At 51.2% G+C, this 57,671-nt stretch carries 36 protein-coding genes, 1 other RNA gene, 27 pseudogenes and 1 other annotated feature (1 of these 65 only partly in view); of the genes and pseudogenes, 33 read left to right on the forward strand and 31 right to left on the reverse strand.

From position 1 onward, the window contains the following. Positions 1 to 259 precede the first annotated feature (259 nt). Positions 260 to 1,714, forward strand: coding sequence for a membrane-bound lytic murein transglycosylase MltF (gene mltF / locus AACL06_RS04835; RefSeq protein WP_339038141.1), 1,455 nt, complete (start codon positions 260 to 262; stop codon positions 1,712 to 1,714). Here mltF and tadA read toward each other — a convergent pair whose 3' ends face one another. Further along, entirely contained in the window at positions 1,715 to 2,224 is a 510-nt protein-coding gene (gene tadA, locus AACL06_RS04840; RefSeq protein WP_339038143.1) for a tRNA adenosine(34) deaminase TadA, read from the reverse strand. Between the two features lie 416 nt (positions 2,225 to 2,640). Between tadA and AACL06_RS04845 the strand changes: the two are divergent. Beyond that, a pseudogene (locus tag AACL06_RS04845) lies at positions 2,641 to 2,907 on the forward strand (DUF2157 domain-containing protein); the annotation flags it as partial. A gap of 68 nt (positions 2,908 to 2,975) precedes the next feature. On the opposite strand, the pseudogene AACL06_RS04850 reads toward AACL06_RS04845, so the two are convergent. The 4 pseudogenes from AACL06_RS04850 to AACL06_RS04865 form a co-directional block, all read right to left on the reverse strand. Next, positions 2,976 to 3,167 (reverse strand): annotated as a pseudogene (locus tag AACL06_RS04850) (PTS transporter subunit EIIC); the annotation flags it as partial. Positions 3,168 to 3,210: 43 nt separating this feature from the next. Further along, positions 3,211 to 3,921: pseudogene (locus AACL06_RS04855) on the reverse strand (N-acetylmuramic acid 6-phosphate etherase); the annotation flags it as partial. Between the two features lie 58 nt (positions 3,922 to 3,979). Next, a pseudogene (locus tag AACL06_RS04860) lies at positions 3,980 to 4,903 on the reverse strand (IS5 family transposase). Between the two features lie 78 nt (positions 4,904 to 4,981). Continuing rightward, positions 4,982 to 5,068: pseudogene (locus tag AACL06_RS04865) on the reverse strand (YcgL domain-containing protein); the annotation flags it as partial. A 134-nt stretch (positions 5,069 to 5,202) separates the two neighbouring features. Between AACL06_RS04865 and minC the strand changes: the two are divergent. From minC to AACL06_RS04890, 5 genes and pseudogenes are all read left to right on the forward strand, one after another. Beyond that, entirely contained in the window at positions 5,203 to 5,883 is a 681-nt protein-coding gene (minC, locus tag AACL06_RS04870) for a septum site-determining protein MinC (protein ID WP_339038145.1), read from the forward strand. Positions 5,884 to 5,908: 25 nt separating this feature from the next. Further along, positions 5,909 to 6,721: a septum site-determining protein MinD gene (gene minD / locus AACL06_RS04875; RefSeq protein WP_339038147.1), complete on the forward strand. Its 813-nt coding sequence runs from the start codon at positions 5,909 to 5,911 to the stop codon at positions 6,719 to 6,721. Between the two features lie 3 nt (positions 6,722 to 6,724). Next, the gene (gene minE / locus AACL06_RS04880; protein ID WP_339038149.1) at positions 6,725 to 6,994 is read left to right on the forward strand and encodes a cell division topological specificity factor MinE; all 270 of its coding nucleotides are present in this window, start codon (positions 6,725 to 6,727) and stop codon (positions 6,992 to 6,994) included. Positions 6,995 to 7,173: 179 nt separating this feature from the next. Then, positions 7,174 to 7,281: pseudogene (locus tag AACL06_RS04885) on the forward strand (IS5/IS1182 family transposase); the annotation flags it as partial. 316 nt (positions 7,282 to 7,597) lie between these two features. After that, positions 7,598 to 8,044: a YcgN family cysteine cluster protein gene (locus AACL06_RS04890; protein WP_339038151.1), complete on the forward strand. Its 447-nt coding sequence runs from the start codon at positions 7,598 to 7,600 to the stop codon at positions 8,042 to 8,044. A 195-nt stretch (positions 8,045 to 8,239) separates the two neighbouring features. Here the strand turns inward: AACL06_RS04890 and dsbB are convergent, their stop codons facing one another. The 4 genes and pseudogenes from dsbB to AACL06_RS04910 all read right to left on the reverse strand — a co-directional run. Then, positions 8,240 to 8,770 carry a disulfide bond formation protein DsbB gene (dsbB, locus tag AACL06_RS04895; RefSeq protein WP_339038152.1) on the reverse strand — a complete coding sequence of 177 codons (531 nt, stop codon included), beginning with the start codon at positions 8,768 to 8,770 and terminating at the stop codon, positions 8,240 to 8,242. 113 nt (positions 8,771 to 8,883) lie between these two features. Then, positions 8,884 to 9,976 (reverse strand): annotated as a pseudogene (locus AACL06_RS04900) (SLC13 family permease); the annotation flags it as partial. A 48-nt stretch (positions 9,977 to 10,024) separates the two neighbouring features. Next, positions 10,025 to 10,948, reverse strand: a pseudogene (locus AACL06_RS04905) (IS5 family transposase). A gap of 190 nt (positions 10,949 to 11,138) precedes the next feature. Continuing rightward, positions 11,139 to 11,367 (reverse strand): annotated as a pseudogene (locus tag AACL06_RS04910) (transcriptional regulator HexR); the annotation flags it as partial. Positions 11,368 to 11,896: 529 nt separating this feature from the next. On the opposite strand from AACL06_RS04910, the gene zwf reads away from it, so the two are divergent. Then, positions 11,897 to 13,372 (forward strand): glucose-6-phosphate dehydrogenase, encoded by a 1,476-nt coding sequence (gene zwf / locus AACL06_RS04915; RefSeq protein ID WP_339038154.1) that lies wholly within the window; start codon positions 11,897 to 11,899, stop codon positions 13,370 to 13,372. Between the two features lie 62 nt (positions 13,373 to 13,434). On the opposite strand, the gene AACL06_RS04920 is transcribed toward zwf, so the two are convergent. Continuing rightward, the gene (locus AACL06_RS04920) at positions 13,435 to 13,779 is read right to left on the reverse strand and encodes a Rid family hydrolase (protein ID WP_339038156.1); all 345 of its coding nucleotides are present in this window, start codon (positions 13,777 to 13,779) and stop codon (positions 13,435 to 13,437) included. A 133-nt stretch (positions 13,780 to 13,912) separates the two neighbouring features. Here AACL06_RS04920 and AACL06_RS04925 point away from each other — a divergent pair. From AACL06_RS04925 to rnd, 5 genes and pseudogenes are all read left to right on the forward strand, one after another. After that, positions 13,913 to 15,620: pseudogene (locus tag AACL06_RS04925) on the forward strand (ATP-dependent DNA helicase). A gap of 96 nt (positions 15,621 to 15,716) precedes the next feature. Further along, positions 15,717 to 16,418 (forward strand): tRNA (adenosine(37)-N6)-threonylcarbamoyltransferase complex dimerization subunit type 1 TsaB, encoded by a 702-nt coding sequence (gene tsaB / locus AACL06_RS04930; protein ID WP_339038158.1) that lies wholly within the window; start codon positions 15,717 to 15,719, stop codon positions 16,416 to 16,418. Between the two features lie 88 nt (positions 16,419 to 16,506). Continuing rightward, positions 16,507 to 16,821: pseudogene (locus AACL06_RS04935) on the forward strand (Slp family lipoprotein); the annotation flags it as partial. 199 nt (positions 16,822 to 17,020) lie between these two features. Beyond that, complete coding sequence (locus AACL06_RS04940; protein WP_339038160.1) at positions 17,021 to 17,158, forward strand: hypothetical protein; 138 nt, start codon at positions 17,021 to 17,023, stop codon at positions 17,156 to 17,158. A gap of 339 nt (positions 17,159 to 17,497) precedes the next feature. Further along, positions 17,498 to 18,608 (forward strand): annotated as a pseudogene (gene rnd / locus AACL06_RS04945) (ribonuclease D). A gap of 123 nt (positions 18,609 to 18,731) precedes the next feature. Here rnd and AACL06_RS04950 read toward each other — a convergent pair. From AACL06_RS04950 to pth, 5 genes and pseudogenes are all read right to left on the reverse strand, one after another. Then, positions 18,732 to 19,466 carry a 1-acylglycerol-3-phosphate O-acyltransferase gene (locus AACL06_RS04950; RefSeq protein WP_339038162.1) on the reverse strand — a complete coding sequence of 245 codons (735 nt, stop codon included), beginning with the start codon at positions 19,464 to 19,466 and terminating at the stop codon, positions 18,732 to 18,734. 66 nt (positions 19,467 to 19,532) lie between these two features. Then, a pseudogene (locus tag AACL06_RS04955) lies at positions 19,533 to 20,128 on the reverse strand (Fic/DOC family protein). A 215-nt stretch (positions 20,129 to 20,343) separates the two neighbouring features. Continuing rightward, a pseudogene (locus AACL06_RS04960) lies at positions 20,344 to 21,340 on the reverse strand (tyrosine-type recombinase/integrase); the annotation flags it as partial. Positions 21,341 to 21,547: 207 nt separating this feature from the next. Then, positions 21,548 to 22,639 carry a redox-regulated ATPase YchF gene (gene ychF / locus AACL06_RS04965; RefSeq protein WP_339038164.1) on the reverse strand — a complete coding sequence of 364 codons (1,092 nt, stop codon included), beginning with the start codon at positions 22,637 to 22,639 and terminating at the stop codon, positions 21,548 to 21,550. Between the two features lie 544 nt (positions 22,640 to 23,183). Beyond that, on the reverse strand, positions 23,184 to 23,789 hold the full coding sequence (gene pth, locus AACL06_RS04970) for an aminoacyl-tRNA hydrolase (protein ID WP_339038166.1): 606 nt from the start codon (positions 23,787 to 23,789) through the stop codon (positions 23,184 to 23,186). A gap of 363 nt (positions 23,790 to 24,152) precedes the next feature. On the opposite strand from pth, the pseudogene AACL06_RS04975 reads away from it, so the two are divergent. Both AACL06_RS04975 and AACL06_RS04980 read left to right on the forward strand, forming a co-directional pair. Next, a pseudogene (locus tag AACL06_RS04975) lies at positions 24,153 to 24,662 on the forward strand (IS5 family transposase); the annotation flags it as partial. A gap of 234 nt (positions 24,663 to 24,896) precedes the next feature. Beyond that, entirely contained in the window at positions 24,897 to 25,565 is a 669-nt protein-coding gene (locus tag AACL06_RS04980) for an epoxyqueuosine reductase QueH (RefSeq protein WP_339038168.1), read from the forward strand. Between the two features lie 273 nt (positions 25,566 to 25,838). On the opposite strand, the gene AACL06_RS10550 is transcribed toward AACL06_RS04980, so the two are convergent. Then, a complete protein-coding gene (locus AACL06_RS10550) occupies positions 25,839 to 26,072 on the reverse strand; it encodes a hypothetical protein (protein WP_425336933.1) in 234 nt (77 codons plus the stop codon). 160 nt (positions 26,073 to 26,232) lie between these two features. On the opposite strand from AACL06_RS10550, the gene AACL06_RS10555 reads away from it, so the two are divergent. Next, entirely contained in the window at positions 26,233 to 26,442 is a 210-nt protein-coding gene (locus AACL06_RS10555; protein WP_425336934.1) for a TonB family protein, read from the forward strand. Between the two features lie 318 nt (positions 26,443 to 26,760). On the opposite strand, the gene AACL06_RS04990 is transcribed toward AACL06_RS10555, so the two are convergent. Continuing rightward, on the reverse strand, positions 26,761 to 27,300 hold the full coding sequence (locus AACL06_RS04990) for a septation protein A (protein WP_339038170.1): 540 nt from the start codon (positions 27,298 to 27,300) through the stop codon (positions 26,761 to 26,763). 157 nt (positions 27,301 to 27,457) lie between these two features. Further along, on the reverse strand, positions 27,458 to 28,210 hold the full coding sequence (locus AACL06_RS04995; protein WP_339038171.1) for a YciC family protein: 753 nt from the start codon (positions 28,208 to 28,210) through the stop codon (positions 27,458 to 27,460). Positions 28,211 to 28,571: 361 nt separating this feature from the next. Here AACL06_RS04995 and AACL06_RS05000 point away from each other — a divergent pair. Then, positions 28,572 to 29,023 (forward strand): annotated as a pseudogene (locus AACL06_RS05000) (transposase). Positions 29,024 to 29,146: 123 nt separating this feature from the next. On the opposite strand, the gene trpA reads toward AACL06_RS05000, so the two are convergent. From trpA to AACL06_RS05030, 6 genes are read right to left on the reverse strand one after another with little or no spacing between them, the layout of a single operon-like run. After that, positions 29,147 to 29,962, reverse strand: coding sequence for a tryptophan synthase subunit alpha (trpA, locus tag AACL06_RS05005; protein WP_339038173.1), 816 nt, complete (start codon positions 29,960 to 29,962; stop codon positions 29,147 to 29,149). After that, complete coding sequence (gene trpB / locus AACL06_RS05010; protein ID WP_339038175.1) at positions 29,962 to 31,152, reverse strand: tryptophan synthase subunit beta; 1,191 nt, start codon at positions 31,150 to 31,152, stop codon at positions 29,962 to 29,964. The genes trpA and trpB overlap by 1 nt, the downstream gene beginning before the upstream one ends. A 37-nt stretch (positions 31,153 to 31,189) precedes the next feature. Next, entirely contained in the window at positions 31,190 to 32,551 is a 1,362-nt protein-coding gene (trpCF, locus tag AACL06_RS05015; RefSeq protein WP_339038177.1) for a bifunctional indole-3-glycerol-phosphate synthase TrpC/phosphoribosylanthranilate isomerase TrpF, read from the reverse strand. A gap of 3 nt (positions 32,552 to 32,554) precedes the next feature. After that, entirely contained in the window at positions 32,555 to 33,553 is a 999-nt protein-coding gene (trpD, locus tag AACL06_RS05020; RefSeq protein WP_339038179.1) for an anthranilate phosphoribosyltransferase, read from the reverse strand. A 14-nt stretch (positions 33,554 to 33,567) separates the two neighbouring features. After that, entirely contained in the window at positions 33,568 to 34,149 is a 582-nt protein-coding gene (locus tag AACL06_RS05025; RefSeq protein ID WP_339038181.1) for a glutamine amidotransferase-related protein, read from the reverse strand. Further along, entirely contained in the window at positions 34,149 to 35,711 is a 1,563-nt protein-coding gene (locus tag AACL06_RS05030; protein ID WP_339038183.1) for an anthranilate synthase component 1, read from the reverse strand. Before AACL06_RS05030 ends, AACL06_RS05025 begins: the two co-directional genes overlap by 1 nt. 26 nt (positions 35,712 to 35,737) lie before the next feature. Next, positions 35,738 to 35,840 (reverse strand) — a sequence feature (Trp leader region). 217 nt (positions 35,841 to 36,057) lie between these two features. Here AACL06_RS05030 and rnm point away from each other — a divergent pair. The 6 genes and pseudogenes from rnm to carB all read left to right on the forward strand — a co-directional run bounded on the left by rnm (position 36,058) and on the right by carB (position 44,654). Then, positions 36,058 to 36,933 (forward strand): RNase RNM, encoded by an 876-nt coding sequence (gene rnm, locus AACL06_RS05035; protein WP_339038186.1) that lies wholly within the window; start codon positions 36,058 to 36,060, stop codon positions 36,931 to 36,933. Positions 36,934 to 36,973: 40 nt separating this feature from the next. Then, a pseudogene (locus AACL06_RS05040) lies at positions 36,974 to 37,444 on the forward strand (L-threonylcarbamoyladenylate synthase); the annotation flags it as partial. A gap of 791 nt (positions 37,445 to 38,235) precedes the next feature. Further along, positions 38,236 to 39,057, forward strand: a complete 822-nt coding sequence (gene dapB, locus AACL06_RS05045; protein ID WP_339038188.1) for a 4-hydroxy-tetrahydrodipicolinate reductase — start codon at positions 38,236 to 38,238, stop codon at positions 39,055 to 39,057. 254 nt (positions 39,058 to 39,311) lie between these two features. Continuing rightward, positions 39,312 to 40,204: pseudogene (locus AACL06_RS05050) on the forward strand (IS5 family transposase). 369 nt (positions 40,205 to 40,573) lie between these two features. Beyond that, positions 40,574 to 41,623 (forward strand): annotated as a pseudogene (carA, locus tag AACL06_RS05055) (glutamine-hydrolyzing carbamoyl-phosphate synthase small subunit). 41 nt (positions 41,624 to 41,664) lie between these two features. Then, positions 41,665 to 44,654: pseudogene (gene carB / locus AACL06_RS05060) on the forward strand (carbamoyl-phosphate synthase large subunit). Here the strand turns inward: carB and AACL06_RS05065 are convergent. Further along, positions 44,619 to 44,786, reverse strand: a complete 168-nt coding sequence (locus AACL06_RS05065; protein WP_339038190.1) for a hypothetical protein — start codon at positions 44,784 to 44,786, stop codon at positions 44,619 to 44,621. The pseudogene carB and the gene AACL06_RS05065 overlap by 36 nt on opposite strands. Positions 44,787 to 44,958: 172 nt before the next feature. Between AACL06_RS05065 and AACL06_RS05070 the strand changes: the two are divergent. From AACL06_RS05070 to AACL06_RS05085, 4 genes and pseudogenes are all read left to right on the forward strand, one after another. Continuing rightward, positions 44,959 to 45,152, forward strand: a pseudogene (locus AACL06_RS05070) (threonine/serine exporter family protein); the annotation flags it as partial. 153 nt (positions 45,153 to 45,305) lie between these two features. After that, on the forward strand, positions 45,306 to 45,788 hold the full coding sequence (gene folA / locus AACL06_RS05075; RefSeq protein WP_339038192.1) for a type 3 dihydrofolate reductase: 483 nt from the start codon (positions 45,306 to 45,308) through the stop codon (positions 45,786 to 45,788). Positions 45,789 to 46,530: 742 nt separating this feature from the next. Further along, positions 46,531 to 46,692 (forward strand): hypothetical protein, encoded by a 162-nt coding sequence (locus AACL06_RS05080; RefSeq protein ID WP_339036508.1) that lies wholly within the window; start codon positions 46,531 to 46,533, stop codon positions 46,690 to 46,692. Next, positions 46,625 to 47,584, forward strand: a pseudogene (locus AACL06_RS05085) (IS5 family transposase). The gene AACL06_RS05080 and the pseudogene AACL06_RS05085 overlap by 68 nt, the downstream one beginning before the upstream one ends. 416 nt (positions 47,585 to 48,000) lie before the next feature. On the opposite strand, the gene ffs reads toward AACL06_RS05085, so the two are convergent. Then, positions 48,001 to 48,097, reverse strand: an RNA gene (gene ffs, locus AACL06_RS05090) — signal recognition particle sRNA small type. Positions 48,098 to 48,283: 186 nt separating this feature from the next. On the opposite strand from ffs, the pseudogene AACL06_RS05095 reads away from it, so the two are divergent. After that, positions 48,284 to 48,490: pseudogene (locus tag AACL06_RS05095) on the forward strand (MGMT family protein); the annotation flags it as partial. Here AACL06_RS05095 and AACL06_RS05100 read toward each other — a convergent pair. The 4 genes and pseudogenes from AACL06_RS05100 to AACL06_RS05115 all read right to left on the reverse strand — a co-directional run. Beyond that, positions 48,486 to 48,728: pseudogene (locus AACL06_RS05100) on the reverse strand (P-II family nitrogen regulator); the annotation flags it as partial. The pseudogenes AACL06_RS05095 and AACL06_RS05100 sit on opposite strands and share 5 nt — an antisense overlap. 236 nt (positions 48,729 to 48,964) lie before the next feature. Continuing rightward, a complete protein-coding gene (locus AACL06_RS05105) occupies positions 48,965 to 50,737 on the reverse strand; it encodes a SmdB family multidrug efflux ABC transporter permease/ATP-binding protein (RefSeq protein ID WP_339038194.1) in 1,773 nt (590 codons plus the stop codon). Continuing rightward, positions 50,730 to 52,505 carry a SmdA family multidrug ABC transporter permease/ATP-binding protein gene (locus AACL06_RS05110; RefSeq protein ID WP_339038196.1) on the reverse strand — a complete coding sequence of 592 codons (1,776 nt, stop codon included), beginning with the start codon at positions 52,503 to 52,505 and terminating at the stop codon, positions 50,730 to 50,732. The genes AACL06_RS05105 and AACL06_RS05110 overlap by 8 nt, the downstream gene beginning before the upstream one ends. A 92-nt stretch (positions 52,506 to 52,597) precedes the next feature. Continuing rightward, positions 52,598 to 53,059, reverse strand: a pseudogene (locus AACL06_RS05115) (Lrp/AsnC family transcriptional regulator). 657 nt (positions 53,060 to 53,716) lie between these two features. Here AACL06_RS05115 and AACL06_RS05120 point away from each other — a divergent pair. Genes AACL06_RS05120 through AACL06_RS05130 form a run of 3 tightly spaced genes read left to right on the forward strand, consistent with a single transcriptional unit; the run spans position 53,717 to position 56,190 of the window. Continuing rightward, entirely contained in the window at positions 53,717 to 54,430 is a 714-nt protein-coding gene (locus AACL06_RS05120; RefSeq protein WP_339038198.1) for an ABC transporter ATP-binding protein, read from the forward strand. After that, complete coding sequence (locus tag AACL06_RS05125) at positions 54,427 to 55,284, forward strand: metal ABC transporter permease (RefSeq protein ID WP_339038298.1); 858 nt, start codon at positions 54,427 to 54,429, stop codon at positions 55,282 to 55,284. The genes AACL06_RS05120 and AACL06_RS05125 overlap by 4 nt, the downstream gene beginning before the upstream one ends. 27 nt (positions 55,285 to 55,311) lie before the next feature. Continuing rightward, the gene (locus tag AACL06_RS05130) at positions 55,312 to 56,190 is read left to right on the forward strand and encodes a metal ABC transporter substrate-binding protein (protein ID WP_339038200.1); all 879 of its coding nucleotides are present in this window, start codon (positions 55,312 to 55,314) and stop codon (positions 56,188 to 56,190) included. A 728-nt stretch (positions 56,191 to 56,918) separates the two neighbouring features. Here the strand turns inward: AACL06_RS05130 and AACL06_RS05135 are convergent. Then, a pseudogene (locus AACL06_RS05135) lies at positions 56,919 to 57,219 on the reverse strand (IS110 family transposase); the annotation flags it as partial. A 64-nt stretch (positions 57,220 to 57,283) separates the two neighbouring features. Between AACL06_RS05135 and AACL06_RS05140 the strand changes: the two are divergent. Both AACL06_RS05140 and AACL06_RS10560 read left to right on the forward strand, forming a co-directional pair. Continuing rightward, positions 57,284 to 57,496, forward strand: a complete 213-nt coding sequence (locus AACL06_RS05140; RefSeq protein ID WP_339038202.1) for a hypothetical protein — start codon at positions 57,284 to 57,286, stop codon at positions 57,494 to 57,496. A 61-nt stretch (positions 57,497 to 57,557) separates the two neighbouring features. Next, positions 57,558 to 57,671 (forward strand): annotated as a pseudogene (locus AACL06_RS10560) (SgrR family transcriptional regulator); its annotated part runs 272 nt beyond the window's last position; the annotation flags it as partial.

The following is a 57,671-nucleotide window of genomic DNA, read 5'->3' on the forward strand; positions in this document are numbered from 1 at the left end:
AAGACACTGACTTCAGCACTTCATTGGGCGCAAATATAGGGAAAAACGCGCGTCATTATAGAGAATCCGCGCCTGCGAAGAAACCGTTTGCGTAGCGATGATTGATAAAAGCTATTTGCTCCATCGGATAGTCATAGCATGTCAATAAAGTTGCACATTAGCGTTTTGTTGCGCAAAATGCCTCGGCACTGGTGATTTAACCATAAGAAAAGGTGGGATTGTCATCATCAGTGTCCTTGTACCACTACTGGATAACTATTTGAAACACATTAAAATAAACTATATTCTTATCGGTGCTGTTACCTTACTTTTAGCGCTCTCCCTGTGGCCCAACATCACTTGGCACAGTGGCCAAAGGGGGCAACTCGCCGCGATAAAATCCCGCGCTGAGTTGCGAATCAGCACGTTAAACTCACCGCTCACCTATTTCACCACCAAACAGGGCGCGGGGGGGCTTGACTATGAGCTGGCGAAAGCATTCGCTAACTACCTTGGGGTCAAGCTTGTGGTGATCTCGCAGCAAAATATCAACGATATGTTTAATGACCTCGATGAAGATAACGCCGATCTGCTGGCAGCCAGCCTGAACTATAATCCAGAGCGCCTTGCCAGTGCGCGCATTGGCCCAACCTACTATTCCGTTTCCCAGCAGTTAGTGTACCGTTTGGGTAGCCCACGGCCAAAAAGCTTATCGGATATCAAAGGCAAACTTGCGGTGGCCTCCGGTTCCGTGCACATCAGCACGCTGAAACAGCTTAAGCGGGATAAATTCCCAGATCTCAAATGGCAAACTGCGAGCGACCTCACGTCAAAGGAACTGCTGGAACAGGTAGCCGATGGCAAGCTGGACTATACCCTCGGCGATTCAGTGACCATTGCCCTATTGCAGCGCGTCCATCCGCAACTGGTGGTGGCGTTTGATGTCACTGATGAACAGCCGATCGCCTGGTATCTAAAGCGCGGTAACGAAGATAGCCTATATGCGGCGATGTTGGACTTCTTCAACCAGATTGTGGACGATAGCACCCTGGCCAGGCTGGAAGAAAAATATCTCGGCCACGTCGGCAGTTTTGACTACGTTGACACCAAAACCTTTTTATCCGCTATTGATGTGATCCTACCCAAATTTCGTTCACTATTTGAAAAATATGCCAAGGAGATCGACTGGAAGCTACTGGCGGCCATTGCCTATCAGGAGTCGCACTGGGACCCGCAGGCCACCTCGCCCACCGGGGTACGCGGCCTGATGATGCTAACCCGCACCACCGCCGATAGCCTTGGGGTCAACGATCGCCTCGATCCGCAGGAGAGCATTCAGGGCGGTGCGCTCTACCTGCAGCGGCTGATGGCCAAGGTGCCGGACAGCGTGCCGGTAGACGAACGTATCTGGTTCTCATTGGCGGCCTACAACATGGGCTGGGGCCACATGCTGGACGCCTGCAAACTGACCAAAATGCAACAGGGCAATCCAGACAGTTGGCTCGATGTCAAACAGCGCCTGCCAATGCTCAGTCAGAAGCGTTACCATTCGCAACTGACCTACGGTTACGCGCGTGGGCGAGAGGCTTATAACTATGTAGAAAACATCCGCCGCTATCAGGTTAGCCTGATTGGTTATCTGCAAGAAAAAGAAAAGAAGGCAGCGCAAGAAGCCGCCAACCAGGAAGCAATGGGAAGAGCCTATCCGGCCATTGCGCCGGAAATTGGTGATTGACTACTGATCCGGTTTGTTGCCCACGCGTTGCACTTGCTTTAGCGCCTTTTTCTGCTCACGGCGCAAGCGGAAAAAGTGGCTCAGCATCGCGGCACACTCGTCCGCCAGCACGCCTGAGACGATCTCCACCTGATGATTCATGCCCGGATGGCGCAAAATATCCATCAACGAACCAGCCGCGCCGGTTTTCTCATCGGCTGCACCATACACCAGCCGGCGAATACGACTGTGCACCATCGCGCCGGCGCACATCATACAGGGCTCCAGCGTGACGTACAGCGTGGCGTTCAGTAAACGGTAGTTCTGCAACACCTCCCCACCTTGACGCAGCGCCATAATTTCCGCATGGGCGGTGGGATCGTGACGGCCGATTGGCCGGTTCCAATCTTCGCCAATCACCTTATTATCCAACACCAGCAACGCTCCTACCGGCACTTCGCCTTCTTCCTGCGCGCGCAGAGCCAGCCGCAATGCCTGACACATCCAGTATTGATCGCTATATTTAGTCATTATAGAGTTCCTCGTGCGCTTTTGCGGCGGGCATTATACACACTAGACTATGTCCCGTAATGGGTCGTGACTGAGTTGCAGACCCAAAAGCCCGTATTAAGGCGGAAGATGCCGGGCATAGAGGAGTATGGGCTTTTGGGACGCGCACCGAAGGGCTGGGCCACTTTAACGCGTCTCTCGCTGATGCACCGCTTATTTGGACCGTCCAACCTTACAGCCCAGGCCTTGCTGCGCGTTCAAATGACCGCCAGCAGCGCTCACGGACAATTGCTGGACGCAGCCTAAACCTCTTTGTCTTAGCCACTCGTCCATGACGGGCCGAATATCACTGTTGTGCAGGGAAAGAAAACATGAAACTCAGTAAGAAAGAACACCGCCATCGTGCGTAATATACTGGACGGCTGGGTGAAAGTACGTTGTTCCACTGGAGCCTGTTATTCGGCCTGGTTGCCACAGCGGCTATCTGGCTGAGGCTGAAACGCGACGACGCTATGTTGCGCTGGTTCGGCCTGACCTTCCTCGGCATCAATCTCTATACCCGGCTGTTCGAATTCTTCTGGGACAGCACGCCTAAGGCGATTTTCTTCGTGCTGCTCGGCCTGAGCCTGTGGGCGTTTGGGCATTATGCCAAGAAGATCTGGCAGTTAGGACGCGGAGTGCAGGATGTGACCGAAGACGGTTAGCCACAATGAAAGGTCCGATAGTCCGCCCTTTAAGCTACGGCCCCCTGTCTCTGCTTGTCGCTCAGACGCTACTTCTCAGGATCGTTGAATCCCATTATCCCGGTGAAAATGAAGCCGACGATAACCGTAATCACCATCCCCTCCAGATACAGCATCACCTTCCCTGAGACGATAGTTAACGTTAAAGGTAAACCTGATATACCGAAAGTGATCACCGTCGCTACTTTCTAATAGCTGATCAATGCGCCGCCCACCGCGCCAAAATCTGTGTTGCCAGTGTCGTTGTCTTTTCCATCTCCTGATTTAACAGGTTAACGCTGCGCGCAAATAGCCGCTGTGCGGTTGCAACCGCATGGCGCTGAGGCCTGCCAGGATCATCAGGATAGCCGGTTTGACCTCAAAATCGGTCTGAGCCAGCGCGGCTTCCGCCTGGCTAGGCTGTGCGCCGGTGGCTTCTACCACTATGCGGCCAGCGCGATCCACCAGTTTGACGTTGGTAGCCTTAACATCCACCATCAGGTTCTGATAAACCTTGCAGAGCTTAACCATCGCGCCAGTCGATAGCATGTTCAGCACCAGCTTCTGCGCGCTGCCAGACTTAAGACGCGTCGATCAAGTCAGGGCTTCCGGGCCGACCACCGGGGAAATCGCCACATGCGCTTCATGGGCGAGCGGCGAATCGTGGTTGCAGGAGATCGCCGCCGTCGGGCAGCCTAACTGACGCGCATAACGTAGTGCACTGATCAGATGCCGCCAGTCCAAGCACCATGTCGGAGGCAGTCAGGTTCAGTGCCTGTAGATCCGATACGCTAAGGAAACATCATCCTCCGCACCCTCCACCGCTTTCAGCAGTGCGCCGTAGCCACCGGCAATCAGACCCACCATCCTGCCTTACGTCACGCCGAAGGTCGGCGGACATTCGGACGTATCCAGCACCTCCAGCACCTCAAGAAGCCCGCTGGTGCCAGCCCTAAGATAGATCAAACGCACACCCGCCTTCAGCGCCACAACGGCGTTGTTGAATAAATCGGATTTGGAATAAAAATAAAAGAGTCCCCTGAATGGGTAGCTTTCAGGCAAGGCGTACACTTTCTGGCATACCGGCGAGCGGCATCTTGTTTAATGCACAGATCATGGCCAGCGCCTCTGCAACTTGCCCATCATAATCTCGCAGCGACAGGTGACCACCAAATAGCTGTTTTACTCTGTACCTCGCTGTTGCCGCTATCGAACGTCGGTGGTAGCCTGTGATACTTTTTCACCGTGTGTTGTCTCCGGTAAGGCGCTGGTTCGCCACCGCTTAATTTCGCTCTGCATAGTCTGCCGACCAATAACGGGCTCCGCTGCTGGGCGGTATTAACACCTTGAGCTTCTTGCCCCTTAACTCATCATCACACACTCGCGTATCCTAAGCCCGATCCGCCGAGGCGACTTTGATTTTACGGTACCTCTGACGGATGAGACCTGGGAAGGCTTCGGTATCGGTGACATTGCTCAAAGAAAGGTCAGCACAGATGACCTCATGTGTTTCTGTATCTACGGCCAAATGCAGTTTTCGCCAGATCCACCGTTTTTCCTGACCGTGTTTTTTTGCCATCCACTAGCCTTCACCCAACACGTTGAGCCCGCTAGAGTCGATAACGAGGTACGCAATTTCACCCGGCGTTGCGGTTTTAAACGGGACATGGCCGGACTTTGCCCGCTTACTGATGCAGGTGTCGTCCGTGCAGTTCAACGGCACTTTGATCAGTGTGACAATGGAGTCGACGAAGCCCTGGAGGGCGCGAAGTGTCAGGCCGAAAATCCGTTTCAGCATCAATACGCTGGTGATTGCCATATTGGAATAATGTGGTGGGCGACCACGCAGAGAAGGTTTTGCCTCGCAGTACCAGGCGTAAAGTGCCGTTTCATACACCGAGAAAGTGAGTGAACCCCGAGTGATAAGGGCGTTGTTGTAAGCCTTACAGTTGGTGATATTGAACTTTTGCTGGGCCACGGAATGTCGCTATTTTGACATAAGGAGAGTGATCTGATCCTCGTCCCGGCCAAATGTTCGATTTATTCAACAACGCCGCGGTACACGATAGAAATCGTCTTTTTTCTCGGCATCATAAAGATACGTTTTATCGCGTTTCGTACTGCTATAGATCACGCAAAGAATTTTATTAACTCTATTTAATTAAGACATCGTCTTGCCTGGGCATAACTCTGACTATAACATGTTTAATACATCGGCATATCGCACCCCAAGTGGTATTCTGGGGTTTTAACGTTGCTTAGACTGAGTCAAGATAAATGTCACAATCGCCAATTGAGCTAAAAGGCAGCAGTTTTACCCTATCGGTTGTTCGTTTGTACACTTCAGAACCCGAGGTAATACATCAAGCGTTACTGGAAAAAGTGGAGCAAGCGCCCAGCTTTTTGAATAACGCACCTGTTGTTATTAACGTTGCAACGCTGGATAGCGATGCGAACTGGACAGAACTTCAGCAGGCTGTCGAGGCAGCAGGTTTGCGCGTGGTTGGCGTCAGCGGTTGCCGAGTTGAGCGACAAAAGCAGGCGATAATGCAGGCCGGGCTGCCAATACTTAACGAAGGCAAAAGCCAGAAGATGGACGCGCGAGACACAGTGGAGGAAAATCCCCCCACCAAGGCACGTATCATCGATACGCCGGTACGCTCCGGCCAACAGATTTATGCCCGAAATAGCGATCTGATCGTTGCCAGCAGCGTCAGCGCTGGTGCTGAGCTGATTGCCGATGGCAATATTCACATCTACGGCATGATGCGTGGTCGTGCTCTGGCTGGTGCATCTGGCGATACCCAGTGCCAGATTTTTTGCATGCACCTGGGGGCTGAGCTAGTCTCTATCGCAGGGCAGTACTGGTTGAGCGACCAGATCCCGTTAGATTACCTTGGGCAGGCAGTACAGTTTAGCCTGTTCGATAACGCTTTAACCATACAACGTCTAAAATAAGCCCTTTTGACAAGGAATCCATTTCATGGCACGCATTATTGTTGTTACATCGGGTAAGGGAGGGGTTGGTAAGACCACCTCAAGCGCGGCCATTGCTACCGGCCTCGCCCAGAAAGGCAAGAAAACCGTGGTGATCGATTTTGATATCGGCTTGCGTAACCTTGACCTGATCATGGGTTGCGAACGTCGGGTAGTGTATGATTTCGTTAACGTCATTCAAGGTGATGCCACGCTGAACCAAGCGTTAATCAAGGATAAACGCACTGAAAATCTTTATATCCTACCGGCGTCACAAACACGCGACAAAGACGCACTGACCCGTGAAGGCGTTGAAAAAATCCTCAACGATTTAGGTAAAATGGATTTTGACTTTGTGGTCTGTGATTCGCCAGCTGGCATAGAAACTGGCGCACTGATGGCGCTTTATTTCGCTGATGAAGCGATCATTACCACCAACCCGGAAGTGTCCTCCGTCCGCGATTCTGATCGTATCCTGGGCATTCTGTCTTCCAAATCCCGTCGCGCTGAAAAAGGCGAATCGCCGATCAAGGAACACCTGTTGCTCACCCGCTACAACCCTGGGCGCGTTAGCAGTGGCGACATGCTGAGCATGGAAGACGTGCTGGAGATCTTGTGTATTCCACTGCTGGGCGTAATCCCCGAAGACCAGTCCGTGCTGCGCGCGTCTAACCAAGGCGAACCGGTTATCCTGGATGCCGAATCAGATGCTGGTAAAGCCTATGACGACACCGTTAGACGCTTGTTAGGAGAAGACCGTCCGTACCGCTTCATTGAAGAAGAGAAAAAGGGTTTCCTTAAACGCCTTTTTGGGGGATAAACCATGGCCTTATTAGACTTCTTTCTATCCCGCAAAAAACAGACGGCCAATATTGCTAAGGAGCGGCTACAGATTATCGTCGCAGAGCGCCGTCGCGGAGACAGCGAACCTCCATACCTGCCTGATTTGAAGCGCGATATTCTGGCAGTGATTTACAAATATATTCAGATCGATCCTGAAATGCTGCATGTGCAGTTTGAGCAGAAAGACCATGATATTTCGGTGCTTGAACTCAACGTAACATTGCCGGAGCCGGAAGACACAGGTAAATGAGGACGATTCATAAGCCCACTCTATAGTGTTTAGGGGGGGGTTTTACAGAGTGCAGATAAGTCAAGAATGTGAGCATTTAGCGGTTTTCCATCCATTTATACAGGCGTTGTTGAATAAATCAAACTTTTGGCAGGCACGAGGATCAGATCAATCTCCTTCTGTCAAAATAGCGACGTTCCGTGGCCAAGCAAAAGTTCAACATCACCAACTGGAAGGCTTACAACAACGCCCTTACCACTCGGGGTTCACTCACTTTCTGGGTGGATAAAACGGCACTCCACGCCTGGTACTGCGAGGCAAAGCCATTTATACCTTAAATGACAGGTTCTTATATTATCGACATAACTAAAGCAGCGGGTGTTTTTTCATTGAAATCCCTGAGTCATCTTATTGACATCGTGTATGAGGGACGACTCAAGTGGATAAAAGATCCTTCGTGGTGCGGTACACCCATCCACTCACGGAATTTATTTCCTGATAAGGTTCTCTTCAGAAAATATACTTAATCCAACGGTTTTTGTTTCTTCAAGGCGTTGCCTTAAAGGTGCCCATTTAGGGGACTATTTTATTCCAAATTCGATTTATTCAACAAAGCCCATAAACATGTCACTACTCCCTTTTTGGCAACAGAAAACCTTGGAGGAAATGTCAGAACAACAGTGGGAATCGCTATGCGATGGCTGTGGGCAATGCTGCCTGAATAAGCTGCTTGACGAAGATACCGACGAGATTTATTTCACCAACGTGGCTTGCAATCAGCTCAATATCAAATCCTGCCAGTGCAGTAACTACGCGCACCGCTTCGAGTCGGAAGAAGATTGTATCAAACTGACGCGTGAAAATCTCACCACCTTTGACTGGTTGCCGTCAACCTGCGCTTACCGCCTGATCGGCGAAGGTAAACCGCTATTCCCGTGGCACCCGCTCATCAGTGGCTCTAAGGCGGCAATGCACGGCGAGCGCATTACGGTACGCTATATTGCAGTACCCGAGAGCGAGGTGGTTGATTGGCAAGATCATATTTTGAATAAGCAAGGCTGGGCAAGGTGAATATACCCTAAATAATTCGAGTTGCAGCAAGGCGGCGACATAATCGATCTCCAGAAGCCTATGTCAGTAAGTAACTGGGTGAGAGAGGAAAGCTAATGCTGAAGTATGACAGATATAGATAATTTAAACGTGAAGCTGGTGGGGCCAGCACAGTGGAGAGAGGGGCGGTATTTCATGCTGTCCATCGGGGGGATTTTAACGGCCAAACAGATCGCGGCGGCATGTGCGAACAAACTGCGCAAGCAGCATCATCACCGCAACCACCAGACAAACGGCGAAGATACAGACAAGCCATTGTGGCATCGTCAATGTCAGGAATGACCACTGGTGAGCGGCACAGTCGCCGGAAGCGTAGAACACCGCTGGCAGCAATTTATCCAATAGCAACCAGGATGGAAAGGTAACGAAGAAATCACAGGTACTCGACGGTGACGGATGCAGTTGGATCATGGTGTGCTTCCACGCCATCTGTACCCCTTGCCAAGCGCTGTAGATCCACAGCAGGATCGCCAAATAGCGCAGTGGCGATTTCGGGGCGAAAGCGCCGACTAGCGCTGCGCCAAGAATACCAAATAGCGCGCAACGCTCGTAGATGCACATCACACAGGGTTGCAGCAGCATAACGTGCTGGAAATAGAGCACGGCTAATTCCAGCAGCAGTGCGGCGATAGCCATCAGCAGCCAAGCCACACGGCCTTGTGAGCAGTGTTTAAAGAATTGCAACATAATATTTATTGTTCCACACAGTAAGCACCAAAGGATGCAGTGTAAACCAATTTAACTCCTTTCTGACAGTCACTTAGCGCTGCACCAGCGCAAAATATTCACGGGAAGGAGTGTTAATGCTGATCGATCAGCGGCTGGGCCAACCAATGCCATTTTGCTAGTAGGTCAGTCATTGGCGCCAAGGTAAACTGTACGCACAGTAGGCCAGCTAGAGTGAATACGACAGTATAGGGCAAAGCCATCCACACCATATGGCCATAAGATAAATGCACCAACGGTGCCAACGCTGAAGTCAGCAGAAACAGAAAAGCTGCTTGGCCATTCGGCGCTGCGACTGAAGGCAGGTTAGTGCCGGTATTGATGGCGACTGCCAACATTTCGAACTGCTCCAGTTGCAAGGCACAGCTCTCAAAGGCAGCACGCGCTTCATTGATTTAGACAGTGCCAACAAAAACGTTGTGACGATAGCAGGCCGTTAAACAGATAAAACAGCGACAACTGAGAGGCTGGGAAAGCCTGTAAGACATATTGGATCACCGGGTTTAACAGATGCTGGTCAATAATCACCGCTACCACAGTGAAGAATACAGTCAGTAGGGCGGTGAAAGGCAAAGCTTCTTAGAAGGCTTTGCCGATAGCGTGTTCATCGGTCACTCAGGACAGCGAGGTGGTTAGAATGATCACCAACAGACCAATCAAGCCCACCTCAGCTAGGTGAAACGCCAATGCCAACACTAGCCAAACGCCGATCAGCGCCTGGAGCACCAGTTTGAGCTGCTCTTGCTTGCTGCGGCCAGCGCTGGCATTTCGATCGAACGCTTTTAGAACCTCGCGCAGCGGTTCGGGCAAAGGGGTACCGTAACTAAAGAGGTTGAAACGCTTGACCAACAGGCATACCAGTAGACCGCACGCCAGCACAGGCAGCGTTACCGGTGCCATACGCAGGAAGAAATCGATAAATCCCCAACCGGCACTTTTGGCGATGATCAGGTTTTGTGGTTCGCCGACCATAGTCATCACGCCGCCTAGTGCAGTGCAGACACCCGCATGCATCAACAGGCGGCGCAAAAAGGCCAGGAATTGTTCCAGCTTCTGTTTACGTTCGTTAGAGCTAAAGCTGTTGACATCGCCGATATTACTATCGCTGTCTGCCTGGTTGGACGTCACGTTGTGATAGATAGAATAAAAGCCAGTGGCAACGCTGATCGGCTTTGTTGAATAAATCAGATTAAGAGTCCCGTGAATGGGCAGCTTTCAGGCAAGGCGTACACTGTCTGGCATACCGGCTAGCGTCATCTTGTTTAGTGAACAGATCATGGCCAGCGCCTCTGCAACTTGCCCATCATAATCTCGCAGCGACAGGTGACCACCAAATAGCTGTTTTACTCTGTACCTCGCTGTTGCCGCTATCGAACGTCGGTGGTAGCCTGTGATACTTTTCCACCGTGTGTTGTCTCGGGTAAGGCGCTGGTTCGCCACTGCTTGATTTCGCTCTGCATAGTCTGCCGACCAATAACGGGCTCCGCTGCTGGGCGGTATTAACACCTTGAGCTTCTTGCCCCTTAACTCATCATCACACACTCGCGTATCCTAAGCCCGATCCGCCGAGGCGACTTTGATTTTACGGTACCTCTGACGGATGAGACCTGGGAAGGCTTCGGTATCGGTGACATTGCTCAAAGAAAGGTCAGCACAGATGACCTCATGTGTTTCTGTATCTACGGCCAAATGCAGTTTTCGCCAGATCCGCCGTTTTTCCTGACCGTGTTTTTTTACCTTCCACTCGCCTTCACCCAACACGTTGAGCCCGCTAGAGTCGATAACGAGGTGCGCAATTTCACCCGGCGTTGGGGTTTTAAACGGGACATGGCCGGACTTTGCCCGCTTACTGATGCAGGTGTCGTCCAGGCAGTTCAACGGCACTTTGATCAGTGTGACAATGGAGTCGACGAAGCCCTGGAGGGCGTGAAGTGTCAGGCCGAAAATCCATTTCAGCATCAATACGCTGGTAATTGCCATATCGGAATAATGTGGTGGGCGACCACGCAGAGAAGGTTTTGCCTCGCAGTACCAGGCGTGAAGTGCCGTTTCATCCCCCCAGCAAGTGAGTGAATCCCGAGTGATCAGGGCGTTTTTGTAAGCCTTCCAGTTGGTGATGTTGAACTTTTGCTGGGCCACGGAATGTCGCTATGTTGACAGAAGGAGAGTGATCTGATCCTCGTGCCGGCCAAATGTTCTATTTATTCAACAACGCCGGTAAGCGGGTCAACACATCGCGCAACCAGATCTACAGGTCGTGACCATTGAGTTTGGCGGTTTCCAGCAGGATCAGTATAGCTGGGTTCCATTTTCCAAGCGAACCCTTGCCTTAATCAAAAGGTGATTCTTGGAGCGTTTCCGCTTCCTTGAACCGTTGCAAGTTATCTCTGAATTTAGCCCCTCTGCGCAGGGTAAAATCAGTAGCCAATACGTCAATGAGCGTTAATTGCGCGATGCGTGACACTATAGGCAGAGTCAATGTCGGTCTCCTCCGGCAAATCAAGTAGTAAAGCTGGGGTAGACGCATAAGACAAAGGGGAATCACGCGCGGAAATGGCAGATTGGCTCAGTAGCGCTAGATGGTGATGGATACTTTCCAGCATATTTATATATACCGGTCATAGGTCATAATATGAGTGTTGTCTGGCTTTCATCAGGGGATTGTTGGAGAAAAAGACAGAAAGTCACCATTTTCTGCGCCTTCGGCGGCATTCCGCCTGCCGTGGCGAACGCTAACACGAGAAGCTTAAGGCTTCTTAATCCAAGTTTACTGGTCGTAGTTAAAGAGAGTACATTATGCTGTGTCCGGTAATGGCAGGTAAGCTCTTCTGGCGGTCATTTGAACGCGCATCAAGGCTACGCGTGAGCTTTGCTAGGTGGCCAAATAAGTAGGGGAATGTTCAAATGTCCCAGCCTTACGGGACGCGTCCCCAAAGCCGGTACTCAACGTTGTCGATCCTGAACATAGGTTCCGCCTCCTCCGCCTTGATTACCGGCTTTTGGATCTGCCACGCTGCCATGGTCAATGGCCGGACACAGTATAGTAATGTAAGAAAATTACAAATATCCTGCAACAAGGAGAGCAACATGGCGGTAACTTCTACATCCCAAGCCTGTGACTTGGTTACTTTTGGCGCGAAAGGCGATTTGGCACGTCGTAAGCTGCTGCCTTCCCTATACCAGTTGGAGAAAGCCGGGTACATCCACCCGGATACACGGATTATCGGCGTTGGCCGTGCCGATTGGGATAGAAAAGCCTACACTGAGGTGGTGAAAGAAGCCCTTGACACCTTTATGCAGGAAAAACTGGATGATAAAATCTGGGCCGCGCTGAGCGCACGCTTGGACTTCTGCAACCTTGATGTGAACGACAGTAAGAATTTTACCAAGCTAGGTCACATGCTGGATCAAAAGCATCGTACCACCATCAACTATTTTGCTATGCCGCCAAGTACTTTCGGTGCGATTTGCCAAGGGCTAGGTAAAACCAAACTGAATCAGGAGTCGGCGCGTGTGGTGATGGAAAAGCCGCTGGGCACCGACCTGGCGTCCTGTCGCGTGATCAACGATCAAGTTGCGGAGTACTTCAATGAATCACAGGTCTATCGTATCGACCACTATCTTGGCAAAGAAACAGTATTGAACCTGCTGGCGTTGCGGTTTGCCAACTCGTTGTTCGCTTCTAACTGGGACAACCGCACTATCAATTCCGTGCAAATCACCGTGGCGGAAGAAGTGGGTATTAAAGGGCGATGGGGCTACTTTGACCAGGCTGGCCAGATGCGCGACATGATCCAGAACCACTTGCTGCAAATCTTGACCATGATCGCTATGTCGCCTCCGGTAGATTTGTCGGCTGACCGCATCCGCGATGAGAAGGTGAAGGTACTGCGTTCGCTGCGCCCTATTGATCAGACCAATGTGCATGAAACCACTGTGCGCGGGCAGTACACCGCTGGCTTCGTTCATGGCAAAAAGGTACCGGGCTATCTGGAAGAGGAGGGGGCGAACAAAAACAGCCACACTGAAACCTTCGTCTCAATCCGCGTGGATATCGATAACTGGCGGTGGGCTGGGGTGCCGTTCTACCTACGTACCGGTAAACGCCTGCCGACCAAATGTTCAGAAGTGGTGGTGTACTTCAAAAACCCACCGCTCAACTTGTTCAGCGATTCTTATCAGCAACTGCCGCAGAACAAGTTAACCATTCGCCTTCAACCGGATGAAGGCATTGAGATCCAGGTGCTGAATAAATTACCTGGGCTGGATCATAAGCACCGTCTGCAAACCAGCAAGTTGGATTTGAGCTTCTCTGAGACATTCAATCAGGAACACGTAGCGGATGCCTATGAGCGCTTGCTGCTAGAAAGCATGCGTGGCATTCAAGCGCTGTTTGTACGCCGTGACGAAGTGGAAGAAGCTTGGAAGTGGGTTGACTCTATCATGAATGCCTGGAAGGAGGACAACGAGGCACCTAAGCCATATCAGGCTGGCACTTGGGGTCCCATAGCCTCGGTGGCGATGATTACCCGCGATGGCCGTTCCTGGAACGAGTTCCAATAACACACGGCTTTTGGGGCGTGGCACTATCCTGCCGCTGTTGTGCATGCGGTGTTTTCACCGCTTTACAGTGCCGCGATAATCTTGATTTCAACCTTGTACTTCGGGTTCATCAATTGTGCCTGCACGGTGCAGCGCACCGGCGCATTGCCAGCGACCACCCAGGCATCCCAGGCGGCGTTAATGGCGGCAAAATCGGCAGCATCGGCCAGGAAAATGGTGGTGTCCAGAATGCGGATCTTGTCCGAACCGACCGGTGCCAACAGTAGGTCTATGGTGGTCAGCGTGCTAGCGGTTTGCGCAGTAGCGTCTTCATCCAGATTTTCCGGTACGCTGGTGTAGTAGGGGGTATCATGGTGTACTACGGCTTCGGACCAGAGAGTATCGGGATCAATTCGTTCGATGTTCATTGGGTTATCTCCATGCCTATTTCCGCTGAGAGTACGACAGCCAGCGGTGGAAATAGGTAGTGATAAAGTCGATGGTAGCGGCGTGGCAGGGCTTGGCTTAATCAACGTTGAATGACACCGACAGAGAAATAGTGTGACAGACGATTTTGCAACAGATGGCGCTCTGGCGCAGGCGGTTACCAAAGCGATCAACTTCAAGCAAGAACTGGTGGTGGAGGCGGGAACTGGCACCGGCAAAACCTTTGCCTACTTGGCACCTGCGCTGCGCGCCGATCGTAAAGTGATTATTTCCACCGGATCGAAAGCCTTACAGGATCAACTCTATGTGTGTGATCTTCCCACCATTGCCAAGGAACTGAAATACAAAGGTAATTGGAGCAGCAGTCAATGGCTAGTGGGGAGTTAGCCGGACAGGCCCTGATCGATCTGTTGTACTTGCGCAAGTGGTCTTCAGAAACCAAAGACGGCGATATCAGCCGCTGTAGCTGTGTAGCTGTGTAGCGGAGGATAGCGTTGTCTGGCCGCTGGTGACCAGTACTAATGACAATTGCCTCGGCGTTGATTGCCCGCTGTATCAGGACTGTTTCGTGGTTAAAGCACGGCGGCGAACCATGGATTCCTATGTGGTGGTGGTGGTGAATCATCACCTGTTTCTGGCAGACATGGTGGTGAAGGAATGCGGATTTGCCGAATTAATCCCTGCGGCTGATTTGATAATTTTCGATGAAGCACACCAACTCCCTGACATCGCCAGCCAGTATTTTGGCAAAAAGCTCACCAGCCGCCAGTTGCTGGATCTGGCAAAAGACATCATCATTGCCTACCGCACAGAAGTTCGTGATGCTGCACAATTGCAAAAAAGCGCCGACCGCTTAAGCCAAAGTACTCAGAATTTCCGGATAATGTTGGGGGAGCCGGGATTTCGCGGCAATCTGCGTGATGTGCTCGGCCAGCCGAACGTTCAGCGTGCGCTGCTGTTGCTCTATGATGCGCTCGAACTGTGTTATGACGTGTCCAAGCTATCGTTGGGGCGTTCTGCATTGCTGGACGCCGCTTTTGAGCGCGCCACGCTATACCGTGCGCGCCTCAAACAGTTGCAGCAGGTCACTGAACCCGGCTATAGCTACTGATATGAATGCAATTCACGCCATTTTGTGCTAGCGCTGACGCCGTTGACGGTGGCCGATCGCTTCCGCGAACTGCTGGACGAGCAGCCGGGTAGTTAGATTTTTACGTCCGCTACGTTATCGGTCAACGAGCAGTTGGCCTATTTTGCTGAACGGTTGGGCCTGAATCAGCCGAAGACCTGCATGCTGCGGCCCCTGATCGAGGCCAATAATGGCCGCTATTTCTTACTATGCACCTCGCACCAGATTATGCGCGAGTTGGCTGAAGAATTTCGCGCCACCCTATTGCTGCCTGTGTTGTTGCAGGGTGAAACCAATAAAGGCCAACTGCTGACACAGTTTATTGAGGTCGGCAACGCACTACTGGTGGCAACCAGGATCTTCTGGGAGGGGGTAGATGTGCGAGGTGACGCATTATCCTGTGTGATCATCGATAAGTTGCCGTTCACCTCGCCGGATGATCCGCTATTAAAAGCACCGATTGAAGATTGCCGCCTGCGAGGTAGCGACCTTTTAAATGATGTGTAATTACCGGATGCAGTCATCACGTTGAAGCAGGGTGTCGGGCGGCTGATCCGTGACACCGATGATCGCGGTGTGTTGGTGATCTGCGATCATCGGCTAGTGATGTGTCCTTACGGCGAAGTGTTCCTCAACAGCCTGCCACAGACGCCACGAACCCGTGATATCGCCCAGGAGATCGCATTCCTATAGGACACTCCGCCGTTAGTAACATGAAAGATGAAAGGTAGCTGTGTTATAATGTGCGATCTGTATGAAAACCCTGCTTTATTCTCGCCAGAGGTTAGTATGAAAACGCGAATTTTAGCGATCGATACATCGACGGAAGCCTGTTCCGTCGCCATCTGGAATCAAGGTGAAATCCTGGCCTTGTTTGAGTTACGCCCACGTGAGCATACGCAACGTATTTTACCTATGGTGCAGCAGGTACTGGAGGATGGCGGCCTGGTACTTAGCCAGCTTGATGTATTGGCTTTTGGCCGCGGCCCAGGCAGTTTTACCGGTGTACGTATCGGCATTGGTATCGCTCAGGGGCTGGCGCTGGGTGCCGTTCTGCCGATGCTGGGTATTTCCACCTTGCAAACCATGGCACAGGGGGCTTGGCGGGTCAGCCGTGCTGAGCGTGTACTAGCGGCGATCGACGCCCGGATGGGGGAAGTCTACTGGGGGCAATTCGAGCGTCAGCAGGATGGCCGTTGGCATGAAAGCGAAGGAGAGGGGGTGCTTTCCCCCGCTGAGGCATTGGAGCGCGCTCACGGACTGCATGGCGACTGGGCTTGTGTTGGCACTGGTTGGCAAACATATCCGGATTTGGTCAGCGGGTCTGCGTTGAGCGTACGTGATGGACAAATTCTGTTGCCCCAGGCAGAAGACATGCTGCCGCTAGCGTTACTGGCTTGGCAACAGGGTCTGGAGGTGGCAGTGGAAAACGCCGAACCAACCTACTTGCGTAATGAAGCTACCTGGAAGAAACGGCCTGGTCGCCCATAGTCTAAGCGTATTGTGCTGTGGGACTTGAAGAGGTAATCGTGCCTAACTCAATGGTCAAGGTTACTGTTATTTCGAGGAGATTGTGACAATGTTAACCCGTAATACAAAAAGTTTGGTGTTGCTGACAATCGCCTGTGGTGCACTGGTATTGGATGGTTGCGTCACGGTGCCGGATGCCATCAAAGGTTAAACGGCTACACCTGTCATTCAGTTGTCCTCGGTGCAGTATGCGCCGAATCTGTTTCCTGGAGCATAGGCACGCTTTGGCAGCAAGGTAATGAACATCACCAATCAGCAAGGGAAGACAGTGTTGGAAATTGCCAGTGTGCCGCCCGACTCGTCGGCGCGTCCTATTTTAGGTGAACCATCAAGCGGCCGTTTGTTGGCCACGGTACAAGGGTTCCATTAACCGGCTGATTTTAAAAGCCGGTATATACCCTAAATAATTCGAGTTGTAGGAAGGCAGTAACGCAGAGACAAATCGGTCAGGAACCGGTTTGAGCAGCGCTTGCACTGGGCCTCAGACTGAACCTTAGGGGTGAGATCCATTAATTCCAAAGCGCTGGCACCCGCCAGTGACTGGTGGGGCCAAGAAAGCTAGTATGACGGGTATAAAAAGCAATCAATTTGTGGTTGCCCATGACAAGAAGGATCTGCGTGCAACTGCATTACTCTGCGGGCTGATTTTACGGGTGATATTGGTGATGACCGACATGGCATCACCGCGTGGGAGAGGTTAAAAAGGTAATCAGTTGATTATCTGCATGCTGGGCGTTACCCTGGTCAGGCATTAGAGTTACGGCGTTTAATACCGCGCTCGAAACGATTTTTTGTGGTGCATCGGGCGTGCTCAACAGTTTGGGGGAAAAGTCTCCTGTCCTTTATACCTTACTATCGCATAACGCTGGTGAGCGTTTGGTTGTGCCCGGTATTTGACTGTGGAGGGCGCGACCCAAAGGACAGGTGCAAACTATGCTCACCCTAGGTGACGCGCAGCTGATTTGGTCCACAAAAATCCACGGTTCGCCTAGTGTTGTTGCGTTGGGATCCTACAAGAGAATGATGTTTAGAATTATAAGTTGATTACTACCGATACCGCATTGCAGCAGGTCTGCGAGCAGGCGCGCACGCAATCGCAGATTGCGCTGGACACCGAGTTTGTCAGAAAACGTACTGCCCACAACTAGGTTTAATCCAACTCTACGATGGCGAGCAGCTTTTCCCTGATCGATCCGCGGCCGATAAAGTAATGGCAGCCATTTATCGCATTGCTGGCCGATACCCAGGTAGTCAAGTTTCTCCACGCAGGCAGTGAAGACTTGGAGGTGTTTATCAACGCCCTTAAAACTCTGCCTACCCCAATGATCGACACCCAGATCCTGGCGGCTTTTGCTGGCCGAACGCTATCATGTGGATTTGCAACGCTGGTGGCGGAATATATGCAGGTCGAGCTGGATAAGAGCGAAGTGCGCACCGACTGGCTGGCGTGTCCATTGACGGAAAAACAGTGCGTCTATGCGGCGGTAGACGTGTTCTATCTTCTGCCGATGGCGAAACAATTGGTGCAGGAGACCGAGGAGGCCTGTTGGGCCAGCGCCGCCAACAACGAGACCCTGTTGCTGTGCCAGCGTCGTAGCGAGATGTTATCACCGGAATTGTGGCCTACCGCGAAATCAGCAATGCCTGGAATCTCAGCCCGCGTCAATTGGCATGTTTACAAAAGCTGGCAGCATGGCGTTTGCAGCAGGCGGGTGAGCGCGATCTGGCGGTAAATTTTATGGTGCGTGAAGGTACCTTTGGCAGGTGGCGCGTTATATGTAAACATCGCTAGGGGAACTAGACTCGCTGGGCCTAAGTGGGCCGGAGATCGGTTATCACGGCAAAACCCTGATAGTGCTAGTGTCGCAGGCGGCAGCGCTGGACACATCCGCCTTGACGGCACCGTTGTTGAATCTGATCGACCAGCCAGGCTACAAGAAAGCTTTCAAGGAGATTAAAGCGGGGATAGTGATCGCGTCAGTGAGCAAAGCGGGTTAAGCAGTGAATTACTGGCCTCAGGCTACCAGGTTAACCAACTGCTGAACTGGCATTGGAAATTGAAAGACAGCCAACCCCTGCCAGAATTAATCAGCAACTGGCGCGGTTGATCTATTAGCGGCACAGCTACAAAAAATTCTAAATAATTATTAATTGTTGGTAAAATTGGTAGTACATCTCAATTCTGTTGAGTGGTGTGCTGGCTGCGCTGACACTTATTTGCAACTCTAACTATTTAGGGTGTAGAAGTTCATTCTATGAAGCCGAGGGAAAATATTATTTCCTGGCCGCGTGGTACTGGGCAACCTCTGTGTCCAACTGGGCGATTTTCGCTGCCATCAAGGCATGGCAATAGGCCGCCAACTCACGCACGTTTTCCTTACCGTAGGTGCTGGTGTCGATCGGTGCCATCATTTCTACAATCGCCTGGCCGTTATTCCAGCGATTAAGATTAATTTTACCGTTGGTGCTTGAAACGCAAATGGGTATGATCGGTACGCTGGCAGTGATGGCCGCATGAAAAGCGCCGTTTTTAAACGGCATCAGCCCACGACCACGGCTGCGGGTACCTTCTGGGAACATCCAGATCGAGATATCTCTCTTTTTACACTGTTCTACCACCAGGGCGATGGTGCTGTGTGCCTTGGTACGATTACCACGATCAATCAGCAGATTACCGCTCAGCCAATACAGTGGGCCGAAAAAAGGAACCCACAGCAGACTTTTTTTTCCAACGGTAACAGTGCGTGGTTGCACAATATTGGCTGCTGTCACCATATCGTAGTTATTCTGATGATTAGCGATGTAAATGCAGTTGCCATTGTTGGCTACCCCAGCCGGTACGCGGATTTCTACTTTAAGGCCGAACAAGATTGACATACGGCCAAACAGATGGCCAAAGGTCGCCACATGGCGGGGGTTGCGTGGGCTGAACAAGCAGCACACAGTGCCGAAAATGCACACCAAAACACAATAAACAACGGCAATAAAAACACGTAAAATCAACAACATAAAAACCTCATTGGCACATTGCTAACGCAGCCTGATTCGCTACGTAGATTTTTTACGTCTTGCTGTTTAATCCCTTCCTAATGCTTCTCTGACCCAGTGTCTCATCGGCTCGTAGTCCATTGATACGCCTGCATGGATAGCCGATATATACTGGGTTTTATTTTGCTCCCAGCTTTGATAATCCAGCGGTTTGTATCCTCCCTGAACGGCCATCACGTCGGCTAATAGTCGCGATAAGCGCCCGTTTCCCTCTCTGAATGGATGGATGAGTATTAGCTCTACATGGGTTATGGCGCGTCCATGCCGCTACATGGCGTGTAATGAGCAAGATACTTTGTGTCGAATTCGTTCAGCAGTTTTGGTAATTGTGCTGAAGGGGCAAACATAAAACCGCCCTTGCTGATGTTTACCATTCTTTCTTGCCCAGCCCATTCGTAGATGTTACCTAGCTAGCGGCGATGCCAGCCTTTTAATAAGGCTACACTGAGTTGTCCTTCCAGGAACTGTTCTTCAAAAACAGCCTGGTAGAGTTGTTCTAGCAGGACAAGTTCAGCCTAATACATCTCATCAGAAGCAGCGATCCCCAGTTTATTAGCCAAAACTTGTTCGTCAGAGTCTTTCTCATACTGGCCTTCACTACTGGATACATGGTATCGGCTCATGGATATGCACTGTGTTAATAGAGGTATGGAAAAACAGAGATATTATAACGCGAGGCGAGTATGGCAAACAATACTCGTAAAATCAGTTAGTTAAATAAGTGTAGTTTAAATTGTGGTTTTTTAAATTTTTATTGAAATAACTGTTATTTATCAATGAGTACACACCAATGCATCATCGTTTAAGAAACATGAACACTGCTATCAGTGTTGCCTACTAAACGCGTAATACCTATGGTTATGGTTGCATGTGGGCTATAAGTTCCACTCCAACCAAGACTCTTAAGTAGTGGCTGTAATGAATGCGATGTCATTGGTTCGAGTGGATTATCCCGTCCAGGAAAGAGGTGTTGTCGATGTCCGGTTAATCCCTTTAACGTTCGGAGCATTTTGATGGCTTGAGAGGGGAGGGGAATAACGTGTTCTCTACGGGCTTTCATTCGCGTTTCCGGAATAGTCCAAAGTACGTTATTAAGATCGAATTCTGCCCATTCTGCTTCGGTAACTTCAGAGGGGGGGTGCAAGCGTCCACCACATTAGCCACATGCAATAGTTAACCTGGTATGAGCCACGACTATTGTCAAAACAGCTTAATAACTTCCCGATTTGCTGAGGATTTAATGCCTGTTTGTAATGTGTCTTGTTTGCTAGAAGAGCCTTACGGACAGGCCAGACAGGATCGATATCAGCTCTAAGTGTCGCTACTGCCAACTCGAAAACTGATAAAACAGTGCGGCGGGCTTCAGCGGCAACTGTCGGTGCTCCTCGTTTAGCAGTTTCCTGAAGAATTTTAAGAATGTGGTGTGGGGTGATCTCTCTGATAGGGAGCTTACCGATTACGGGGAAAACCACACGCTCAAGCATATCTAGACGGCGGGTTTTGGTGATTTCTGCCCATTCTTTCATCTGCAGCCACTCTTTGGCGATCAGTTAAAAGGTGTTGGATGCCTCGTTGACCTTGCGGATCTTATCTAACTGACGAACCTATGTCGGGCTAACTCCATCCGCGACTTGCGTACACGCTTGCTCGCATTTCTCTCGCGCTTCGGCGAGTTTTACTGTGGGATACTCGCCCAACACAAACATGCTGGATTTACCATTGAGTTTAAACCGATAGCGCCATGCCTTTTTGCCAGTAGGTTTCACTTCGAGGTAGAAACCGTTGAAGTCATTGAGCCGATAGAGTTTTTCTTTCTGCTTGGCATTGCGTATCAGTGAGCATAGCGAGTCCTTGTCTATTTCTTATACCGCTATTGTACTCACCTAAAATGAATATGGAAACTGATTGTACTCATTTTTAGCTGCGCTGTAGCGAGATTACATGAGACGTCATGAAAAAAAACACACGCAATTTATTTTATTTTATATGTTTTTTATATTTTCAAGAGATTCAATGAAACCTCATGAGACGACAAGTTTTATTTAGACGTTGAACAAGAACTTCATCACGTCACCGTCTTTGACGATGTAATCTTTGCCTTCTGAACGCATTTTACCGACTTCTTTGGCACCTTGCTCCCCCTTATAGGTGATGAAATCCTTGTACGCGATGGTTTGTGCGCGAATAAAGCCTTTCTCGAAGTCAGTGTGGATCTTGCCTGCCGCTTGTGGAGCGGTCCCACCTACCGGAATGGTCCAGGCGCGCACTTCTTTAACACAAGCAGTGAAATAGGTCTGTAGGTTCAGTAGATCGTAACCGGTGCGGATCACCCGGTTTAGCCCCAGTTCTTCCAGGCCCAGTTCAGCCATAAATTCGTCACGCTCTTCATCTTCCAGTTCGGCGATGTCGGATTCCACGGCGGCACACACAGCAACCACCACCGAGCCTTCGGCTTTAGCAATTTTACGCACGGCGTCCAGATACGGGTTGTTCTCGAAGCCGTCTTCGTTGACGTTGGCGATATACATGGTTGGCTTCAGCGTCAGGAAGCTTAAGTAGCGGATCGCGCCCTTATCTTCCATGCTCAGATCCAGCGCACGCAACATACCGGCATTTTCCAAGTGCGGCAGACATTTTTCCAGAGCGGCCAGTTCGGCTTTAGCGTCTTTATCGCCGCCTTTGGCTTTTTTCTGTACACGATGGATAGTGCGTTCGCAGGTGTCAAGGTCAGACAGCGCCAGCTCGATGTTGATCACCTCGATATCTTCGGCCGGATCGACCTTATTGTTGACATGGATGATGTTGTCGTTTTTGAAGCAGCGCACTACATGGCCAATGGCTTCAGTTTCACGGATGTTGGTTAGGAACTGGTTGCCCAGACCTTCTCCTTTGGAAGCGCCTTTCACCAAGCCAGCGATATCAACAAATTCCATGGTGGTTGGCAAAATGCGCTGTGGTTTGACAATCTCGGCCAATTTATCCAGACGCGGATCAGGCATCGGTACCACACCTGTGTTTGGTTCAATGGTGCAGAACGGGAAGTTGGCTGCTTCGATGCCCGCTTTGGTCAACGCGTTGAACAGGGTGGATTTGCCTACGTTAGGCAGACCGACGATACCGCATTTGAATCCCATGTTGTTATCACCTTAAATATATTAATTATCAGTATGTTATATTTATCTAACTACGTGTGTGTAAAGGACAAAATAATGCCGACATTATACACGTAATAGGCGTTTATCGCGATCTGACTTGTGTGATGGGGGGATGTAGCGGTATGGCCAGTTTTGATTGAGATTTTGATCGCATTACACCTGCTGACTGACATGACTGGTGAACCACTGGTAAGAGCATCGGAGGCATTTTTTTCCACTCTACCCCGGTCGTTCGCATTTGATCGCCGTTCAGAGGTTTTTATTGGTTAGAAGAGATCAGCAGTGAGTGGGGGCTGACTGCGTTTGTCGAAGCAAGCTAAACCGATCCGCAGCTACAAGCTAGATGATTATCGCCATTGGGTGGCGAAGAATGCTGTAACACGCGTACCTTAGCATAAGACTAGGTAGGCTATTTGATTTGCCATTTTGGCCCTGAGCATTACCTATCATTCTCACGTAATCCATGCCGGCTCTTGTTGTTGCATACTTTCGGTGTGTAAATTGGTTGCAACAATGTATACACCTACTGGGATAAGCTCTTAGCGCTTGCCTTGAAGCTGTGCAGGCGCTGAACGGCGTTTTCCAGCCCGTCTTTCATTAGCATTTCGCTGCAATGCAGCGTTTCGTCTATCGCTTTATCAATCATTTCCTGCTCGCTGGTTGGCGGCTTGCCGAGCACGAAGCCCACCACCTTGCTTTTATCGCCCGGATGGCCGATACCTATGCGCAGGCGATAAAAGTTCGGATTGTTGCCAAATTTGTTCTGAATGTCCTTGAGGCCATTATGGCCACCGTTGCCGCCGCCGAGCTTGATTTTGGCGACACCTGGGGGCAGATCCAGATCGTCATGTGCCACCAGGATTTCGTCCGGCTCGATGCGGTAGAAATGGGCCATCGCTAGCACCGCTTTGCCGCTGAGGTTCATAAAGGTAGTCGGCACCAGCAGGCGCACATCGTTACCCGCTAGGTTTAGCAGGGTGGTATAACCGAAGAGCTTGTTTTCTTCCTTCAATTGCTGGTGGTAGCGCTGTGCTAGTAAATCGACGTACCAGCCACCCGCGTTGTGCCGTGTTTGGGCGTATTCCATGCCTGGATTCGCCAGACCCACTATCAATTTAATACTGCACATCGGGAAATTCGCCATGATTACGATAAGGGAAAGGGCATAGTTTACCCGCCGCTGTGACGAATAACAAAACCCTGATGCTGTGTAAATAAAGGTTAATAGCCAGGTTTTGCCAGTGAGCATCGCTGGGGTTTCGTCCCCGAAGCCTATCTCCGCGTTGTCGGGCTTGAATATAGCTCTCTATACCCTGCCTCCTCGGCCTTGATTAAAAGTTTTTGGGGCTGCGATGCCGTCACGCTCAATTACGGAACACAGCCTAATTAGATGAATGACTGAATTTGTTTGCTATTCATCATTTAGACGGCGTTGTTGAATAAATCGAACATTTGGCCGGCACGAGGATCAGATCACTCTCCTTCTGTCAAAATAGCGACATTCCGTGCCCAGCAAAAGTTCAACATCACCCACTGGAAGGCTTACAACAACGCCCTTATCACTCGGGGTTCACTCACTTTCTCCGTGGATGAAACGGCACTTCACGCCTGTTACTGCGAGGAAAAACCTTCTCTGCGTGGTCGCCCACCACATTATTCCGATATGGCAATCACCAGCGTATTGATGCTGAAACGGATTTTCGGCCTGACACTTCGCGCCCTCCAGGGCTTCGTCGACTCCATTGTCACACTGATCAAAGTGCCGTTGAACTGCCCTGACAACACCTGCATCAGTAAGCGGGCGAAGTCCGGCCATGTCCCGTTTAAAACCCCAACGCCGGGTGAAATTGCGCACCTCGTTATCGACTCTAGCGGGCTCAACGTGTTGGGTGAAGGCGAGTGGATGGCAAAAAAACACGGTCAGGAAAAACGGCGTATCTGGCGAAAACTGCATTTGGCCGTAGATACAGAAACACATGAGGTCATCTGTGCTGACCTTTCCTTTCTCCAACGACTGCGGAACATCTTGCGTGTAGATTAGATAAAGCATGTTCCACCTTTAAAATCATTGTCATAAAATGGCTAAGTCAGGGTAACGTAAAAGGTGAGGTAAAGGAAATGCCTAAAACGCTTAGGGCAAATTCTACTTCGGCTAAAAATTACGCCTTGAAGCCGCAAGCTTTTGTTCGTATAGCGCGCTGCGTGGTCAATTAAGTGATGCATGAGAGGTGATAAAATGGTGGAACTGATTAGAGAAAAACTCCAACTCCCTGTGGGGAAAAGAAAACTTCTGTTGCATTCTTGCTGCGCTCCTTGTTCTGGTGAGGTGATGGAGGCCATTCAGGCGTCCGGTATTGAGTATGCCATTTTCTTCTACAATCCGAACATCCATCCGCAAAAGGAGTATTTGCTGCGCAAAGACGAGAATATCCGCTTTGCCGAACAGCACGGGATAACGATCATTGATGCAGATTACGACACCGACAACTGGTTCGCCCGTGCTAAAGGTATGGAGCATGAGCCGGAGCGTGGTATTCGTTGCACCATGTGTTTCGATATGCGTTTTGAACGCACCGCCTTGTACGCACATGAAAACGGCTATGATGCTATCTCCAGCTCCCTCAGCATTTCCCGTTGGAAAAACATGCAGCAGATCACCGATTGCGGTATCCGTGCTGCAGAAAAGTACCCTGATCTGCTGTATTGGGATTACAACTGGCGCAAGAAAGGGGGATCAGCGCGCATGATCGAAATCAGCAAACGTGAGTGTTTTTACCAGCAGGAGTATTGTGGCTGTGTTTATTCGCTGCGAGATACCAACTTGCACCGCAAAGCGCAAGGGCGGCCGCTGATCAAGCTGGGCGTGCTGTATTACGGCGATGACGAAAACAACAACCCACAATGATGAAGATAGCGTTGATAAAATGTTTAAATCTGCGCATTGCTTGCCTCTTCCACTCACCCATGACGGCGGTTCGTTAATTTTACCCCAGTTAAAGACTGTTGAAGTGATCGTTTTCCTTTCGTTATTGAATATGATTGCTATTTGTATTTAAACTTGACGAACTAGAGGAAACAAAATCAATATGCCGCTAAAAAAGATGTTCCCTAATCGTCGTTTGTCAGTGCCGATTGTCATGTCCGTTGGCTTACATTGCGCCTTGTTGGCGTGATTGTTCTAAGCTTCCGCCAAGGAGTTGATGGAACTCCCCAAATCTGAGAATGTATCGATCAGCGCGATGATGGTCAATATCGTCCCTACAGCAGAGCCACCAGCGCAGAGCGAACCTGAGCCGCCTTGGGTATAGCCTGAACCCGAACTGACGCCAGAACAATTGCTGAAAGTGATGCGGAAACCGCAGCCAATAAAACCTAGGCCAAAGCCGAAACCAAAAGTTGAAAAGCAGATCAAGACAAAGCCAGAAGATACTGGGCTGCATGAGACATTACTGTCTTAAAATCACGCACCTGCTAAGTCAATCAGCCCCGTGCCTGTGCAGGGGAATTCACGCGATGCGGAGCCAAAGCCAATCAGTCGATTTGATCCTCTTTATCCGCCACGAGACAGAGTATTGCAGATTGAAGATAGCGTGCGGGTGCAGTTTGATATTGACAGCAACGGCCGCGTGGCTAACGTGCGCATCCTATCCACTGAACCGTGCAATATATTCGAGCGCGAGGTAAAGCAAGCATTGCGCAAGTGGCGTTATGAAGCTAAAGAAGCAAAAGATCGCGTTGTTGACATCCGCTTCACAATGAATGGCATGACCGAAATGAAATGATCCCCATGTTGAACGGGTTATAAGCTAACGCAGAATGCTGGTTGGGGGGCAAATTGCTCTCGTCATCCATCGCTTCCTACCCTGCTGCCTGCGACTCGCGCAATGGGTAATGAATGACAAATTTATATACCCGTCATACTTCAAGTTTCCTGTGCGTTAGCTTTCCTCAGTTACTTACTAATGTAAGCTCCTAAAGATAAATGAACCTCATCCCTGAGGTTCAGCCAGAGGCCAAGCGCAAGCGCTATTCAAATCAGTTTCCGACGGATTTGTCACTGCGATGCCGCCTTCCTGCAACTCGAATTATTTAGGGTATAGCTATTTTTTTGTTTCTTCAGGTATGTGCCGATAAATGTAGATGCTGCTGATCAGGGTAAACACCAGCGTGAGAGCAGTCAGGCCAAATACTTTAAAGTTAACCCATGTACTCTGTGGTAGCCAGAAGGCAACGTAGATATTCGCCAAACCGCATACCAGGAAGAACACCGCCCAAGCAAGGTTAAGATTGCTCCATACCTTGTCCGGTAGTGTAAGCTCTTTACCTAGCATGCGCGGCACCAACGGCTTTTTAAGTACCAATTGACTGATCAGCAGAACCAGTGCGAAAAGGCCGTAGATTACCGTCACTTTCCATTTGATAAATAGATCGTTATGGAACACCAGCGTTAGGATGCCGAACACCAGCACCATCAGAAAGGTGATCAGTGCCGTTTTCTCTACCTTGCGATATTTCACCCAGGTGAATACCAGTACCAGTGCTGTGGCGGCGATCAGCGCTCCGGAAGCCAGGTAGATATCGTACAGTTTATAAAAGACAAAAAAGACAATTAGAGGAATAAAATTAAGAAATTGCTTCATAAATCAATCCATCATCTGTTCATCGACCTATTATACCTGATCTATTAGGCTATATGTATCGCAGGGAACGACTGATTATCGACGTTTGGTCGGCGTAATCCTTCATGGAGGCCATAAAAACAAAGGGCAGGCCGCTTTTATCGTCATCCACGTCAAATTAGCTGCGCAACAGAATATACAGGCGAAACAAGTAAATCAGCAATAGAGCGGAAATCAGGTTACTCAGCGCGGTAAGCACCAGGTTGGCGGCGTTGTGTGTTAGTAACGGTAAGTTACTAAACACAAAGAACAGTAGCAGCTTGGCCACCAGCCAGAGCACCATTGCCGGTACGATTACGCGCACATTGTCGAAGGCCAGCCTGCAGCTCAATTTGATCGAGGCAAACACGCCTTTTTTATCGGTGGTGGTGATGATCGATGCCAGCGAGAAGGCAATCGCCATAATCACACCTGGTACTACTAACAGCCTTAGGCCCAGTTGAATCATCAAACTGCAAATAAACAGCAGCAGCATCAGGCGCGGCAACGCTGGCACAGAGCTACCGATAGCACGCAGCGCGCTGGTGCGCTGCCCTTGGGATACCAGGCGTAGCAGCGTCAGTACCCCGCCGATCAGCAGCGCATTGCCCACTAATGCAGAGAATGTTGCTGCTGCCGATGCCTTCAGCAACATTAGCTGTTGTTCTGGCGTCATTTTGTGAATGAATTCCTGGATATCCATACTGGCTGATGCAGCAAAGTCACCTTTTGTGGCACTCAGGATCTTCAAAATCTCGGCGTCAGTGCCGAGAATCTGGTTGAGCAGCACGGAGACAGACGCAGTCAATAGCGCCAACATTAAGATGCTGGCCAGTTGGTTACGGAAAAAATTAAAACTGTCACGGTACAAAACGTTGGCCGTGATAGGCATGCAGACTCCTTGGCATCGAGAAGAGAAAAGAGAGGAAAATCAGCGGTGATTATACCCTGTTCCGTGCCGCTGTGGCATCCCGTGAGTCGTACTATGGCTGATTACTGTTTGTGTCTACTGCTATAGCCATACTGATCGTCGGTGGTACGGTTGAAATAAACCGAACCAGGAAGCAACGGTTTTGCTGATTTTGCCGCCCAATCGTGACTTTATGATTAAGATCAACTCTTGACCTAATAGGCTGCCAGGTAAACTTGTTTTTGCTAGGAATTTGAGTTTTTACCGGCGTTGTTGAATAAATAGAACATTTGGCCTGGACGATGATCAGATCACTCTCCTTCTGTCAAAATAGCAACATTCCGTGGCCAAGCAAAAGTTCAACATCACCAACTGGAAGGCTTACAACAACTCCCTTATCACTCGGGGTTCACTCACTTTCTGGGTGGATGAAACGGCACTTCACGCCTGGTACTGCGAGGCAAAACCTTCTCTGCGTGGTCGCCCACAATATTATTCCGATATAGCAATGACCAGTGTATTGATGCTGAAATGGATTTTCTGGCAGACTATGCAGACCGAAATTAAGCGGTGGAGAATCAGCGCCTTATCAGAGACAACCCACGGTGGAAAAGTATGACAGGCTACCACCGACGTTGGATAGCGGAAACAGCGAGGTACAGATTAAAACAGCTATTTGGTGGTCACCTGTCGCTGCGAGATTATGATGGGCAAGTTGCAGAGGCGATGGCCATGATCTCTGCATTAAACAAGATGACGCTCGCTGGTATGCAAGAAAGTGTACGCCTTGCCTGAAAGATGCCCATTCACGGGACTCTTTATTCCAAATCCGATTTATTCAATAAAGCCATTCCAGATGTAAAAATGAAAAAATAAAGGTGATTAGCGGGCAGCATCTACTGCGCCCGCTGCGGTATGTTATGACCGAGTGGCGTCTTTCATGGCGCTGACAAAATTCGCCACCTTAGCCAGCATATCTATCGGATTAGCCTGATTCTTCCCGATAATATTAACGATCGCCGAACCAGAAATCGCGCCGACTGCACCGGCCCGCAACGCACTCTTCACTTGGGCAGGGTCGGAAATACCAAAGCCCTGGAGCGGCGGTGCAGCATGGTATTCTCGCAGCTTGTTGATCAGATTGATCAGATGATGCCGTGGCAGTTGGGCGCGGCTTTCGGTGCCAGTGACGCCAGCACGCGACAGTAGGTAGGTGTAACCACGACCATGGGAAGAAATTTCACGCAGCAAATCGTCATCGGCGTTTGGCGGGCAGATAAAGATCGGCGCAATTCCGTGCCGTGCTGCGGCGGCACGGAATGGTGCCGACTCTTCAAACGGCACATCAGCAATCAGCACCGAGTCGACGTCCACATCAGCACAGCGTTGATAAAACACATCAATTCCGTTATGGAACACTAGATTGGCGTACATCAGCAGCCCGATCGGAAGGGCCGGATGTTTCTGGCGAATCGCCGTCAGCAGTTCGAAACACTGGCTTGGTGTGACGCCGACCGCAAACGCACGCAGCGACGCGCCCTGAATCGCTGGGCCATCGGCTAGTGGATCGGAGAAGGGGATGCCCAGTTCCAGCGCATCTGCGCCGGATTCGATCAGTGTGTCGATGATCTGTAATGATAGCGCCGGGTTAGGATCGCCCAGCGTGACAAACGGCACGAACGCACCTTCCTTATTACTTTCCAGGCGTTTAAATAGTGTCTGATAACGCTCCATCAGATTTCTCCCCGTGCTTTCAGAATGTCGTGAATGGTAAATATATCCTTATCGCCGCGGCCGGATAGGTTGACAACCAGGATCTGCTCTTTCTGCGGTGTTTCATGGATCATTTTCAGCGCATGAGCCAGTGCGTGAGAAGATTCAAGAGCTGGAATAATGCCTTCACGGCGCGACAGTGCCTTGAACGCGTCCAACGCTTCATCATCGGTGATCGAGACGTACTGCGCACGGCCAATATTGTTCAGATAAGCATGCTGTGGCCCGACAGAAGGAAAATCTAACCCAGCCGAAATTGAGTAAGACTCCTCGATCTGACCATCTGAGGTCTGCATCATCGGTGCTTTCATACCAAAGTAAATGCCGACATGGCCGTGCTTTAACGGTGCGCCGTGCTGGCCAGTTGCAATCCCCAGCCCGGCGGGTTCTACACCGATCAGAGCCACGCTAGCGTCATCGATAAAGTCAGCAAACATGCCGATGGCGTTGGAGCCGCCACCGACGCAAGCCAGCACCGCGTCCGGCAGACGGCCTTCGCGCTCTAGCATTTGCGCTTTGGTTTCTTCACCGATCATGCGCTGAAATTCACGCACTATAGTCGGGTAGGGATGAGGCCCCGCAGCGGTTCCCAGCATATAGTGCGCTTTCTCATAGCTACCCGACCAGTCGCGCAGCGCTTCATTGCAGGCATCTTTCAGGGTGGCAGATCCGCAGTGCACCGGGAGCACCTCTGCCCCCATCAAACGCATGCGGAACACATTCGGCGACTGACGTTCAATGTCTTTGGCCCCCATATAGATACGGCACTTCAGGCCGAGTAGTGCGCAGGCTAGAGCCGAAGCCACGCCATGCTGGCCAGCACCAGTTTCTGCGATGATTTCGGTTTTGCCCATCCGCTTAGCCAGCAGCGCCTGACCTAACACCTGGTTGGTTTTGTGCGCACCGCCGTGCAGCAGATCCTCACGTTTCAGGTAAAGTTTGGTTTTACTGCCAGCAGTGAGGCTTTTACACAGCGTCAGCGCTGTTGGCCGTCCAGCGTAGTTCTTTAATAAATCGATGAATTCAGCCTGAAACTCAGGGTCGCGTTGGGCGCTGACGAAGGCTTCTTCCAGCTGTTTCAAGGCTGGCATCAAGATTTGCGGCACGTATTGACCACCAAATTCACCGAAGTAGGGGTTGAGCAGCGTCATTATAATTCCTGTTATTATCCGTTAATGATATTCGCATTCAGTAGGTGCGCAGGGTCTGGAACACCGTAGTCAGACGGGCTGCATCTTTAATTCCAGGCTGGATCTCGACGCCGGAGTTAAAGTCCAGACCGGCTCCGCCGAGTTTGGCGGCCTCGATGCAGTTGTCCGCGCCCAAGCCGCCAGCCAGCATGACATTACTGAGATCTTCCCCCTGCAATACCGACCAATCGAAGCAATGGCCGGTGCCGCCAGCGCCGTTATCCAGCAAGAAGCGATCGACCTTCTGAAGATCGCGCGCCGGTAGCCGATCTTTTACGCTCAGCGCCTTCCAGATTTGGCAGCAATCAGGTATAAGGCGGCGCAGGGCGTTGATATAAGCCTGGTCTTCCGAGCCATGCAACTGTACCGCTTGCAGGCCAAGGCATTCGGCAGTTTGCGCCACAGTCGTCACCTGCTCATCACAGAACACGCCAACATATTTCAGCGGTGCGCCTGAAATCACTTCGCGGGCGCGGTTGATCGCCACGTAGCGCGCTGAATGACCAACAAAAATCAACCCGCCATAGATAGCACCGGCCTGGTAAGCGGCGGCGGCATCTTGGGGGCGTGTTAAACCACAAACTTTATTGTCGCCGAGAATGACTCGGCGCACGGCGGCGCGCAGATCGGTTTCCGCCATCAGTGCACTACCGATCAGGAAACCGTTGGCATAGTGGCTCAGTTCGCGGATCTGGCTGTATTGGTTGATACCGGACTCACTGATCACCGTTACCCCAGGTGGCACACGCGGTGCCAGTTGGCGGGTGCGGCCAAGGTCAATGCTTAAGTCGTGCAGGTCGCGGTTATTAATGCCAACCACCTGTGCTCCCAGGGCGATCGCCCGTTGCAGCTCTTCTTCGCTGATCACTTCGGTCAATACGCCCATCTTGAGGCGATGAGCCACCGCCGCCAACTGGCGGTACTGCTCGTCACTCAGCACCGATAGCATCAATAGAACGGCATCAGCCTGGTAGAAGCGTGCCAGAGAGATCTGGTAAGGGTCGATAATAAAATCTTTGCACAATACTGGCTGCGTCACCGTTTTGCTAACCAATGGCAGAAAATCGACGCTACCTTGGAAGTATTTCTCGTCGGTCAGCACCGAAATGGCCGAAGCAAAATCCTTATAGGCTGAGGCGATGTACACAGGATCGAAGTTTTCGCGGATCAGTCCTTTGGAAGGTGAAGCTTTCTTACATTCCAGAATGAGTGCGGGTCTGGTTCCTTGCAGCGCCTGATAGAAGTTGCGCTCGCTCGGCACGATTTCATGCTGGAAGTTGGTCAGCGGCTGTTGTTGCTGTCGTGCCACGACCCATTGCGCCTTGTCACCAACAATCTTGCTGAGTATGGTTTCCTGCATTATTTATCCTCTTGCCGCCAGTGCGGTAACACGCGCGTAAGCCTGCCCGCTGTGAATCACATCCAATGCTCGTTGCGCATTTTGGCGCAGGTCTTCATGCCCGAATAACTTCAACAGCAACGCTACGTTAGCGGCTACTGCTGCGGCATGCGCCAGGTCGCCTTTACCTTGTAATAACCGCGCTACAATGTCACGGTTTTCTTCCGGTGTGCCGCCCAGTAACGCTTCTAGTGGGTGGCTTTTCAGCCCGAAAGATTGCGGCGTCAGTAGGTAGCGGGCAATGTCACCGTCGTTGAGTTCAGCAACTTGGGTGGTGGTGTGGATCGCCACTTCATCCATACCGCCGCCATGCACCACTGCCGCACGTTGATAGCCCAATATACGCAGGGTTTCGGCGATCGGTAGCACCAGCTCTTGGCTGTAGACACCAATCAACGCCAGTGGCGGGCGTGCCGGGTTAATCAATGGCCCCAGCACGTTAAACAATGTGCGAGTCTTTAATTGCTGGCGCACTGGCATCGCATGGCGAAAACCGCTGTGGTACTGCGGTGCGAACAGGAAGCAAACACCGAGATCGTCCAGCGCTTTACGCGCCTCTTGCGCAGGCAGATCCAGACGGATGCCGAATGCTGCCAGCAAATCGGAAGAGCCGGAACGGCTGGAAACGCTGCGGTTACCGTGCTTGGCGATTTTCGCTCCGCAGGCCGCGGCGACAAAGGCACTGGCGGTAGAAATATTGATGCTATTAGTGCCATCGCCACCAGTGCCGACAATATCAGCAAACGGATAATTCGGGCGCGGGAATGGCTGAGCGTCAGCCAGCAGCGCTCTGGCGGCGCCGGCGATCTCGTCTGGGTGTTCGCCGCGGATCTTCATGCTGATCAAGGCGGCGGCCAACTGGCTTGGCTCCAACTTGCCACGCACGATGGCGCTGAACAGTTGCTGGCTTTCCTGTTGGTTCATCGACTCGGTGCGGTACAGTTTTTCTAAAATAAGTTGCATCGTTGTTTTCCTTATTACTTCGCCAGCGCCCAAACCAAGGTCTGCTGAAGCAGTCGTGCGCCCTGAATCGTCAGGATCGATTCAGGGTGAAACTGGAAACCACACACGCGATGTCGATCATTACGCACCGCCATCACCATTTCACCAAAACGTGCGTTGATGGTGAGTTCGGCAGGGATATTGCTGCCGACTAGCGAGTGATAACGCGCTACCGACAATGGATTGGTTATGCCAGCGAACATGCCCTCATTATCGTGGCTAATCGCTGACGCTTTGCCATGTAGGATCTCGTCTGCCTGCCCAATATGGCCGCCGTAGGCTTCCACAATAGCCTGGTGGCCGAGGCAGATGCCGACAATTGGCAGTTGTCCGCGCATGCGTTGCAGCAATTCTGGCATGCAGCCAGCATCGGCAGGCGTGCCTGGCCCTGGTGACAGCATCAGCACGGGGTTTTCCGTCTGCTGCAAGCGCTTGATAATCAACTCAGCAGCAATATGATTGCGGTAAATCACCACCTGATGGCCTTTGGAGCGCAATTGATCGACCAGGTTGTAAGTAAAGGAATCAATGTTATCGAGCAGTAAGATATCGGCCATTAGAACACCTCTCTGGCGTTATGCGCACTGGCGATGGCGCGTAACACTGCACGGGCCTTGTTACGGGTCTCATCAGCTTCTGCCTGAGGAACAGAAGCCAGTACTATACCGGCCCCCGCTTGCACCGTAGCAATGCCGTCTTCAACATAGGCGGAGCGAATGACAATACAGGTATCCAGATCGCCGGTGGCGGTGAAATAGCCTACCGCGCCGCCGTAGCTGCCACGGCGTGAACCTTCGGATGCGGCGATCAGTTGCATCGCGCGCACTTTCGGCGCGCCACTCAAGGTGCCCATGTTCATGCAGGCTTGATAAGCATGTAGCACGTCTAGATCGGTGCGCAGTGTGCCGACAACCCGCGATACCAGATGCATAACGAACGAGTATCGATCAACCTTGGTCAGGTCTGCCACATAGCGGCTACCCACTTGGCAGATGCGAGCCATATCATTGCGCGCCAAATCGACCAACATCAAGTGTTCGGCCAGTTCCTTATCATCGGTCCGCATTTCCAACTCAATGCGGCTATCGAGATCCAAATCTAGTGAGCCGTCGGCCCGGTATCCGCGCGGGCGAGTGCCAGCGATCGGGTAGATCTCAAGCTGGCGGGTACTGGCACTGTATTTCAGCGCGCTTTCCGGTGAAGCGCCGAACAGAGTGAATTCATCATCCTGCATAAAAAACATGTACGGGCTGGGGTTATTATCCTTCAGCGTTTTATAAGCCGCCAGAGGTGCCGGGCAGGGCAGAGAGAAACGGCGCGATGGCACCACCTGGAAGATTTCGCCTTGGCGAATTGCTTTCTGCAACCCGCTGACTAGCGCGCAGTATTCTTCATCGGTTTGGTTGCAGCCTAGTTGTATGTTCTCTAGTCTCTGGTGCGGGATCGGCTGCGGCGCGCGTGTCAATTGAGCCTGAAACTGTTCCAGGCGTTGTTGCAAACGTTGCGCTTCTGTATGGTCTGTGGTGAACACGCTGGCTTGTAAGTGGGCAGAAGTGTGCTGGTGATCCAACACCAGCAACGTTTCCACCAGGTAAAAGCAAAAATCAGGGCAGCGTTGATCCTGGCGCAGCTCTGGCAAATCTTCGAAACCGGAAACCAGATCGTAGGAGAACAGGCCAGCCAGCATCACGGCTTCGCGCTCGTCTGCCGGGGAGTCGACCAGTGTCAGCAGGGTGCGCAGCGCATCAAATACCGACAACGAACGCAGGCGGGCATCTTCATCCTGCACCGTATCGATCTGCGGGAAGGTCAATGCGTGGCCGTTGGGGCAAGCATGAATATGCACCTCGCTCGGCAGTGCTTCATCCAGCAGCGGCAGCAAGGCTGCACCGTTGGCCGTCAGCGCTTGCACGGTCACGGTACGGCCCTGCGCAGTTATACGTAGGGCGCTGTCGATTACTAGCAGACTTTGCAGGTTCTTTTTGCTGGTGACTTCAGCCGATTCCAGCAGCAGTGTGGCCGGACGTGCGCCACACAACTGGTGAAAAACAGTGGTGGGATCGCCCCGGTAGCTAGCTTGCACCTTCAGTAGTTTGAGCTGTGGTTTCTGGTTTATCATTAGGTTGTTCCAATCAAATTTTGCCCATAAAAAAGCCCGCATCAGCGCGAGCTCTGGAAGTCTGCATTGTCGGATGGCAGCTATGCGCGATCACATGGCCCTTAAAAGGGAGGTGTGCCACCCGCGAAGAATATAAGTCGTTTGCCTGATCATTTCAGTACTCTTCGGTGATTTTTATCCTCAATTAACTAGTTAACTAGTTAATGAGGATGAAGTCAACCCTATTTTGCATGACGTTTAGTCGTTCAACTCATCATCATGGCATAGGCCAGTGGCGGAATAGATTTCCGTCTGGCTAACTATAGCGGGTATGATAGAAAAACAAGCCATTACCGGATACTTTGTTTTGACAGATAGCAACCCTCAGCCCTCTGCTTTTACCCTATATGATCTTCACAGCCACACTACCGCCTCTGATGGCTACCTAACACCGGCACAATTGGTGCGGCGGGCGGTGGAGATGCGCGTCAGCGTATTGGCGATAACCGATCATGACACCACCGCTGGGTTGGCTGCCGCTGCTGAATTTATCTCCGAGCTGGCGTTGCCGCTGCAATTGGTTAATGGGGTAGAAATCTCGACGCTGTGGCAAAACCACGAGATCCATATTGTCGGATTGGGTATCAATACCGCGTCTACGGCCATGGTGCACTTGTTGGCTGAACAGAGCGGGCGGCGCACCCTACGGGCGCAGAAAATCGGCCTACGGCTAGCGAAAGCACGCATTCAAGATTGTTATGCTGGCGCACAACGGTTGGCTGCTGGTGGGGCGGTAACCAGGGGACATTTTGCTCGTTATTTGGTGCAAATCGGCGTGGCTGACAATATGGCGCAGGTATTCAAGAAATACCTCGCCAAGGGCAAAACCGGCTATGTTGCGCCACAGTGGTGTAGCATAGAACGAGCCATTGATGTAATTCATCAATCCGGCGGGCAGGCAGTAATGGCGCACCCAGGCCGCTATTATCTGACGGCGAAGTGGCTAAAACGCCTGTTGACGCATTTCGCCGAGCACGGTGGCGATGCGATGGAAGTCGCGCAATGTCAGCAAGCACCGCATGAGTGTTCGCAACTGGCGAAATATGCCCAGGAGTATCGATTATTAGCATCGCAAGGCTCTGATTTTCATCAGCCCTGTGCGGGGGTTGAGCTGGGCCGTAAGCTATGGCTGCCAGGTGGTGTCGAACCGGTATGGCGCGACTGGTCAAACAGTATGATTTAACGCGGCCAATGCACCAAATGCATTATCTTAGGAGCAAGTCATGAGTCAGCTTTTTTATGTTCACCTGGATAGCCCTCAGCCGCGTCTGATTAATCAGACGGTGGATGTGCTGCGCAAAGGTGGCCTAATCGTATATCCGACCGATTTCGGCTACGCACTGGGCTGCATGCTGGAAGATAAGACGGCGATATCACGCATATGCCACATTCGTCAGTTGGGCAGAAACCACAACTTTACCCTGATGTGACGTGACTTGTCCGAGCTGTCGTCCTATGTCTATTAGGTAGACAACATCGCGTATCGTCTGATCAAAAACAATACGCCGTGCAACTACACCTTCATTCTTAAAGCGACCAAAGAAGTACTGCGCCACCTGATGAACGATAAGCGCAAAACCATTGGTCTGCGCGTGCCCTCCAATCCGATCGCGTTGGCACTGTTGGCAGAGCTGAATGAACCCATGATGTCTACCACGCTGATGCTGCCAGGCAACGATTTTGCTGAGTCCGACCAGTTGGTGATGTTGAACTTTTGCTGGGCCACGGAATGTCGCTATTTTGACAGTAAGGAGAGTGATCTGATCCTCGTGCCGGCCAAATGTTCGTTTATTCAACAATGCCCATCAGCGTCATCCAGCAACGCAGCGTTTCATTGGAAAAAGCGACATTTGTGGCGCTATGATCGTTTTTCAGCAGCAAGAGTTTAGGCCGAAATCAGAGTAGTTCTGCCTCACAAGAGTCAGTACCTTCACTTGGTATTAGCACACTTTAAACTCGCTTTCCTAGCAGAGTCTGAAAGTCGGAAGTCGTTGCCCTGGTGTTCGCTAAAGTCATGTTGTGCTGCTGCATCACGGAGACGTCATTGCTTTTCGCACACAGCTTCATTCACAGTAAGCGGATTCAACTCTTTATCTGACATCGCCACTAATATCCAAAAGTCCCTCTGACAGGAAGAGTAAGACCGCTATGCCGGAAAAAGGAACAAGACGAAATAGAGCTAACATTTCTTAAGAGTCACTGCATGATTATGTACAATCTTCTCAGGTACCTGCATTGGCTGAATATTAACCCATTGGCAGTGTTGCTGATGAAAAGGGGGGATAACATAATTATCTAATTATGCGATGGATCCTCTGGCGGTAATTAACGGGGGCTCATTACCCTGAGTGGATAAACCCGTGATACTTGAAGTTGCATCGGTGTTGGCCGCACTCATTGACCTGAACAAGTTCATCGGGATAAGCCACCTTGATGCAGCTTCAATTATCTGGGGTGCTGAAATCAAATTAATAAGAGAGCGAACATGACTGGTTCACATATACGTATGGCGATTGCGGGCGCTAGCGGCTGTATGGGGCGTCAACTGATCCAAGCGGTTCAGCAGGCGGAAGGCGTAGTGCTGGGGGCAGCGTTGTCGCGTCCAGGTTCTAGCCTGGTTGGCGTCGATGCTGGCGAGCTGGCAGGCATTGGCACAGTGGGCATTACCCTAAGTGACAGCTTGGACAAGGTGGTAGATGACTTCGACATCCTGATCGATTTCACCCGCCCAGAGGGTACCTTGAGATACCTGGATTTCTGCGTGGCACAGCGCAAAGCTATGGTCATTGGCACCACGGGCTTCGACGATGTTGGCAAGCGGGCGATCCGCAATGCGGCGCAGCATATTGGCATCGTGTTTGCCGCCAACTTCAGCGTTGGCGTCAATTTGGTACTGAAGTTGCTGGAGAAGGCTGCTCAGGTGATGGGTGACTCTAGCGATATCGAAATTATTGAGGCACATCACCGCCACAAAGTGGACGCACCATCGGGAACTGCATTGGCGATGGGCGAGGCGATCGCCGACGCGTTAGGGCGCGATCTGAAAGACTGTGCAGTCTATGCGCGTGAAGGCTATACTGGTGAGCGCGATCCGAGGAGTATCGGCTTCGCTACCCTTCGCGCTGGGGATATCGTTGGTGAGCATAGCGCCATGTTCGTTGACATTGGCGAGCGAGTGGAAATTACCCATAAAGCCTCCAGCCGTATGACTTTTGCCAGCGGTGCGGTACGCGCAGCATCCTGGCTATATAAGCACGATAAAGGGCTATTTAATATGCACAATGTGCTCAGTCTTGACCAGTTATAATTGATTATTTTTCTGGCTTGAAAATTTTTATTGGTTATATCTAATCGATAAAATAGTAATTTTATTATTTTAATTTTATCTTTTTATTAAAACAGCCATCACGGTAAAAATTTATGTTAAAGCTGATATTTTCATGTGTTTTTATTGGTTTTTGATGGCGATTTTCCCCACAAAAGGGGCGTTGTTGAATAAATCGAACATTTGGCCGGCACGCGGATCAGATCACTCTCCTTCTGTCAAAATAGCGACATTCCGTGGCCCAGCAAAAGTTCAACATCACCAACTGGAAGGCTTCAACGCCCTTATCAATCGGGGTTCACTCACTTTCTCGGTGGATGAAACGGCACTTCACTCCTGGTACTGCGAGGCAAAACCTTCTCTGCGTGGTCGCCCACCACATTATTCCGATATGGCAATCACCAGCGTATTGATGCTGAAACGGATTTTCGGCCTGATACTTCGCGCCCTCCAGCGCTTCGTCGACTCCATTGTCACACTGATTAAAGTGCCGTTGAACTGCCCGGACGACACCTGTATCAGTAAGCGGGCGAAGTCCGGCCATGTCCCGTTTAAAACCCCAACGCCGGGTAAAATTGCGCACCTCGTTATCGACTCTACCGGGCTCAACGTGTTGGGTCAAGGGGAGTGGAAGGTAAAAAACACGGTCAGGAAAAACGGCGGATCTGGCGAAAACTGCATTTGGCCGTAGATACACAAACACATGAGGTCATCTGTGCTGACCTTTCCTTGAGCAATGTCACCGATACCGAAGCCTTCCCAGGTCTCATCCGCCAGAGGTACCGTAAAATCAAAGTCGCCTCGGCGTATCGGGCTTAGGATACGCGAGTGTGTGATGATGAGTTAAGGGGCAAGAAGCTCAAGGCGTTAATACCGCCCAGCAGCGGAGCCCGTTATTTATGCAGAGCGAAATCAAGCGGTGGCGAACCAGCGCGTTACCGGAGACAATACACGGTGGAAAAGTATCACAGGCTACCACCGAGGTTCGATAGCGGCAACAGCGAGGTACAGAGTAAAACAGCTATTTGGTGGTCACCTGTCGCGTTGCCTGAAAGATGCCCATTCAGGGGACTTTTTATTCCAAATCCGATTTATTCAACAACGCCAACAAAAGGTATTCTTTAACTGATTTTAGGGCCTCAATACGTCGATTTTCTATTATCGCGTCTCGCAAACCATTTACCCACCCAAGTTTAGCGGTATTTTTATAGCTGCTGAGCTGATTGAACGGCGAAAGCGGCAAAAATAAGGGAGGACATCGTGCTTTGGGTAGACAACAGCGGTACTCATCATTAAAATTGCACACATTTACCAAAAATTGTACCTCTCGGACGGATTTTTGCATTGATTTGGAACGTGACATCTGAATTAATATGCAAGCATTACGATTAATTATTCCTTGAAGGGTATTTTTATTAAGTCAGCGCTGTTGGTTCTGTAAGACAGAACCCAATTCCACGCTCGGGCCATCGGGGCAGAGGGTACAGCGGTAGGAGAAGTGGTCTTCAATACGTCGATGACCGGCTATCAAGAAATCCCCACTGATCCTTCCTATCTTCCGCCAGATTGTTACTCTTACTTATCCTCATATCGGCAATGTCGGCACTAATACTTGCGACGAACTTGCGACGAAGAATCCTCCGCTGTTCATGCCCAACGGCTGGTCATTCGCGATCTCCTACTGATTGCCAGCAATTACCGCAATGAAGAAGGTCTCTGTGCATACTTCAAACGTCATAATATTGTTGCGATCGCCGATATCTATACCCGCAAGCTGACCCGTCTGCTGTGTGAGAAAGGTGCCCAGAATGGCTGCATCATTGCCGCCGACTCGCCGGATGCTGAGCTGGTGTTGGCCAAGGTGCGGGGCTTCCCCAGCCTGAAGGGCATGGATCTGGCAAAACAAGTTACCACCAAAGGATCTTATCGCTGGCAACAAGGCAGTTGGCGGCTTGAAGGTAAGTTGCCAGAGGCCCAAACCGCTGAGGAACTGCCGTTCCATGTGGTGGCTTACGATTACGGTGTCAAACGCAACATCTTACGCCTGCTGGTGGATCGCGGCTGCCGCCTGACCGTGGTGCCGACGCACACTCCGGCCGATGAAGTGCTGAAGATGAGTCCTGACGGCATCTTCCTATCCAACGGCCCAGGGGACCCGGAGCCGTGCAACTATGCCATTGACGCCATCAAACAGTTCCTGGAGACCGATATTCCGCTGTTCGGCATCTGCTTGGGTCACCAACTGCTGGCGCTGGCCAGTGGGGCGAAAACCATAAAGATGAAGCTTGGCAACCACGGCAGCAACCACCCGGTCAAAGATCTGGACAACAACTGCGTGATGATAACCGCCCAGAACCACGGTTGTGCGGTAGATGAGAACAACCTGCCAGCGACCTTGCATGTAACGCACAAATCGTTATTTGACCAAACGGTTCAGGGCATTCACCACACCGATAAAGCGGCATCGTGCGGACCTGGGCTGGCATCTGGGTGGCCCAGGTCCGCACGATGCCGCGCCGTTGTTCGATCACTTTATCGAGTTGATTGAGACTTACCATTCTAACGCCAAATAATCAGGAGCAATAAAAAATGCCAAAACGTACCGACATAAAAAGCATCCTGATCCTTGGCGCTGGCCCGATCGTTATCGGCCAGGCGTGTGAGTTCTACTACTTAGGTGTCAGGTGTTCAGGCGTGTAAAGCGCTGCGTGAAGAGGGTTACCGCATCATTCTAGTCAACTCCAACCCAGCCACCATCATGACAGACCCAGAAATGGCCGATGCAACCTATATTGAGCCAATCCACTGGGAAGTGGGGCGCAAAATCATCGAGATCGAGAAAGAGCGCCCGGACGCGGTGCTACTGACTATGGGCGGCCAGACGGCGTTGAATTGCGCGATGGAACTGGAGCGTCAAGGCGTGCTGGCCGAGTTTGGGGTGACGATGATCGGTGCCACTGTCGGATGCTATCGACAAGTCTGAAGACCGACGCCGTTTCGATATGGCGATGAAAAAAATCGACCTGGACACCGCGCGTTCTAGCATCGCCCATACCCTGGAAGAAGCGATGGCAGTGGCTGCTGAGGTGGGTTTCCCCTGCATCATCCGCCCTTCTTTCACCATGTGTGGCACTGGTGGCGGCATCGCCTATAACCGTGAGAAATTTGAAGAGATCTGCCAACGCGGCCTCGACCTTTCGCCGACCAAAGAACTGCTGATCGACGAATCGCTGATCGGTTGGAAAGAGTACGAGATGGAAGTGGTGCGCGATAAAAACGACAACTGCATAATCGTCTGCTCGATCGAAAACTTTGACGCCATGGGCATCCATACCGGCGACTCCATTACCGTCGAGCCAGCTCAAACTCTGACCGACAAAGAATACCAAATCATGCGTAACGCTTCGATGGCGGTGCTGCGTGAAATCGGCGTAGAAACTGGCGGCTCCAACGTGCAATTCTCGGTCAACCCGAAAACCGGCCGTTTGATCGTGATCGAAATGAACCCTCGTGTGTCATGTTCTTCTGCGTTGGCCTCGAAAGCCACCAGCTTCCCGATCGCTAAGGTTGCCGCCAAACTGGCGGTGGGCTACACCCTTGACGAACTGATGAACGACATCACCGGCGGTCGCACGCCAGCGTCATGTGAACCGTCCATCGACTATGTTGTGACGAAAATCCCTCTTTTCAATTTTGAGAAATTCGCCGGAGCCAATGACCGCCTAACCACCCAGATGAAGTCGGTCGGTGAAGTGATGGCTATGGAATCGTTACAGAAAGCGTTGCGTAGCTTGAAAGTGGATGACACTGGCTTCGACCAGAAAGTGAGCCTTGATGATCCAGAAGCATTGACCATCATCCGCCGCGAACTGAAAGATGCCGGTGCGGATCGCATTTGGTACATCGCAGATGCCTTCCGTGCTGGCCTTTCAGTCGATGGCGTATTCAACCTAACCAATATCGACCGCTGGTTCCTGGTGCAGATTGAAGAGCTGGTACGTTTGGAATTAAAGAGCTGATACGTTTGGAAGAGCAGGTGGCGGAAGTCGGCCTCAATGGCCTGACACCGGGCTTTTTGCGCACCATGCAGCGCAAAGGTTTTGCCGATGCGCGTTTGGCAAAATTGGTGGATGTCGCCGAGAGCGAAATTCGCAAGCTGCGCCACAGAAACAGCCTACACCCAGTTTACAAGCGCGTAGATACCTGTGCGGCAGAATTCGCCACCGACACCGCCTACATGTACTCCACCTATGAAGAAGAGTGCGAATCCAACCCGACACACGGCCGCCGAAAAGTGATAGTTCTGGGCGGTGGGCCGAACCGTATCGGCCAGGGTATCGAGTTCGACTATTGCTGCGTATACGCCTCGCTAGCGCTGCGCGAAGACGGCTACGAGACCATCATGGTTGGAAACCGTCTCTACCAACTATGACACCTCCGATCGTCTGTACTTCGAGCCGGTTGTACTGGAATACGTGTTGGAAATCGTACGTATCGAGCAGCCAAAGGGGGTGATCGTGCAATATGGTGGCCAGACCCCGTTGAAAAATCGTCTTGCGCCGTTACTTCCAAAATGCAGTCATCGTCTCTAACGATGCTCAGGTGCTGTTGTATTGCTTCCTGAATGACGCAGTGGAAGTGGATGTCGATGCTATCTGTGATGGTGAGCGTGTACTGATTGGCGGCATCATGGAACACATTGAACAGGCAGGCGTGCATTCTGGTGACGCCGCGTGTTCTTTGCCAGCATACACCCTAAGTAAGGACAGTCAGGACATAATGCGCCAGCAGGTAGCAAAACTGGCGTTTGAATTACAAGTACGCGGCCTGATGAACGTGCAATTCGCGGTGAAAAACCTATAAAGTCTACCTGATTGAAGTTAACACGCGTGCCGCACGTACTGTGCCGTTCGTCTCCAAAGCTACCGGTGTGAAGTTAGCCAAGGTTGCTGCATGGGTAATGGTGGGCAAAACACTGGCTGAGCAGGGTGTCACCGAAGAGGTTATTCCGCGTACTACTCGGTGAAAGAAGTGGTGCTGCCATTTAACAAATTTCCTGGTGTTGATCCGATCCTCGGGCCAAAAATGCGCTCTATCTGGGAAGCGATGGGGGTGGGACGCACCTTTGCTGAAGCCTTCTCCAAGGCGATGCTTAGCAGACAGTCAGGCATGGAGAAACAAGGCCGTGCGCTGATATCGGTGCGTGAAGGCGACAAAGTGCGGGTGGTGGATCTGGACATCCACCTATTGCAGCAGGGCTTTAAGCTGGATGCGACCCACGGCACTGCTATAGTACTGGGCGAAGCGTGTATCAACCCACGCCTGGTCAACAAGGTGCACGAAGGCCGCCCGCACATTCAAGACCGTATCAAAAATGGCGAGTACACCTATATCGTCAACACCACTGCGGGTCGCCAGGCGATTGAAGATTCCAAGCTGATTCGTCGCAGTGCGCTGCAAATAAGGTGCACTACGACACCACGCTGAACGGCGGTTTCGCCACCGCGATGGCGTTGAAGGCTGATCCGAATGAGCAGGTGATCTCAGTGCAGGAAATGCACGCGCGCCTCGGCAAGTAATTGCGTGATGCCATAACTCTCGGCCTTCGCCGCGTCGCTTGGGGAGGGGGTGCGGAAGGGGGCGCATATGCTGATGCTGCATGCCGGCATCAACATTAATAACCTGTTCCAGTAGGCAATTTTATTTGCCATTTTGGTTCTGGGCGGTGCGCACCCTCCTCAAGGACTCCCTTTGTACACTGCGGTGGTTGCGCGCTGTCCTTGCCCAAACTGGCTGCAACAATGTACGCCTACTGGCATAGGCTCTAAGTAGGCGTTGTTGCTGACGGCGGTTTTTATCGGCATGATCGGTATCTCCTAGTCGCTAGCCTACCCGAAGGTGTTTACCGTCTAAGCGGGGTCCCAATGTTCCCCGGCATTTCCGCCTATACCGCGATAATTATGGTGGTGGAGATCTGGCACCTGGGCTATAGTGAGGCGTGGATAGAAACCATGATCACCCATTTTCTTAAAGCCAGTGCTATCGACAGTGTACTGTCTATCGGCCTGTGGCTTTAGCCTAAACGCCCAGGTGTATGAAACCCAGCCGCGACTCATCGCTGGTGAGTCAATAGACCATTTCATCTACCCATCCTGCTTGATTCGCCTATCGACCGCAGAGGAGCCTTTACGTATAGTGTGAGCAATTTGCTGCCTACACAGGGTTAAACAATGATTATCAGCCTGATTGCTGCCTTGGCGGCGGAGCGTGTTATTGGTATGGAAAACGCCATGCCGTGGCACCTGTCGGCCGACTTGGCGTGGTTTAAACGCAATACGTTGAATAAGCCGGTCATTATGGGGCGCAAAACCTTTGAATCCATTGGCTACCCATTACCGGGGCGGCATAGCATTGTATTGAGCAGCCGTTTGGGCAGCGAGTCTGGGGTTACCTGGGTGAGTTCTCTGGATGATGCATTGGCTGCTGCTGGGAACGTGGAAGAAGTGATGGTGGTGGGTGGTGGGCGTATTTATAGCCAGTTCCTCGTACGCGCTAATCGCATGTACCTGACGCATATTGATGCTGAAGTTGGTGGCGATACTCATTTCCCAGATTATGAACCGTACGAATGGGAAACCTTGTTCAGAGAATTCCACGATGCAGACGAACTGAATTCTCATAGCTATTGCTTCGAGATCTTGGAACGCTGCTGATTGTTGGGCATTCAACCTAATCATGAGGGCGCAAAGGATTGCGCCTTATGACGTCTCTGTGAGCTCATGCGGGGCGGTAATCATTTCTGCTCGGCTTTGTTGAACAAATCAGATTTTGGTTCAGCAGTTCCGTGACAGATTCATCAAATCGTAACTAATAAAAATCACATTTCTCTCAATGGAATGACGCCATCTATATTGATGACATTAATAAAATCCTGATCGTGACTAACGATAAGAACGCAGCCGGTAAATCATTCAACGCCTGAGCTAACAGTTTTCTCGACTCCATGTCCAGATGATTTCCTGATTCATCACGTATCCGGTATCTGTAACCTGACCGAAAAAGTTTATGCAAAGCAAGACGTGTAAGCTGACTACCGCTTAATACGTCACAGGGCAAGAAATGGTCCGTAGGGAGTTCCATCGCCAATATTTGGCGCTCGATTTCCTCTTTCAACAGCCAATTATCACTAATCATGTCAAAGTCGGACAATGCACAGTGACCATCACTGACTCTGCTAAGAGCCAGTAGAGTATCATTTACGCCGAGAAAGTCGCATATTCTAAGCTGCGATAAATAGGATTTATCAGTACTTATTTGAGATAACCTCCCCACCTTTATTATGATGCCCTCATCGCCGCTTTTGCTATATCAGCAAGAGAGCTTTCAAAGCCTGGCTGTTCGACATGGATAAAATGGAAAAGGAAGAAAGCAATGATATACAGCGTCGTATAGGCGTTGTTGAATAAATCGAACTTTTGGCCGGGACGAGGATCCGATCACTCTCCTTCTGTCAACATAGCGACATTCCGTGGCCCAGCAAAAGTTCAACATCACCAACTGGAAGGCTTACAACAACGCCCTTATCACTCGGGGTTCACTCACTTGCTGGGGGGATGAAACGGCACTTCACGCCTGGTACTGCGAGGCAAAACCTTCTCTGCGTGGTCGCACACCGCATTATTCCGATATGGCAATCACCAGCGTATTGATGCTGAAACGGATTTTCGGCCTGACACTTCGCGCCCTCCAGGGCTTCGTCGACTCCATTGTCACACTGATTAAAGTGCCGTTGAACTGCCCGGACGACACCTGTATCAGTAAGCGGGCGAAGTCCGGCCATGTCCCGTTTAAAACCCCAACGCCGGGTGAAATTGCGCACCTCGTTATCGACTCTAGCGGGCTCAACATGTTGGGTGAAGGGGAGTGGATGGTAAAAAAACACGGTCAGGAAAAACGGCGGATCTGGCGAAAACTGCATTTGGCCGTAGATACAGAAACACATGAGGTCATCTGTGCTGACCTTTCCTTGAGCAATGTCACCGATACCGAAGCTTTCCCAGGTCTTATCCGCCAGAGGTACCGTAAAATCAAAGTCGCCTAGGCGGATCGGGCTTAGGATACGCGAGTGTGTGATGATGAGTTAAGGGGCAAGAAGCTCAAGGTGTTAATACCGCCGAGAAGCGAGCCCGTTATTGGTCGGCAGTATGCAGAACGAAATCAAGCGGTGGCGAACCAGCGCGTTACCGGAGACAACACACGGTGGAAAAGTATCACAGGCTACCACCGACGTTCGATAGCGGCAACAGCGAGGTACAGAGTAAAACAGCTATTTGGTGGTCACCTGTCGCGGCGAGATTATGATGGGCAAGTTGCAGAGGCGCTGGCCATGATCTATGCATTAAACAAGATGCCGCTCGCCGGTATGCTGAAAGTGTACTCCTTGCCTGAAAGATGCCCATTCACGGGACTCTTTATTCCAAATCCGATTTATTCAACAAAGACCCGGTAGGGTATAAAGCCATGGTAAAATAACCCTGGCAAAATTTGAACACGATATAACGCATCGAAAAATCCATCGGATAGGGGGCGGTTGAATTCAGGCGGTGGCTTTCAGCCAACATTAAACGGCTAAAACCCGCCTACGAATCGTTGTGCTGCACAAACACTGTTAATCTCGCTGCGACAGCAGTAAAACCTTTGCCCAGTGCTAAAATTTGATATAGCCGAAGGAAGTCTTCGGCCAGCGGTTGCCGCACCGTCTGAAAACGCTGGCTGACGACCAATTATGCTTGTCATACGGTAGAACTGCATGCCTTGGTGGGAGAGAAAGTGCTGAGGAAAGTTAGCACCCCAAGTGATAATAAAAGTGTAATATCTAGAAGTATAATGCACCGAATATTGATTAATCACTAAATTTGGTGGGGGCCCTGCCAGCTACATCCCGGCACACACGTTACCTGCTGCGGCTGCTTCCTTCCGGATCTGACCGAGTCCACAATTTAGTGTTGCGCGAGAACCAATAAGGCCCCCATTGACTGCTTTTGTACTTCAAAGCGCTGGCATTATCAGTGATGGTTCGTCAAATAGCAAGCCAAGCAAAACCAACTGCTGTTTTCTTACTCGTTTCACCTATAGCATACTCTCTACCTGATATTTTACTCGCGCAGGGAAACAAAATGCACCCCATAGCCCCCTCCTTAGCCAACGCGTGTTCCATGTGGTGGCCGCCATTCCTTGTGGCAAGATCACCACCTACGGTGAAGTCGCACGGCTGGCGGGATTGCCGCGCGCAGCGCGTCAGGTCGGCGGTGTATTACGACGTTTGCCGGAAGGCAGCACCCTATCCTGGCATCGGGTGATGAATCGCCATGGACAAATTTCGCAGCAGGGCGAAGACTTTCAGCGGCACAGGCAGCTTTGCTAATGATATCAATCACGTCATCCAATTGGTCGTCGGCAATGGCGATGTCAATCTTTACTTTAAGTAGGAAGTTGACGCTGTATTCTGCGCCACGATAAAGCTCAGCATGTCCTTTCTGGCGGCCAAAGCCTTTTACTTCAGTGACAGTCAGCCCCTGAATACCTACAGCCGATAAGGCTTCACGCACATCCTCCAGCTTGAATGGTCTGATCACTACGGTCACCAGCTTCATAATTGTTCCTCTACTAAAAGCTCAAACTCACCCTGATACAGAATTTATCAAGCAAAAACTATGCCATAGATGGTTTAGTACATGAATTCAGCAAATGACTCTGTGGACCGACAACCTTGAGGAATGTAGCGCCTTACCGCCAGTCATCACTCAAATATTGCACACTATTTTGGTGCGTAATGCTTCGGAAAAAGGCGCGGAAGGGACTTGAGGAGCTACGCCCCACTCTCCTGGGATCAAGCGGATTTGCTTTCCTCGCGGGCCAAAAGCGCCTCACCCACCTGTTGCAATTGATACATCTGGTAGTAGCGCCCCTGCTGCCCCAGCAGTTGCAGATGATTGCCCTGCTCTACTACGTGGCCACGGTGGAGCACCAGAATTGAGTCAGCATCGACAATAGTCGATAAACGGTGGGCGATCACTATCAGCGTGGTGCGCTCACGGATCAGACGCAGCGCATGCTGGATGGCCTGCTCGGTTCCCGAATCAATGTTGGCCGTCGCCTCGTCGAGGATCAGGATCTTCGGTGCCTGCACTAGTACCCGTGCCATCGCCAGCAGTTGTTTTTGGCCGACCGACAAGTTATTACCTTGCTCGCACAGCCTGGTGTGAATGCCCAGTGGAAAGCCGCGTACCAGATCGGCCAAATGCACCGTCTCCAGCGCCTGCCAAACCGTTTTTTCGTCGATATTACGCCCTAACGTGATATTGGCCAGCACCGATTCGGCGATCACCGCTGGCTCCTGCTGCACCATGGCCATACCCTGACGCAGCGCACGATGCGATAGACTGGACAGCAGACGGCCGCCGAGGCGCACCTCGCCTTCATTGACTGGATAGTAGCCCATTAGCAGGTTGACCAATGTGCTCTTGCCGCTGCCGGTGTGGCCGACTAGCGCCACGAAACCGCACCTAGGCACCGAAAATGAAATATGCTGCAACACCTTTTTATCCGCGCGATAGGCGAAACTCAGGTCTTTAACATCGATGCTGCCGCTGGTCAGCGGATAAGTTTCCGAACCATAACGCTGTTGGCAGCGATCCATCAGTTCAAAGACGCGTTCGCCAGCCACCAGCGCCTGCTGCAAAATAGACTGCTGCGAGGTCAGCTCGATCAGCGGTTCGTTCAAGCGCCCCAAATAATTGATAAAGGCATACAATACGCCGGCGCTTATCGCACCTTCACCGCTCAAGCCGAACAGCATCAACAGGCCGCACAACACCAGCATCGAAAACAAGCTAATTAGTGGCCGCAGTAGAAAACCGTCCAGCCGCAGAGTTTGCATGCGCGCGGTGTAATGCATTTTACTGGCTGCGCGCAGACGCTCACCGAAGCGGATCTGCTGACGGAATTGTTGGATGACACTCATGCCGTTAATAACTTCATTAAAACCGTCGTTGATATCCGCCAGATAGCTGCGCACCCGCCGCACGATCGGCGCACTGTAGTACTGATAGATGCCCATTACCACGAGTACTGCCGGGAAGATGCAGATCGCCACCAGTGCCATGCGCCAGTCGAGGATGAACATTGCCACCAGCATGGTACCGATCAGCGCGGCACTTTTCAGCACAGTGGAGACCACCATCACGTAAAGATCCTTGATAACCTCGGTATCGTTGGTAACGCGTGAGATCAACTGCCCGACCGGCTGGGTGTCGAAGGCACTGAGCGGCTGGCGCAGCGCGGCGTCCATCACATCGGTGCGCAAACGCTGCACCACCCCCACCGCCGCCTGATTGAAAAACAGCGCCTGGAAATAATGCAGCGCCGCCGCCAGCAGTTCCAGCAGTACATAGGTCGTCGCCAGCCCGCCGACGATTGCCAGCGGCAGTTGCCCTTTGGCAACGTAGTTATCGATAAAATAGCTGATCAAGATTGGCCCAGCGACTTCCGCCGCTGCCGCCACCCATAGCATCAGCACTGTAATCCCAAGCGGTTTGCGGTATGGAAATCCGTAAGCCAGCAGCCGTTTTAGCGTCGGCCACAGCTTTTGCACTTTATTCATTGGCTAACGCTTCCTCACCGCAGTCCGGCACTTCATCCAGCGCCGCCTCCAACTGCTGGTAGCGGTACATATCGCGATACCAACCTGGCTGAGTCGCCAGCACTGGGTGTTCACCACGCTGCGCCACGCTACCATGCTGCATCACCAGGATCTCGCTAGCTCCGGTCAATGCCGACAGCCGGTGCGCACTGATAATCAGCGTGCGATCCTGCCCCCAACGGCGCAAGTTATACAGAATTTGGTGCTCAGTACGACCATCTACTGCTGAAAGTGCATCGTCGAGGATCAGGATCTCTGTGTCCAGTAACAGCGAACGTGCGATGGAAATACGCTGCTTTTGACCACCAGAGAGCATCACACCGCGTTCGCCCACTTCAGTTTTATAGCCCTGTGGCAGACGCAGGATATCCTCGTGCACGCTGGCCATCCGCGCCGCCTGTTCAATCTGCTCTTGCGTCGCTCCCGGATTGCCTAGCGCAATATTGTTCGCCACGCTGTCGGAGAATAAGAATGGCGTCTGACTGACCACCGACAACCGCGAACGCCAATCATCAAGCTTGACCTGGCTCAGCGGCAAGCAGTGGTAGCTTATCTGACCAGCGTCAACGTCGAACTGGCGCTGGATCAGTGACAACAGCGTCGATTTACCGGCCCCCGTTGGCCCGCACAACCCTAGCATCTGCCCAGGCTCTAGCCTCAACATGACCTTGTGCAACGCAGACAGCTTACTCTCTGGGTAATGAAATGCTCGGATATCCGCCACCAATACGCCACGGCCAGCAGGCAGCGGCAGTTGACCATCTTGTACCGTCGGTGCTTCTGCAAGCAGGCTACAGATACGGCTGTATGCGGCACTGCCGCGTTCAACGATATTGAACATCCAAGCCAGCGCTAACATCGGCCAAACCATCAGGCCGAGATACATCACAAAGCTGGTCAACTGCCCCAGAGTTAGAGAACCGTTCACTACCATCCAACTGCCGCCGCCAATAGCCAACAGATTAGAGGTGCCGATGGCGATATAGATCGTCGGGTCAAAGCATGCGTCAACCCGCGCCACATGCATGTTCTTCGCACCTGTCTGCACCGCCACTTCGGCGAACTGCTTGGACTGGTGATCTTCCAGACCAAAGGCTTTGATCATGCGGATGCTGGTCATACTTTCCTGCGCCTGCGTATTCAGGCTGGAAAACGCCGCCTGTGCCGATTTAAAGCGCTGATGCAGTTGGCCGCCGTAATATTTGATAGCGATCGCCATCAGCGGCATTGGGATCAAAGACAGGAGTGTCAGTTTCCAACTAATTTGGGTGCTCATCACCACCAGCACTATCACCCCCATCACTAGTGAGTCCACCAGTGTCAACACGCCTTCACCAGCAGCAAACACCACCCGATCCACGTCGTTGGTGGCACGCGCCATCAGATCGCCGGTGCGGTGACGCAGGTAGAAGGCCGGGTTCTGGTAACTAAGCCGACGGTAGAAATTCTCGCGTAGCTCTACGGCCAACTGATAAGACGCGCCAAACAGCAATACCCGCCACAGGTAGCGCAGTAGGTAAATAATAATCGCGGAGCCAAGCATCAGCCCAAGCCATGCCATCAGCACGCCGGTCGACATCTTTTTTTCGGTGACACCATCCACGATAATGCCTACCAGTTTGGGCGGTAACAGTTGCAGAATAGCGATAACGATCAGCAGCACCACTGCCTCCAGGTAGCGGTGCCATTCTCGGCGAAAATACCAACCGATTTGAGCAAATAATCTCACACAGTTTGATTCCATGATTGAATAGGTTTTATCTTTTGCTCTGCTCCAACACAGCAGGATACCACCGATGCAGCGTCAGTTTGGTGAACTTTTCACTCTGGCACTGGCAGCGCGGTGGTATATTTTATTTTCTCCATGGCGAAGCTAGAAGTGACGTCAACCAGGCCTGGCACGCCGTTGACTAGCCGCTTGTAAAAGATGTCGTAGCTCTTCATATCCGCCACTTCTAATTGCATCAAGTAGTCGTATTCACCCGCCATGCGGTAGAACGCTAACACCTCGGGAATTTGGGCAGTCAGTTGAACAAACGTCCGATACCACTCGCTGCTGTGCTGCTGGGTTTTAATCAGCACAAAGGCAGTCAGCCCTAGACCCAACTTTTCGTTGTCCAGCAGCGCCACTCAGCCACGGATATAGCCTTCATCTTCCAGCTGTTTCAGCCGTTTCCAGCATGGAGTGGAGGTTAAATTGACCGCTTCGGCCAGCGCCTGTAGCGATTGGGTGTAGTCCTGCTGAAAAATAAATAGCAGCTTACGGTCTGTTTTATCTAGCATATCGCCAATCCAGAGAAAATTTTTCTCCATTCAAACAAAAATGAAGGTTGAAAAGCAATATTCTTTCCTAATTATTGGGCTTTGTTGAATAAATCAGATTTGGAATAAAGAGTCCCCTGAAGGGGCATCTTTCAGGGGACTCTTTATTCCAAATCTGATTTATTCAACAAAGCCCCGTGTAACATCAACATAACGATAAGACGTCTGGCATAATTTTGGTGTTTTCTGGATAATTTTTTGCATCTAAAGTCGTTCATGTCGGGGTATGGGTGCTATGCTCGACATTACTCAGTCCAGTTGTGAGGGTTTGTGATGTTTGTCCATTGATCAGATCGCTCAAACTGGATTGAGTTCCTTCTGTGATCTACTATTTAGCGCAGGTATTTAGTCGGTATTGACCTAACGGGCAGTGGTAGCGTTTCGTTGTATTATTGATGGGAGAAGGCTTGAGTTGATACAGGGTATGTGATGTAATATTATTACATCACACATTTTCTCTTTATTCTTGTTAGCCATGAAATTGACATCGACATCTCGATATGACACCGAAACATCATTTAATACCTTGTTCACCGCCTCAGCAGTACTGCGCTGCGAAATTGCCGTTGTGCTGTTAGCTTTGCTATGGCTGGGCATTCGTTGGGCTGTAGCGTTGCCATGATCACGTTGCAACAGGCCGAGATCGGTTATGGCAGTGTACCGCTGTTCCCACCGCTTAGTGGCCATTTTTCTACCGGCTCTCTGACGGCGGTCGTAGGGGTTAATGGCACGGGCAAATCCACATTGCTAAAAACGTTGGTTGGGCTACAGCCCTTGCAAGGCGGTAGCCTGCATTTCAGTGGCACTCAACCGCCACGAATGGCCTACTTGCCTCAGCAGACGGAGCTGGATCGTCAGTTCCCGATACGGGGCAGCGATTTGGTTGCGATGGGAAACTGGGCGAAAAATGGCATGTTCGGTGCGTTGAGCAAGTGTGCGTCGCGGCATATTGCCGAGGTACTGGAGTTCGTGGGTATGACTGCGATGGCGAGCAGACCGGTGGGGGAACTATCCGGTGGTCAGTTGCAACGGGTATTGTTTGCGCGTCTGTTGGTACAGCAGGCACCGCTGATTTTACTGGACGAACCTTTCACTGGTATCGACAGCGCTACCACCCAATTGTTGGTACAGGTTATTGAGCAACTGCACCGGCAGGGACGGACGCTGATCGCCGTGCTGCACGATATGTCGCTGGTGACCAATCATTTCCCTCAGGTACTGCTGTTGACGCCGCAGTGTTGCCATTGGGGAGATGCTGATCGGATTTTGGAACATATTCCAGCGTTGAATATTGCCAGCCAACCTCAGTGCCAGATGGCGGTGGTGTCATGACGCTGCTTCACCTGTTGCTTGATCCCTTCGTATCCTTTGGTTTTATGCGCCGTGCTTTGGTGGCCTGTTTGGCGCTGTCTCTCAGTGCAGCACCATTGGGGATTTTTCTATTGCTGCGGCGTATGAGTCTGGTTGGTGATGCGCTTTCTCATGCAGTATTGCCTGGTGCGGCGATAGGCTATCTGATTTCCGGCATGTCGCTGGTGGCGATGGGGGTTGGTGGGTTTATTGCTGGGTTGGCCGTGGCGATGTTGTCAGGTTTGGTCAGCCGCCGCACGCCGTTAAAGGAAGATGCCAGCTTCGCCGGTTTTTACCTTGGTTCTCTGGCACTGGGAGTGACGCTTGTATCGTTGCGTGGTTCCAGCGTTGATCTGCTACATGTGCTGTTTGGCTCGATTTTGGCGGTTGGGACTCATGCCATTTTGATGGTTGGTGCGATAGCCAGCTTTTCATTATTGGCTTTAGCGGCGCTGTATCGTGCGTTAGTGATTGAGTCTTTTGATGTTACTTTTCTGCGGGTCAGTGCGCCGCGCTGGCTAACGCTGATACATGGGCTGTTTCTTGCGCTGGTGGTGATCAATCTGGTGGCTGGTTTTCAAATCCTCGGCACTTTGATGTCGGTGGGGCTGATGATGCTGCCCGCTGCCAGTGCGCGTTTCTGGGCGCGTAATTTGCCATATATGCTGGCGGTGGCGATGGGGATCGGTATGCTTTCCAGCCTGATTGGTCTGGAATGGTCGTATTACGCCTCGCTGCCTGCTGGCCCGGCCATCGTGCTGAGCGCCAGCATGATCTTTTTTGTTTCGATTTTATTTGGGTCGTTCGGCGGGATCTACTCTTGCGCGCGCCGTTGAGAAGTGCTACTTCCAGGAGGAAAAAGTATGAAACGTTTACCTATATTGCTGGCAGTCGCTGTTCTGCTGTCCAGCCCACTGGCAATGGCGAAGACTGTCTATACCGTTGCCAGCTTTTCTATCCTCAGTGATATTGTCAAGCAAGTGGGGGGAGAGCACGTCAAAGTTAGCACGCTGGTAAGGCCAGGCGGCGATCCGCACAGCTTTGAACCTTCACCGCAGGACAGCAAGTTGTTGTCACAGGCTGACGTGGTGTTCGTTAGCGGCCTAGGGTTGGAAGGGTGGCTCGATCGTTTGGTTAGCGCTTCGGGTTATCAAGGACGGGTAATCATCGCTTCACAGGGGATTGACACGCGGCAGATGGAAGAAAATGGTGAGAAAATGACCGATCCTCACGCCTGGAATAGTATGAAAAATGGCGTTCAGTACGCCACTAATGTGATGAATGCCCTGATTGCTGCCGATCCGCAAGACGCCAACTATTTCCGCCAGCGAGGAACGGAGTTTATTCAGCAGTTGCAAAAGCTGGATCTGTGGGCTAAAACGCAGTTTGCTGCGGTGCTGCTAGAGAAACGTAAGGTGCTAACCAGCCACAATGCTTTTGGTTACTTTGGGCATGAGTATGGTGTCACCTTCCTTGCCCCGGTTGGTTTTTCTACCGAAGCTGAAGCCAGTGCCAGCGACGTAGCCAGCTTGATTAAGCAGATCAAGCAGGAAAAGGTCAGCGCCTATTTTATTGATAACCAAACTGACTCGCGCCTGGTAAAGCAAATTGCGGCTGCCACTAGGGCCAAGGCGGGTGGGGAGTTGTATCCAGAGGCATTATCAAGTACACATGGCCCAGCAGCGACCTATGTGCAGGTATTCAAACATAATGTCGATGTATTGCTCGCTAGCATGAAGTAATGATTATCAGTCTTGTTAATATGGCAGGGCGCTTTTAGTGTTTAGCTTCTCTATAGAGTAGAAGGCGGGGTTACTCCTGCCGTTCTCTTACACCACCATAGGTGCGGTTCCGTATACGGTGGCTCATTGTTAACGCTGGAACTGACGCTGGAGTTCCCGTAGTGATAACCCCCCCTCCCAGGCTTTTGAGAACCCTTGCTTCGGGAACATAGAGGGTTAATGTGGCTTGCCCCTGAGTTCCACCACAGACCTCGTTGGTTTACCGCTGATATCCACACTCTTTCCTTTGTGAGTCCGTTTCTCATTAGCCTTTTTGCTCAGGCATACGGCCTTTTCTTGTTCCTCCATAATAGGCAGCGAACCTTCCGCCGTTAGACCTTGAACCACAGACACTGTTGTACGAGATCTGCAGCTTCCTTCAGGTCTCCTCTCACACAGAGCACACTTGGCAGTTGGCTAACACTTCCTTTTGCCGGGTGTGTAGAGGACTTTCATCTCCAAGTAACAAACTTGATCACCACAGTCAGACTGGTTGCGCTCACGTGTAACGCGCCATGCACGGCGTATATAAAAATCTATGGTCACCCCCATTTCGCAACACTGATTTTTGACGAATGGTGGGCTTGCTTAAATCTATCCGGCGTCTCTGTGGGAAGGGAGGGATGCCCGCGCCTCGATGAGTTATGCGCCTGGTGAACCTCATTTCTCAGCTGGACAAAATGCATTTACGGCCGGGATGCGGCTTCACATATCGCCTCTGCATCAACAAAATCATTTTTATTGCTCTTAACAAACGGGCGCAAAAATTGCGGAGAGATAAGTTTTGCTTTATGGATGCTATCACTGATACGCCGCGCCATAAAGTGTGCTCCAGCACAAGCTTCCATAACAACAACCGAGGACGGGCATTTCGCCAAAAACTGCATTAGCTTTGTGCGCGTAAACTTATTACGCGGAAGCGCTTTACCTGACTTATCTTGGCTAATGAATGTGGAAAGAATGTTTACCGAGATCGAGGCGTTGTTGAATAAATCGAACTTTTGGCCGCCACGAGGATTAGATCACTCTCCTTTTGTCAAAATAGCGACATTCCTTGGCAAAGCAAAAGTTTGATTTATTCAACAACGCCGTATTTCTGGTCTTTCCACTTATCGCTATTGGCGTTGAAAAAATGGTTAAAAATGCCACTATCAGCAACGCCTCACTGTGGCTTATTCTGCCATTATTAATCGGAATTTTACTGACGCTCTATAGCAACAAAGCGGCGAGCTTAAAAAAAAGTCAGCTCATTAAGCCAAGGCTGTAAGTATAAAAACCCGAGTAGCGATACCTGAAAATCTGTAATAAAACTCATCATTCAGCCGTAACTGGCGCAGCACGGCTACGTACTGGAAGCACGCTATTACCCCCGGCAAGCGCTGGCAGAGCCTGGCACAAATCGCCCAGGCCGACCTGCGGCAGGTGGATAACCTGCTCGGCGA

The organism is Serratia symbiotica (Periphyllus acericola), assembly GCF_964019515.1.
Classification (GTDB): domain Bacteria; phylum Pseudomonadota; class Gammaproteobacteria; order Enterobacterales; family Enterobacteriaceae; genus Serratia; species Serratia symbiotica_D.

Bases quoted from the DNA above. Each gene is read 5' to 3' on its own strand.
- minD (WP_339038147.1), top strand. From the start codon at position 5,909: ATGGCACGCATTATTGTTGTTACATCGGGTAAGGGAGGGGTTGGTAAG.
- trpA (WP_339038173.1), bottom strand. From the start codon at position 29,962: ATGGAGCGTTATCAGACACTATTTAAACGCCTGGAAAGTAATAAGGAA.
- minC (WP_339038145.1), top strand. From the start codon at position 5,203: ATGTCACAATCGCCAATTGAGCTAAAAGGCAGCAGTTTTACCCTATCG.
- AACL06_RS04990 (WP_339038170.1), bottom strand. From the start codon at position 27,300: ATGAAGCAATTTCTTAATTTTATTCCTCTAATTGTCTTTTTTGTCTTT.
- AACL06_RS05105 (WP_339038194.1), bottom strand. From the start codon at position 50,737: ATGAATAAAGTGCAAAAGCTGTGGCCGACGCTAAAACGGCTGCTGGCT.
- tadA (WP_339038143.1), bottom strand. From the start codon at position 2,224: ATGACTAAATATAGCGATCAATACTGGATGTGTCAGGCATTGCGGCTG.
- AACL06_RS04890 (WP_339038151.1), top strand. From the start codon at position 7,598: ATGTCACTACTCCCTTTTTGGCAACAGAAAACCTTGGAGGAAATGTCA.
- zwf (WP_339038154.1), top strand. From the start codon at position 11,897: ATGGCGGTAACTTCTACATCCCAAGCCTGTGACTTGGTTACTTTTGGC.
- AACL06_RS04995 (WP_339038171.1), bottom strand. From the start codon at position 28,210: ATGCCTATCACGGCCAACGTTTTGTACCGTGACAGTTTTAATTTTTTC.
- trpB (WP_339038175.1), bottom strand. From the start codon at position 31,152: ATGACGCTGCTCAACCCCTACTTCGGTGAATTTGGTGGTCAATACGTG.
- AACL06_RS05065 (WP_339038190.1), bottom strand. From the start codon at position 44,786: ATGGCAAATAAAATTGCCTACTGGAACAGGTTATTAATGTTGATGCCG.
- dsbB (WP_339038152.1), bottom strand. From the start codon at position 8,770: ATGTTGCAATTCTTTAAACACTGCTCACAAGGCCGTGTGGCTTGGCTG.
- trpCF (WP_339038177.1), bottom strand. From the start codon at position 32,551: ATGCAGGAAACCATACTCAGCAAGATTGTTGGTGACAAGGCGCAATGG.
- folA (WP_339038192.1), top strand. From the start codon at position 45,306: ATGATTATCAGCCTGATTGCTGCCTTGGCGGCGGAGCGTGTTATTGGT.
- AACL06_RS05025 (WP_339038181.1), bottom strand. From the start codon at position 34,149: ATGGCCGATATCTTACTGCTCGATAACATTGATTCCTTTACTTACAAC.
- AACL06_RS05125 (WP_339038298.1), top strand. From the start codon at position 54,427: ATGACGCTGCTTCACCTGTTGCTTGATCCCTTCGTATCCTTTGGTTTT.
- AACL06_RS04940 (WP_339038160.1), top strand. From the start codon at position 17,021: ATGACGGGTATAAAAAGCAATCAATTTGTGGTTGCCCATGACAAGAAG.
- AACL06_RS04950 (WP_339038162.1), bottom strand. From the start codon at position 19,466: ATGTTGTTGATTTTACGTGTTTTTATTGCCGTTGTTTATTGTGTTTTG.
- dapB (WP_339038188.1), top strand. From the start codon at position 38,236: ATGACTGGTTCACATATACGTATGGCGATTGCGGGCGCTAGCGGCTGT.
- AACL06_RS05130 (WP_339038200.1), top strand. From the start codon at position 55,312: ATGAAACGTTTACCTATATTGCTGGCAGTCGCTGTTCTGCTGTCCAGC.
- AACL06_RS05030 (WP_339038183.1), bottom strand. From the start codon at position 35,711: ATGATAAACCAGAAACCACAGCTCAAACTACTGAAGGTGCAAGCTAGC.
- AACL06_RS05120 (WP_339038198.1), top strand. From the start codon at position 53,717: ATGATCACGTTGCAACAGGCCGAGATCGGTTATGGCAGTGTACCGCTG.
- trpD (WP_339038179.1), bottom strand. From the start codon at position 33,553: ATGCAACTTATTTTAGAAAAACTGTACCGCACCGAGTCGATGAACCAA.
- ychF (WP_339038164.1), bottom strand. From the start codon at position 22,639: ATGGGATTCAAATGCGGTATCGTCGGTCTGCCTAACGTAGGCAAATCC.
- tsaB (WP_339038158.1), top strand. From the start codon at position 15,717: ATGAAAACGCGAATTTTAGCGATCGATACATCGACGGAAGCCTGTTCC.
- minE (WP_339038149.1), top strand. From the start codon at position 6,725: ATGGCCTTATTAGACTTCTTTCTATCCCGCAAAAAACAGACGGCCAAT.
- pth (WP_339038166.1), bottom strand. From the start codon at position 23,789: ATGTGCAGTATTAAATTGATAGTGGGTCTGGCGAATCCAGGCATGGAA.
- AACL06_RS04980 (WP_339038168.1), top strand. From the start codon at position 24,897: ATGGTGGAACTGATTAGAGAAAAACTCCAACTCCCTGTGGGGAAAAGA.
- AACL06_RS04920 (WP_339038156.1), bottom strand. From the start codon at position 13,779: ATGAACATCGAACGAATTGATCCCGATACTCTCTGGTCCGAAGCCGTA.